Below are 56,279 nucleotides of genomic sequence, written 5' to 3'. Positions count from 1 at the left end.
CATCCCGGGTACTGAGGGAGCTGGGCGAGGACGAGGTGCGGCGGCGGGCGGAGGCCGGATCGCTGGAGTCCCTCAAGGGGGTGGGTCCGAAGACCGCGCAGGTGGTGCGGGAGGCGCTGGCCGGTGAGGTGCCCGGCTATCTGCGGAAGCTGGAGGACGAGGCGGAGGAGCGGCAGCCGGTCGTGCGGGGCGGCGAACGGCTGCGGGAACTGCTGCGCGGGGACTGTCATCTGCACTCCGACTGGTCGGACGGCGGCAGTCCGATCGAGGAGATGGGCCGGGCCGCCGCGGAACTGGGCCACGAGTGGGCGGCGCTGACCGACCACTCGCCGCGTCTGACGGTGGCGCGCGGGCTGTCGGCCGAGCGGCTGCGGGAGCAGCTGGACGTGGTGGCGGAGCTGAACGCGACCTGGGCCCCGTTCCGGCTGCTGACCGGGATCGAGTGCGACATTCTCGAGGACGGCTCGCTCGATCAGGAACCGGAGCTGCTGGAGCGGCTCGACGTCGTGGTGGTGTCGGTGCACTCCAAGCTGCGCATGGACGCCCGGTCGATGACGCGCCGGATGGTGGCCGCCGTGCGGGATCCGCACTCGGACGTGCTCGGGCACTGCACGGGGCGGCTGCTGACCGGCCGGGGGCGGCCCGAGTCGGAGTTCGACGCGGACGAGGTGTTCGCGGCCTGCGCGGAGACGGGCACGGCCCTGGAGATCAACAGCCGGCCGGAGCGGCTCGATCCGCCGCGCCGGCTGCTGCGCCGGGCCGTGGACGCGGGGGTGCTGTTCTCCGTGGACACCGACGCGCACGCGCCGGGGCAGCTGGACTGGCAGATCAACGGGTGCGCGCGGGCCGAGGAGTGCGGGGTGCCGCCCGAGCGGGTGGTGACGACGTGGGCCCTGGAGGAACTGCTGGCCTGGACCCACGGGAGGCAGGTGCCCTCCGGCGTGGCCGGCGGCTGACGTGGTACCCGGGCCGTCCGGAGAGAAAGGGATCGCACGCATGGCACAAGCGGAACGGGCGGCCGTGTTCGACGTCGACGGCACGCTGGTCGATACCAACCATCTGCACGTCGTGTCCTGGTGGGAGGCCTTCCGGCAGGCGGGGCACCAGGTGCCCATGCACGCCGTTCACCGGGCCGTGGGTCTGCCCTCCACCGACCTGGTCGCCCATGTGCTGGGTGAGGACCGCGACCCGGACCAGGACGCCGATATCAGCGCCGGGCACAAGGCGCTGTACGGGCAGTACTTCGGCCGGTTGCCCGCGCTGCCGGAGGCCGGTCCGCTGCTGCGCCGCCTGCACCGGGACGGCTGGGCGGTGGTGCTGGCCACCTCGGCGGGCGGCGCGGAGCTGAGCGCGCTGCGCCGGGCGATCGACGCGGACGACGCCATCACCGCCACGGCGAGCGCCGACGACGTCGACGCCGGCAAGCCCGCGCCCGAGCCCGTCGAGCACGCCCTGGAGCTGGCCGGGGTGCCCGCGGAGCGGGCGGTCTTCGTCGGCGACACGGTGTGGGACATGCGGGCGGGCAGCCGGGCCGGGGTCCGCTGTGTGGGCGTCCTGTGCGGCGGCATTCCGCGCGGCGACCTGGAGAAGTCCGGCGCGGACGCGATCTACGACGGTCCCGCGCACCTCCTGTCGTCCCTCCGCGACAGCCCCCTGGCATGAGCCCGGGTGAAACCTCCGGTCCTGCGGATACTCGCAGCGCAGGACGTGCCTGACGCGCGTATCGACTGTGACGAGGGTGATCCGGCGGACGACTGGTGCCCTCCGCCGGCGGAAGGACGGAGGCACGGTGGCGGACGACACCCGCCCGGCTGGGCGGACGGGCCGCGGGACGCGGCCCCGGGAGGGGGCGGACAGCCGGTCCGCCGGGGGCCCGCGCGAACGCGTGGGCGGCTTCGGGCGGGCAGTGCGCACCATGCGGCCGGTGGACGCCGTGCGGCGCGAGAGCCGGACCGCCGCGGAGGCCGTCCGGTGCGCCTGGCGGGAGCCCGGGCGGGAGCGGGATCTGGTGGTCCAGTCGCTGAAGGCCGCCGCCGCCGCGGTGCTCGCCTGGCTGGTGGGCGGCGTCTGGATGGGAGACCCGATGGCGCTGATGGCGCCGTGGGTGGCGCTGGTGCTGGTGCAGGCCACCGTCTACAGCTCGCTCCTGCAGGGCGCACGGCAGTTCGGGGCGATCTGCATCGGCACCGTGCTGGCCTCGGCGGCGCAGGCCCTCACCGGAAACACGACGGGCGCCCTGGCCCTGTCCGTCCCGGTGCTGATGCTGCTCGCGAACTGGTCCCGCTTCGGCGACCAGGGCATCTACGCGGCGACCACGGCGCTGTTCACCCTCACCGCGGGCTCCGTGAGCACGTCCAGCGTCGGTCACCGCGTGGGGCAGGCCGCGATCGGTGCCGTCATCGGCGTCGCCGTCAACGCGTTCGTTCTGCCGCCGATCCATCTGCGGGACGTCCGGGAGAACCTGGCGGCCCTCGCCCGGGAGTCGGGGGACGTGCTGCGGTCCGTCGCCGGGGACCTGCGCGAGGGCGAGTGGGACGCGCAGACCGCCGCCGGCTGGCTCAACGCCTCCGCGCAGCTGGACCACCGTCTGGACGCGCTGCGCTCGGCGCGCCGCTGGAGCCAGGAGAGCCTGCGCCTGACCCACGGCCCACTGCGCGCCCTGCACCGCGTGCCACACATGCCGCTGCCGCCGCCGGGCGAGGACGAACGCCTGAGCCGCGTCACCGGGCACGTCACCGCCCTGACCCGGGCCCTGGCGGTGGCCGTGGACGACAACCGGTCGTCCGCCCCGCCTGAGGTCCCGGCCCTTCGCTCGTACGCGGATCTGCTGGACCTGATCGGGGACGCCTGCCGGATGGAGGCCGACCGGTTGCTGAACGGCAGTGTGGACCCTCGCCGGGTCGGTGAGATGGACAGGGAGATGCAGGAGCTGCACCAGCAGTTGCAGGAGACGCTGCGTGAGCAGGCCGGTCAGGGAGCCGCTCATACGGCGGTTCTCGGCACGCTGCTGCTCCAGGCCGAGAATCTGTGGGCGGAGACCGTTCCGGACAGCCATGAGCGGTGACGCACGTCACCGCGAAAGGGCTTCGAGGCCGGAACACCCAGAAGTGGTTCTCCGTTGAACAACACGTGGGTGCGGATGGGACAGTGTCCCCGGGCCTCACCATTCGCCCACAGGGACGATCGTTCGGCTGAAGCCCTGTGGAGCCCTTCGCCGAGAGGCGACCGCCATCCGTGCCCACCCTCAGCCGCCCCGGCCGCGATTCCCCCGTCCGGCCGGGGCTTTCTCATGCCCACCCGGGTACTCGGTCAGCTCCCGAGGACGCACGCGGCCGAGAGGAGCGCAAGGTGAACAGTGCAACGGGCATGAGGATCGTCGTCACGGGCGCCACCGGCAACGTGGGAACCAGCGTGGTGCGCCTCCTCTCGGAGGATCCCGAGGTCACCTCCGTACTGGGCCTGGCCCGTCGGATCCCCGACTGGTCACCGCCGAAGACGGACTGGTCGGCGGTCGACCTGGCTTCCGAAGAGTCGGACCTCGTGGAGCAGTTCGCGGGCGCCGCCGCGGTGGTCCATCTGGCCTGGGCGTTCCAGCCGACGCACGACCCGGCGGCCACCTGGCGCACCAACGTGCTCGGCAGCATGCGGGTGTTCGAGGCCGTGGCGGCGGCCGGGGTGCCGGCACTGGTGCACGCCTCGTCGGTCGGCGCCTATTCTCCGGGCCCCAAGGACCGGACGGTCGACGAGTCGTGGCCCACCCACGGCTGGCCGGACGCCGCGTACTGCCGGGAGAAAGCCTACCTGGAGCGGGCGCTGGACACGTTCGAGCGCGACCATCCCGAGACCCGGGTGGTGCGGATGCGGCCCGCCTTCCTCTTCAAGTGGGAGTCGGCGAGCGAGCAGCGCCGGATCTTCGGGGGCCGGTTCCTGCCCGGCCCGCTGGCCCGCCCGGAGGTGCTGCCCTTCCTGCCCGACATCCCGGGGCTGCGGATGCAGGCGCTGCACACGGACGACGCGGCGAACGCGTACCGGCTGGCCGTCCACTCCGACGCCCGGGGCGCCTTCAACCTCGCGGCCGAGGAAACCGTCGATGCGAGGCTGCTGGGCGAGATGCTCGACGCGCGGCCGGTGCGGGTGCCGCGCGGCGCGGCCCGCTCGGCGATCGCCGCCGCCTGGGGTCTGCACCTCCTGCCCGCCTCCCCGCACCTCTTCGACGCGGTGCTGCGCCTGCCCCTGATGGACTGCGCCCGCGCGCGCACGGAACTGGGGTGGCGGCCCGAGCACACGGCGACGGAGGTGCTGGAGGAGTTCCTGGAGGGCCTTCAGCAGGGCGGCGGCGAGCGGACGGTCCCCCTGCGGGGACGCAAGGTGGGCTGACCGCACTGCAACCCGCTCCGACGGCCGATGGCCGCGGCCGACCCCCACAGTCGGTCGCGGCCATCGGCGTTCCAGGGGCCGACGCGCTCAGCGCTCAGTCGGCCGGCTCGTCCGGCACCGGATGCTCGGGGTGCACCCCTCCCTGGCGCGGCTTCCCCTGCCGGCCCGTCCCCGCCTCGTCCGTGTCGGGGACGTCGTCGGCGGTCTCGTCGGACGCGTCCTTCCCGCTCCCGTCGTCCTTTTCCTTGCCGGTGCCGGTGCCCGTGAAGCGCGGCGCGACCTCCCACGGGTCCTCGCCCACGTCGGCCTGCTGGTCCGGCATGTCCCGCGGGACGGGGTCACCGTTCTCGCCGGGCCCTTCGAGGCGATGGTCGGTCACGGCACACTCCTTTCGGCTCGTCGGTGCGCCGCGCGAGTACCTCGGCCGTGACCTGCGAAACCTCAGGTGTGAACTAAGAGGCGGCTGCTTCCTCGATCTCGTCCAGAGCTCCGACCAGCTCCGGGGCGACCCTCTCCTGCACCCACCGCCGGTGCTCCTCGCCGGCCTCACGCGGGACCGTCTCGGTGAGCATGATCAGGTACAGGTAGGCGCGGTACAGGGCGTAACGGAGGCGGGCCGGGGTGCCGAAGGCGGCCCGGCCGCCGGCCTCCCGGTAGCCCGCGAGGAACGCCTCGTCCTTCCGGATGTCGCCCAGCAGCGCCAGGGAGACGAACTCGGCGAGGGGGTCGCCCCAGAACATGCGCTCCCCGTCGATGAGGCCACCGATGCGGACGCCGCCTGCCGAGCGGTCGACCAGGATGTTGCCCCGCCACAGGTCGAAGTGCACGAGGCACGGCACGGTGACCTCTTCGAGGGCGCCGTACGCCGAGGAGGCGGTACGGGCCACCGCGTCGACCGGGCGGGGCAAGGGAGCGCCGTAGCGCCGGGCGTCGTCGAGGACGGCGTCGAACATCGTCGTGAACGCGGTCCGCCAGTCGGGGGCGAGCGGGCCGAGGGCGCCGGAGGGGTAGCCGAATCCGGGGCCCGTCACGCGGTGCAGACGGGCCGTCTGACGCCCCAGCTCGGTACGGAGGGTGAGGTGTTCGGCGTCCGTGAGCGTGTCGTCCCAGGCGTCGCCCGGGCAGGCCGTCATCAGCAGGCAGTCGTCCCGCAGGGACACCAGCCGGGGCGCGGGCACCTCGACGCCGGCGGCCCGGCGGTAGAACTCGCCCTCCGAGACGAGCAGGCGGCGTTCGTGCCGCAGGCCGGGGGTGGCCGCCGGGGGCGGGACCTTCAGCACGTAGCGGTTGCCGTCGGTGAGCAGGAGTTTCTCGACGGTGTTGTACGTGCCCCCGGTCAGCGGGCGGAGGTGGGCGAGGCGGCCGGGGTCCAGGCCCGCCTCGCGCAGGACGTGCCGGGCCCGATCCCAGGAGTCCACCACCGTGCGCCCACCCCTCCCCTTCGGTCAGCCGGCCGCGTACACGTCCTCGACGTAACGCCCGTCCGCGACCAGTCCGTCGAGCCACTGTCCGGCGGCCGTCTCGTCGGCGCCCGGCGTGTGCTTGCGGTACAGGGTACGGAACGCCTCCCGCACCCCGGGCGCCATCCGGGAACCGTCACCGCAGACGTACACCCGCGCTCCCGCGTCCAGCAGCGCCCACACCTCCTCCGCCTCGGCGGCGATGCGGTGCTGCACGAACCGCACCTCGCCCTCGGGCTCCTCGCTGAAGGCGGGGCGCAGGGAGACGGCCCCGGCGGTCTCCGCGGCGCGCAGTTCGTCGGCGTGCAGATAGTCGGCGCCGGGCGCGTCACAGCCGAAGTAGCACAGGGCCGGGGCCGGTTCGGCACCTGCGGCGCGGGCTGCCGTGCGGTCGGCGATCGCGCCGCGGAACGGGGCGAGGCCGGTGCCCGCCGCGATCATGACGACCGGTGCGGATCCGCCGGTGGCGTCGATGCGGAAGGCCTCCCGGCAAGGCTGCACGCGTGCGTACACGACGTCGCCGGGCTCGACGGTGTTGAGGTGGCCGGATCCGGTGCCCCGGTAGACGCCCTTGCCGGAGCGGGCGGGTGCCTCCAGCAGCGAGACCATCAGGTCCGCGTGGCGTGGGTCGACGGCGGGCGAGGAGGAGATGGAGTAGTGGCGGGGGCGCAGCGGGGTGAGCAGGTCGAGGAGCCGGGGCCAGTCGAGGGCGCCGCGCAGGGCCGGGTGGTCCTCGATGATCTCCACGAGGGTGCGCGGGTCGTCGGTGAGGGCGGCCAGGGCCGTGCGCTCCGGCGGGCACGGGTCGGCGGCGGCGAGCGCGGCCAGCTGCCCGGCGCTCGGGCGCTCCTGCAGCTCCACGTGGTGGGTGAGGAGCTGCCGTACCGTCACGGGGCGGTCGACGGCGATGCCGTCGCGGCGCGGGCGGGTGGCGCGGATGTCCAGGACGTCGTCGAGGTCGACGCCGAGCGCGGTGGCGGCGCGGGCGACGAGGCCGGGGGCGTTGGCGGGCAGCACGGTGAGGTGGTCGGCCGTGCGGTAGGTGACTCCCTCGGGCAGTGCGACGCGGACGAACCTCTTGCGGCGGGCGTAGCCGGGCGCGGTGAGGTCGTAAGCCTCGGTGACCCGCATGGGGACGAGTTCGTGCCGCTCGGCGAGGGCGTCCAGGGGGCCGCCGGTCAGGGTGCGGACCTCGTAGGCGGTCTCGGGCACGCCGGCCGGGGTGGTGGCGTCCGGGTCGCCGTACTGCTCCAGCAGGGCGGTGCGCAGGGCCGTCGTGAACTCCCGGACGGTGCCGGTGAGGTCGCCGGAGGCGTCGGCGGCGGCGCGGTCGAGCAGCCGGGTGGCGCCGGACGCGGCGAGCCGCTCGTCGATCCGCGTGGGGACGTGCTGGTAGGTGGCGGCCCAGTTGCGGTCGCCGACGCCGAGGACGGCGTAGGTCACCCCGGACAGGTCGTGGGTCTCCTCCAGCCGGGCGGCGAAGGCGGTGGCGTCGTCGGTGGGGCGGCCGTTGTAGGAGGCGGCGGTGATGACGACGGGCCGGTCGGTGGGCAGGCCGCCTGCGTAGGCGTCCAGGGCCGCCACCTCGGTCTCGCAGCCGACGGCGGCGGCCTCGTCGGCGAGCTGGGCGGCGAAGTCGCGGCAGGTGCCGTAGTTGCTGCCGTGCAGGAAGAGGGCGGCGGTGCCGGGGCGGACGCGGGTGGGCAGGCCCTGCGGTTCGGCCGACCGGGAGTCCTGGACCGGGGCGGCGCCGGGCAGCGGTGTGTGGACGCGGTCGGCGGAGGTGCGCGGCGTGAGGGCGAGCGTAAAGCCCTCGGGCTTGAGGGTGAGGGTCTCCTTGACGTCGAGCCGGTAGTCGGCGTGGTCGCGCAGCCGGTAGCGGTGGACCAGCATGGCCAGCAGCATGGTCGCCTCGTGCAGCGCGAACTGCCGGCCGATGCAGGCGCGCTCACCGGTGCCGAACGGCTTGAAGGCGTGCACCGGGCGCTCCGCTTCCGCCTCCGCCGTGAAGCGGGACGGGTCGAACAGCTCGGGGTTGTCGCCCCACACGGGCTGCCGGTGCAGCATCGGCGTGAGCACCAGGGCGGCCTGCCCGGCGCGCAGCGGGATACGGCCGCCGAGCAGCGTGTCCTCGCGGGCCTCCCGGGAGAACACGGCCGCGGTGGGCCACAGCCGGAGTGCCTCGTTGAGGACCTGCCGGGTGTAGGTGAGGCGGCCGATCTCGTCGTACGTGGGCTCGACGTCCGCGGCGTCGCCCCACAGCTCGTCGACCTCGCGCTGCACCAGCTGGAGCGCGGTGGGGTGCTTGGCGAGGTAGTACAGCGCGAAGGACATGGCGCCGGAGGTGGTCTCGTGGCCGGCGATCAGGAAGGTGATGACCTGGTTGCGGATGTTGGCGGTGTCGAGCGTGCTGCCGTCGGCCGGGTGCTCGGCGGTGAGCATCAGGCCGAGCAGGTCGTCGGACTGGCTCTGGTCGGTGCCGGTGCGGGCGGCGATGACCTCGTCGACGACCTGGGCGAGATAGGCGGAGTCCTCGCGGAAGGCCGCGTCCGCCGCCGAGTAGTCCTGGCCCGGGACCCGGGCGAGGCGGGTCATGCTCCACTCCAGGCAGCGGACCATCGACTCGACGAAGGGGTGCGGCTCGGCCCGCTCGAAGGAGCCGAAGTCGTAGCCGAACCCGGAGAGCCCGATGGTGTCGAGCGTCATGCGGGTCATGTCGCCGGGCACGTCCACGGGCCGGCCGGCGCGGGCGTCGCGGTCCCAGGACGCGATGAGCCGGCGGGCCACCTTCAGCATCACGGGGTGGTAGGTCCGCATCGAGCCCAGCGCGAAGGCGGGCATGAGGATGTCGTGCGCCTTGGCCCAGTTGGGCTCGTCGTTGTACGCGGTGAACAGGCCGTCGGCAGCGAACTCCCGGACGTTCTCCAGACCGGGCCCGATGTGCTTGGCGAACCGCTGCTCGTCCGCGAGCTCGGCCACGAGGTCCAGGTCGCCCACGAACAGGGTGTCCCGCCCGTACAGCCGCCGCACGAACACCGGCCCGTGCTCGCGCATCAGGTCCATGGCCTGCTGGATCGGCGCACCGCCGGGTCCGGTGGCGGTGATGTCGGCGACGGGGACCCCGGGGAGGGAGTCTGCGGGCCGGGGAGTCTGTGCGGTGGGGCGCATGACGCGACAACTGCCTTTCGCGGTACGGAAGTACTGCGATCCAGAGTGATCCACGGGGCCCGGCGGCCCGTACGGCGGCCCTACATGATTCTGTAGTTCGGGAACACGCTCCGCCCTTGCGCGGGGCGCCGCGGCATGGCAAGGAGGCACGCGTGGACCAGGGCCGGCAGGAGGCCGTGACGTGGCGCAATCGCGCCCTGCTCCTGTTCGACCGGGTCGCCATGCCGGTCGCGGTGTGCGACGTGTACGGCGCGGTGCTGCTCGCCAACCCGGCGATGGCGGCGGAGTGCGGTGTGACACCGGGGCGGCTGCGCGGCCGGGACGTGCTGGAGTTGTTCAGCCCGCGGGAGGCGACGCAGGTGGAGCGGATCGCCGAGGCGCTGCGGCTGCGGCACCGCTCGCGGTACCAGGTGTCGGTGTGCTGGCGGGCACCCGGCGGGGCGGAGCGGTACGGGGAGCTGACGGCGGACCCGGTGAGCGACACGGCGGAGGACACTCCGGCGCTGCTGGTGATGCTGCGCGTGGACGGCGAACAGGCCCCCTCCACCGCCCCGCCCGCCGGGCCGGCCCGGGTCACCCCGACGGAGGCCCGCGTCCTGGCCCTGCTGGCCGCCGGCGCCACCACCGCCCGGGCGGCCCGCGAGACGGGCCTCACCACCGACGGCGTCACCTACCACCTGCGCCGGCTGACCTCCCGCTGGCACGCCGCCAACCGCACGGAACTGGTGGCCCGGGCCTATGCGCTGGGGGTGCTGGACCCGGGGGTGTGGCCGCCGGAGGTCCGCGCCGCGGAGTAGGCCGTGCCCGCCCCCTCCGGGGCGCCGAAGCGGGCGAGGGTGTGCCACACCATCTTCAGGTCCTGCAAGGCGTACCGGTCACTCCGGGCGGCGTCCCCGATGGCCCGGGGGTCGACGAGTCCGTCCCGGGCGATCCGGGCGCCGAGCTCCGCGTACTCCCGGCCGCGGTAGTCCGCGTGGCGCCGCAGTCCGGCCACCGTCAGCCGGTAGCCGGGGTGCCACTCGACGGGGCAGGGCAGGTGCCGGGTCCGCCGCTTCGACCGGTGTGCCGCGGTAGCAGGCGTCCAGGACGAGCGCCTCCACGTCACGGGAGAGGTCGACGCCGCCGTGCACGTGTGCCTCGATGTAGTCGTTGAGGGCGTCCTGCTCGTCCGCCTCGGCGAGCGCGATGAGGGACATGCCGGCCGCGACACCGAAGTCGGCCGGCTCGGCGGCGCTGTCGGGGTAGCAGAACGTGGCCCGGGCCAGTGCGCCGGCGGTCAGCCGGAAGTGTGAGGAGCCGAAGCGCGGTGCCGCGCCGACCACTTGCCGGCGGAAGTTCAGGGCGCCGTACACCGGCCGCTCGGCCGCGGCCGCGTCGTCGTACGCCCCGCCGAAGATCCGGCTCTCCCAGCGCCAGCGGTCACCGCCGGGGCGGGCGGTGAGACCGCCGTTGCTGGTACCGGTGACGAACTGCGAATGGTAGGCGCCGTCCCGTGCGAGGGCCGTGAGGAGGGACACGCCGCGGGCCGTCCACCGGTCCGGGTGGAAGTTCAGCGTGATGCGCAGCCGCCTGTCGACGGCGGGTCCGGCCGAGGCGCCCGCCACATGGCGCAGTGCCGCCCGCGCCCGCCGCGACACGGCATCCGGAAAATCCACTGGCTCCCCCTCGCTGACGCTTCTAGCCTGTCCCACGAAACCTAGGACCCCTAGGTTTGGCCGCGACGACCAGGAGCCCCCATGAGATCACTCACCGAACAGGACATCCGCACTTCGTTCGTCAACTGCTCGAAGGGAGAGGCCAAGCGCCTGGCCGTCCCCCGGGACCTCGCCGAGCGGCCCTGGGACGATCTCGACTTTCTCGGGTGGCGTGATCCGGGGGCCCCGGACCGGAGTTATCTGGTCGTCGAGCGCGAGGGGCGGCTCGTCGGGGTGGCGATGCGGTTCCAGGCCGCCCGGAGCGGGTTCCTGCACCGCAGCATGTGTTCGCTGTGCCTGACGACGCACCCACGGGGCGGTGTCTCGCTGATGACCGCGCGCAAGGCGGGTCCGGCCGGCCGGGACGGCAACTCCGTAGGCGTGTACATGTGCACCGACCTCGCCTGTTCCCTCTACGTCCGCGGGAAGAAGGTGCCGGAGTCCGGGTCCCGCTTCGAGGAGAGCCTCACACAGGCCGAGCAGATCGAGCGGACCACGGGTCATCTGGCGGCCTTCCTCGACAAGGTGCACGCCTGAGGGCCCTCGGTCGCCCGCGGATTCCCCCGGCACTAACGTCCTTCATGGATGCGTTCGATGTGCCAGGGGAAGGGGAACGGCCCGAGGATGCGAGAGGTACGTGAGTGGTCGGCGCCCGCCACACGGATCCTGCGGAAGCACCGGGACCCCGTGGTCGTCCAGACGCTGCGGTCCGCGACCGCGGCGACGATCGCGTACGTCATCGCGCTGCGGCTGAGCCCCGAGCAGGCACCTCTCACCGCTCCTCTGACGGCGCTGCTGGTCGTCCAGGTGACGCTGTACGCCACGCTCACCAACGGCTTCCGGCGGGTGAACGCCGTGGTGACCGGGGTCCTCGTCGCCATCGCGTTCAGTCTGCTGGTGGGTCTGACCTGGTGGAGCCTGGCGCTGCTCCTCGTGGCCTCGCTGGCCGTGGGACGGCTGGTCCGGGTGGAGGAGTACGTGCCCGAGGTCGCGATCAGCGCGATGCTCGTCCTCGGGGTCACCACCGTCGGGAACACGGCGTGGGCCCGCGTGGTGGAGACGCTGATCGGCGCGACCGTCGGACTCGCCTGCAATCTGCTGCTGGCCCCGCCCGTATGGGTGGAGGAGGCGGGCGAGTCGATCGACGGCCTGGCGCGCCGGCTGCGGCAGCTGATGCTGCGCATGGGTGAGGAGGCGGCCGGCCACACACCCGTGGACCGCGCGGAGGAGCGGCTGTACGAGGCGCGGCGTCTGGACCACGACATCATCGAGGTGGACGCGGCGCTCCGGCAGGCCGAGGACAGCCTCCGTCTCAACCCGCGCGTACGGGAGGGCCTGCTGCACCGGGTGGTGCTGCGCACCGGTTTGGACACTCTGGAGATCTGCACGGTCGTCCTGCGGGTCCTCGCCCGCTCCTTCACCGACCTCGCCAAGGAGCGCGAACCCGAGCCGCTGTTCGAGACCGAGACGGGCGCCGCGCTGGAACAGCTGCTGTCCGAGATCGCCGACGCCGTGGTGAGTTTCGCGGTACTGGTGACCACCCATCTCAGCGAGAGCGCCGAGTCTGCGGAGGAACGACTCGCCACGGAGTTGCGCACCGCCGCGGGCACCCGCGACAAACTGGCCCTGCTGCTGCGCGAGGACGCCGAGCGCGAGACGCGGCACTGGCAGTTGCTGGGTGCCGTTCTGACGGAGGTCAACCGGATCCTCGACGAACTCGACACCGAGCACCGCTCCCGGCGCCTGTTCGAGGAACTCGACCGCGTGTCCGGGGAGCAGCGCGCCCGGCTGCCCCGTCTGACCCGGCTGCGTGAGCGCCTCGGGGTCCAGGAGCAGCTGTGGCGCGACCGTGCCGGGCTGGGCGGTCGTTCCCGCTGAAATGCGTTGCAGCAAGCGCAACGACCGGTGCCTTTCTTGCACCCCGCGATGATCCACGCCATGGTGGCTGTCGCGACGGGGACGAGTGACGACCTGAGGGGCGACATGAGCAGTGGCGGCTGGAGCAGGCGCCGGTTCGTCGGCGCACTGGCGGGCGGGGCCGCCACGGCCGCGCTGCCGGCCTGTGACGACGCGCCCGCACCCACGCCCACGACGACGCCGGCGGCCCCCGAGGCGAGCGCGAGCCCTTCCCGGCAGGCCCGGCGCCCTTCCGGGCCGCGCCCGCTCTACCTCGGCACCTACACCTCCGTGGACGGCGGCGGCAAGGGCATCGGGCTGGCCACGTACGACGCGGCGACGGGCCGTATCACCGGCACCGGCACGCTCACCGGCGTCGGTGACCCGTCGTACCTCGCGGTCCACCCGGACCGGGGCACGCTGTACGCGGTGAACGAACGCGAGGACGGTGGCGTGACCGCCGTCCGGCTCTCCGACCGGAAGGTCCTGGGCAGCCGGAGCACCGGTGGCGCGGCGCCCTGTCATCTGTCGGTGCATCCGGGCGGGCGCTGGCTGTTCAGCGCGAACTACGGCTCGGGCAGTGTGGCCGTGCACCCGATCGACGCCTCGGGCGCCCTCGGCGAGCGCACCGACCTCGTCACGCACTCCAGTCCGGCGCCCGGGCCGGGACAGGAGGGCCCGCACGCCCACCAGATCATCACCAGCCCCGACGGGGGTCATGTGCTCGCCGTCGACCTGGGCACGGACACCGTCTACTCCTACCGGCTGGACGAGAAGGCCGGCACGCTCAGCGAGGTCTCACGGGCGCGGACCCGGCCGGGCGCCGGCCCGCGCCACCTCACGTTCCACCCCGGCGGCCGGTACGCCTACCTCGCCGACGAGGTCGACAACACGGTGGCGGTCTGCGCGTACGATCCGGCCACGGGCCGCGTGAGCGTCGGCGAGGCGCAGTCCACGGGCACGGGTTCGGGCACGAACTATCCCGCGCAGATCCTGGTGACCCCGAACGGCCGCTGGGCCTATCTCGCCAACCGCGGCCACAACAGCCTCACGCGCTACGCCGTCGAGGCGGACGGCGCGAAGCTCAGGTTGCTGGACACCGTGCCGGTCGGCGGCGACTTCCCGCGCCAGATCGCCCTCTCGCCCGAGGGCACGCTGCTGTTCGCGGCGAACCAGAAGTCCTCCTCGGTGACCGTCTTCCACGTGGACGAGACGAGCGGCGCGCTGCGGCGGGCCGGCGAACCCTTTCCGTCACCGGTCGCCGTCTGTGCGCTGCCGCTGTAGGGCCCTTGGGCAGGACGCGGCGCTCGCCTGGCCGAGCAGGACGTGCATACGCTCCGTGAGCTGCGCGACGTCGTCGGCGGGCCTGTGGAACGCCAGCCGTACGTCGCCGTGGGCGCGGCCGCGCTCGATGCGCAGCGTCAGTCCGTTCCGGTCCACGGCGAGCGGCTGGACCCGGACGGCGCCCTGCAGGCTGTCGGAGTCGACCAGCCGGGTGAGCCGCTCGACCGCGTCGGCGTGGCAGTCGGCCAGATGGGTCAGCAGCCGGGCCTCGGCCGTGGTGAGCGGATCGGGCACGGCGGCGGCGAACTCCTCGAGGTCCACCACCACGGCCCCGGCCGACTGCCGCAGCACCACTCGCGTGGGCCGGAGGACCAGCCGGTCCTCCTCGACGGTGAACCAGCCCGCGAGCCACAGCCGGGCGCGGATCCGGTTGCGCAGCGGGACCGGGGCGACGTCGGCGAACTCCAGCACCGCGGACGGCTCGCCACGGGGTGCGCAGATCGCGGCCGCGAGCAGCGCACTGTCCTCGGGCACGGTCACGAGCACCCTGCCGTCCTCGGTCACCGTGTGCGCGCCGACCAGTTCCTCGCGCGTGCCCTCCGCGATCACCGAGCAGGACCACGCGGCGGCGAGCACCGAGCGCGCCCGCTCCGCCGCGGCAGGGGCCGCCGTCCAGCTCTGGCTGTCGTCACCCATCCCAGACCTCCTTAGGTAAGCCTTGCCTAACTTACCGAAGATCGGAGTGTGCGCCAACCACGTCACGTGACCTTCACGAGGCCTTTCAGGGCGTGAGGACGCCCAGCAGGGCGCGCGCACACAGCTCACGCACCTGCTCCCGGCTCAACTCCGTGCCGCGCAGCCACTCCAGGCAGACGGACGTGGTGAACGCCAGCCAGCCGCGCACGGCGAGCCGCACCTCCGGCCGGACCTCGAAGGCCGGGCCGAACTCGGGATCCTCGGCCAGCGCCGCGAGGATCTGCCGCTCCTGCGCGGCCAGGGCCCGCTGGTAGACCCGGCGCACGGCCTGGTCCCCCGCCGCGTCGGCACGGTGAAAGGCGCGGTAGCCGTGCGCATGCGCCTCGACGTACTCCAGGAACGTGTCGAGCCCGCCCGGGAGCTGCTCGCGCACGGGCACGCCGGGCACCGCCGCCGTCATGCGCAGCATCCGCTCGCTCTCCCGCTCGACGACGGCCGCGAAGAAGTCGCGCTTGGTCGGGAAGTAGTGGTACAGCAGCCCGCGCGACACCCCGGCGATCTCGGCGACCTGCTCGATCCACACGTCGTCGTACGGATTCTCCGAGAACAGCCGCGCCCCGACCGCCAGCAGCTGCTCCCGGCGCTCCTCGGTGCTGAGCCGGCGGCGCGTGCGCCCGCCCTGGTTCGCGGCCATGCCCGCACTGTACTTGACGCCGGTTCAACAACGGGACCAGACTGAGGCGCGCTATTGAACCCATGTACAACACGTGCGAACCCGCCGTTGGATCAAGGGAGATCGCGACATGACGGAGGCGCCGATACGAACCGGGGTGCCCAAGGGGTTCCGGAGCGCCGAGCTGGGCTGGCCGGAGCTGGACCGCATTCCGCATCCGCCGCACCGGATCCCGCTGCTCGGTGACGTGGTGGGCGTGAACCGGCGCACTCCCCTCCAGGACTCGCTGCGCTACGCCCGCCAACTGGGGCCGGTCTTCCGGCGGAAGGCCTTCGGCAAGGAGTTCGTGTTCGTGTGGGGCGCCCGGCACACGGCCGACCTCGCGGACGAGTCACGGTTCGCCAAACACGTGGGGCTCGGCATCGCCAACCTCCGGCCGGTCGTCGGGGACGGCCTGTTCACGGCGTACAACCACGAACCGAACTGGCAACTGGCGCACGACGTGCTGGCCCCGGGGTTCAGCCGCGAGGCCATGGCCGGCTACCACCCGATGATGCTGGACGTGGCCCGCAGGCTCACGGAGCACTGGGACCGGGCGGCGCGGGCGGGCCGGGCGGTGGACGTGCCCGGCGACATGACCAAGCTGACGCTGGAGACGATCGCCCGTACCGGCTTCGGCCACGACTTCGGGTCCTTCGAACGCGCCCGGCCGCACCCCTTCGTGACCGCGATGATCGGCACGCTGACCTATGCGCAGCGGCTCAACACGGTGCCCTTCCCGCTGGCTCCGCTGCTGCTGCGCAGCGCGACCCGGCGCAACGCGGAGGACATCGCCCACCTCAACCGCACGGTCGACGAACTGGTCCGGGCCCGGAGGGGCGACGGTGGCGGGCAGGGTGACCTGCTCGACCGGATGCTGGAGACGGTCCACCCCGTGACGGGGGAACGGCTGGCGCCGGAGAACGTCCGCCGTCAGGTCGTCACCTTCCTCGTCGCGGGCCACGAGACGACCTCGGGCGCGCTCTCCTTCGCCCTGCACTACCTCTCCCTTCACCCCGACGTCGCGGCCCGGGCCCGCGCCGAGGTGGACCGGGTGTGGGGAGACGCGGCGGAACCGGCCTACGAGCAGGTGGCCCGGCTGCGCTACGTCCGCCGGGTGCTGGACGAGTCGCTGCGGTTGTGGCCCACCGCGCCCGCCTTCGCCCGGGAGGCCCGCGAGGACACGGTCCTGGCCGGGGAGCACCCGATGCGGCGCGGGGCGTGGGCCCTGGTGCTGACGCCGATGCTGCACCGGGACCCCGAGGTGTGGGGCGCGGACGCCGAGCGGTTCGACCCGGACCGTTTCGAGGCTCAGGCCGTACGGTCCCGGGCCCCGCACACCTTCAAGCCGTTCGGGACCGGGGCGCGGGCCTGCATCGGGCGCCAGTTCGCCCTGCACGAGGCCACGCTGGTGCTCGGCCTGCTGCTGCGCCGCTACGAGCTGCGGCCCGACCCGGCCTACCGGCTGCGCGTGACGGAACGGCTGACGCTGATGCCGGAAGGGCTGCGGCTGCACCCGGAGCACCGGAGCCCGGTGCGGGAGCCGGCCTCAGGGCTTCCCTGTCCAGTGCCCGGGTCGGGTGACTGACTCCGGCAGCCGGGTCCCGGCACTCCCCCGGGCCGCGTTCAGCTGCGGCTGGGTGAGGAAGAACGCCCCGGTCAGGTCGGCGTCCGTGAGGTTCGCGTCGCGCAGGTCGGCACCGATCAGGTCCGCGCCCCGCAGATCGGCGCCGGTGAGGTCGGCGGCGATGAGGTAGGCACCGCGCAGATCGGCACCGCGCAGGTCGGCGCCCTTGAGGCGGGCGCCCATGAGGTCCGCGCCCCGGCGGTTCTTCTTCTTGCCGCCGACGCCGGCCCTGGCCAGCTCGCTCGTCCTCAGCAGCAGGACGTTGATCTCCTGGCGGTGCGCCGCCACGTCCAGCTCGGCGAGTTCCTCGGGGGTGCGGCCGGTGAGTTCCTCGGTCTTCTCCAGGGCCGCGCGCAGATCGGTGCGGAGGGGCCGGGCGGCGGGCAGGGCGAGCGCCTCGGTGAGGTACCACAACAGCTCGTGCAGCTGCCGGACGACCGGGAACACGTCGAACATGCGGCGGGCGTGCTCCGGCGGCCCCGACCGCCAGTCCTGGCCACCGAAGGTGATCTGCGAGACCTGCTGTCCGGCCCCGAAGCAGTCGTAGACCGTGCAGCCGGTGAACCCTTTCTGCCGGAGTCTGGCGTGGATGCCGCAGCGGTGGTCTCCCTGGAGGTTGCGGCAGGGAGTGCCGGCGTCCTTGTCGACCGCGAAGTCGGCCGACCGCGCGAAGGGCAGGGCGACACAGCACAGCCCGAAGCACCGCTCGCAGTCACCGCGCAGTTCCGTTCGCACGGCTGTTTGATCTCGCATGGCGTTCAGCATACGGAACGAGAACTCACCGACACGTCTCCGGCCCGGTCGGGCCGGGCGCCGCCAGGCGCTCCAGCCGCTCCGGGTCGGCCAGGATGTACATGCCGGTGATCCGGCCGTCGGTGATCGTGACCGCCATGACCGACTGGACGCGTCCCTCTGGCGCGTTGACCATACCCACGGTGCCGTTGACCAGCACCAGCTCCGCGGACCGCGCGAACCGGGCGAACAGGAGTGCCTGCTCCGCCACGGCCTTCGCACCCTGGACGACCTTGGACACGGCGGCGCCCCGCACCAGTTCGCCCGAGTCGGCGCGCAGCACCACGTCCGGGTGCAGGAGCGCGAGCAGGGCCTCGAAGTCACCGCCGCGCGAGGCGGCCAGGAAGGCGTCGAGCACCTCTTTCTGCCGGCCGAGATCCGGCTCCGTCGACGGGGTGGCGCCGCGCACCCGCCGCCGGGCGCGGCTCGCCAGCTGCCGGGTCGCGGCCGGGCTGCGCTCCACGATGGGCGCGATGTCGTCGAACGGCACGGCGAACATGTCGTGCAGCACGAACGTGAGCCGCTCGTCGGGCGTCAGGTTCTCCAGCACGACCAGCAGGGCCAGGCCCACCGAGTCGGCCTGGAGCACCTCCTCCGCCGGGTCGAGGTGGGACAGCGGCCTGAGGACCGGGTCGGGGACGAAGGCGTCATAGGTGTCGTGGGTGCCGCCCACCGGCTCCTCGCGGCGCGCGGTGCGGGAGCGCAGCAGGTCCAGGCAGACGCGGCCGGTCACGGTGGTCAGCCAGCCGCCCAGGTTCTGGATGCCGGACGGGTCCGTGCGGCTCAGCCGCAGCCAGGCCTCCTGGACGGCGTCCTCCGCCTCGGTCAGCGAACCGAGCATCCGGTAGGCCACCGCCTTCAGGTGCCCGCGGTGCTCCTCGAACCGCTCGGCCAGTTCCTCGCTGCCGCTGCCTGTCATGGTCTCCCCCGTCATCTGCTGAACAGTTCGAACGCCACCGCGGGCCTGCCCCCGAAGCGCTTCCCCGTGGTCTCGGCGTGCTGGGTCAGGAAGCCGCGGACGTAGGTCTCCGGGTCCTTGTCGGTCAACACCTCGATGTAAGTGCGGTGTTCCAGCAGGGACCGCACCGCGCGCTCCATTCCGGCCGTGGCGTCGACGGCGTGGGTGGGAGTGCTGGAACCGGCGACGGCGACCCAGCGCACCCCGTCCCAGGGTTCGAGACCCTGCTCGACGAGCTCCCGGAAGATCCACCGGTTGCCGGCGTCGCCGGCCGCGTCGAGCGTGGCGCGGCCGACGGCCACGTGGTCCGGGGTGTTCCAGGCGACGCCGCCCCAGGTGTCCCGGTGGTTGAGCGTGATGACCAGCTCGGGCCGGTGCCGGCGGATCGCTGCGGCGATGTCGCGGCGCAGGGCGGTGCCGTACTCGATGACGCCGTCCCGGTGGTCGAGGAACTCCACCTCGGACACGCCGACCACGGCCGCGCTCGCCCGCTGTTCCCGTTCCCGCAGGGGGCCGCACTCCTCCGGCGCCAGCGTGTCGATGCCCGCCTCGCCCCGGGTCGCCAGCACGTAGGCGACCTCGCGGCCCTCGTCGGTCCAGGCCGCGATCGCCGCCGAGCAGCCGTACTCGAGGTCGTCCGGGTGGGCCACGACCGCGAGGGCACGCCGCCAGTCGCCGGGCATGGGCTGGAGCTGAGTGGTGGTCATGTCCGCAGACTAGTCCGCGCCACGGACAGCACGCCCCGTCGGCGCGGCCTCACTCCTCGCGGCCTCGCTCCTCGCGTCCTCACTCCTCGTTCCGCGTCAGCGCCAGCAGCCGGTCCAGGACCCGCGGGCCGCCGGTGCGCACACCGTCGTGCTCGAACTCGTCCGTGACCCAGGTGCGCAGGCCGCGGATCGTGCGGGCGGTGCGCAGGGAGTGGGCCGTGTCGACGTACATGTCGTCGTGGTAGACGGCGGCGGCGACCGGCACCGTGTTGGCGGCGAGACGGGTCCGGTCGTACAGGGGGGCCCAGTCGGTGCGGGCGGCGAGCAGATCGGCGGTCTCGCGCAGGGGACGCAGGGCCGGGTCGCAGTCGAACATCCAGGGGTGGATCGACTCGCCGGTGAACAGCAGCGGCTCGTCTCCCGCGAGGGCCTTGGCGGCGTCGAACTGCGGGAACTCGGCCCGGACCCGCTCGGCCGACCAGGCGGTGGGCCGGGCGTCCTGGCCGTAGATCGACTCGTGGACGAGCGCGTACAGCGGGTGGCGGGCGTAGGACAGCAGGGACTGCGCCTGCTCCTGGAACGCGTCGGAGAGGGTGGAGCCGCTCGGGGTGCGGACGAAGGCGTCCTCGATGAGGTAGTGGAGGCGGTGGCTGCCGTCACCGGTGCCGAGGACGATGCCGAGGGACTGGAAGGCCTCGACGGTCAGCCGGTAGCCGTTCGGCAGGACCACCTCGTGCGTCAGCAGGTGGTCGGCGATACGGCGGGCCCGCTCGACGTCCTGCGGGTAGCGGGCGTAGTGGGCGGTGACCTTGCGTTCGACGCGCGGGAAGGCGGCCCGGTAGACGTCGTCGGCGTGGGCGTCCAGGGCGGGCAGTCCGCCGGTGATCACGGCGGTGGCCAGTCCCTCGGGCGCGAGGGACAGGTAGGTGGTCAGGCAGAAACCGCCGAAGCTCTGGCCGAGGACGGTCCAGGGGGCGCCGCCGGTGACCTCCGCGCGCACGGCCTCGCAGTCGCGCACGATCGAGTCGGCGCGGAAGCGGGTGAGGTACTCGGCCTGTTCGGCGGGGCCGCCGCGCAGCGGGAGCGTCTGCCGGTTGGCGGGCGTGCTGTGGCCGGTGCCGCGCTGGTCGAGGAGCAGGACGCGGTACTCCTTCAGCGCGCGGCCGAGCCAGCCGGGCCTGCCGACGGAGCGGTCCGCGCCGAAGCCGGGACCGCCCTGGAGGTAGAGAAGCCACGGCAGGTCCTGGTGCGCCTTGTCGCTCGCGACCACCTCACGGGCGTACAGCTCGATCGTCTCGCCCCCGGGGTGGTCGTGGTCGAGCGGGACGGTGAAGCGACGGTCGGTGAGGACGACTCCGGGCTGGCGGTAGCTGACGGTCAACAGGGCTCCCGGGACGGACGGATTTTCGGACCGCGTCCCAGTTCATCACAGGGAACGTCCGCGGGTGACCGCTTCGGATCATGAAATCTTCCTGAATGGCGGTTCAGGTGCCGGGCTCAGCGCGCGGACAGGCTGGAGCGGCGGACCACCAGCTCCGGCTGGAGGACGACCCTGCGATGCTCGTGCGGCCGCACCGCGCCCTCGGCCTCCGTCTCCTCCAGGAGCAGGTCGGCCGCCATGGCGCCCATGGTGACTGCGGGCTGCCGCACCGAGGTGAGCGGGACGGCCGCGGCCGCCGCGAACTCGATGTCGTCGTAGCCGACGATGGCCAGGTCGTCGGGGACGCGGACACCGGCCGCGTACATGGCCTGGAGGACTCCGAGTGCGAGCAGGTCGTTGGCACAGAACACGGCGGTCGGCCGGTCGGCGAGCCCGAGGAGCCGGGCTCCGGCGTCGCGCCCGGCGGCGACGTCCAGCCGTTCGGTGGGCAGCTCGCGCAGCGCGTCGGGCGCGAGCCCGGCCTCGGTGAGCGCTTCGAGGGCGCCGGTGCGCCGGTCGCGGACCTGGTTGAGGCCGGGCGGGCCGCTGACGTAGGCGAGGGAGCGGTGCCCGGCGTCGACGAGGTGGCGTACGGCCAGGGCGCCGCCCGCGACGTCGTCGACGGAGACCGAGCACTCGGTGGTGCCCTCGGCGACCCGGTCCACCAGGACGAACGGGATGCCGTGGCGGCGGAACGCCTCGATGTTGCGGCCCGTCGCGTCGGCCGGGGTGAGCAGCACGCCGCGCACCCGCTGCTCGGCGAAGAGCGACAGGTACTCGGCCTCCTCGCCCGGGTTCTGTGCGCTGTTGCAGACCATCACACCGAGTCCGGCCTGGCGTGCGGCGCGTTCGGCGCCCCGTGCCACGTCGACGAAGAAGGGGTTGCCCATGTCGAGGACGAGCAGCCCCATGATCCGGCTGCGGCCCGCGCGCAGTTGGCGCGCGGACTCGCTGCGGACGTAGCCGAGCCGGTCTATCGCGGACAGCACGCGGGCCCGGGTCTCGGTGGCGACCGTGTCCGGGCGGTTGATCACGTTGGAGACCGTGCCGACGGAGACTCCGGCGGCACGGGCGACGTCCTTGATACCCACCGACTGGGCCATCGGGCAGGGACCTCCAGGGGGAGACGAGGGGGCGGCGGCCGGAGCGGCTTCACATTACCGGCATGCCGCCCCGGCGACCGGATCCGGTCAGGCGGGCAGGCGGAAGTCGATCACGTGGAGGGCCGAGGGTGTCGTGCCGCTGGACTTCTCCTGGTACATGAAGGACAGCACCCCGTCCTGGGCGACCCGCGTCTCGTCGATGACGACCTCGCCGAAGGCGTTCAGACCGCTGCCGTCGAAGAGGATCTTCCAGTCCGTGTACCCGGAGGCGGCGGAGGCCCCGGCGATCCTGCCGAACGGGAAGATCGCGTAGGCGTTGTCGTACTTGTCCAGGATCAGCTTGGTGCGCTGGCTGGAGTTCAGCGGGACCGGGATCTCGGTCTTCTGCCAGCTGCCGGAGGCGTTCTTCCGGACGTGGAAGGCGCGCCCGTGGGCGGTGCGGTCGGCGACGTAGTTCGTGGTGCACTGCCCGAAGCGGCCCGGGACGTAGGAGATGATCGCGTGCGGTCGCCCCGCGGAGTCCGTGAACTGGCTCTCCTGGTTCATCAGGGAGTGGTCCGGGTTGAGCGGGTCCACCACCAGCCCGGCGTCGGTCACGGACACCTTGTCGGTGCCGCCGGTGACACCGACGACGGTACCGGCGTTGTTGCGCCAGGTGCGGCCCCGGTCGTCGGAGTAGACGTAGCCGGTGTCGTGGTTGGTGATGCCGCCGCCGTTGCACATCACGGCACCGTTCTGCTCACGCCAGGTGAAGAAGGAGTGCAGCCGGCCGTTCCGGTCGTAGTCGATGCCGTGCAGGTACATGTTGCGGGCGGTCGACGAGCCGTGCTCACTCGTGTAGGTACCCGTCGAGCCGGACCACTCGCCGAGGTCGGTCCACTTGGCGCCGTCGTACTCGGCGAGCGCGTTGCGCCCGTTGCCGGAGACGGCGACGCGGTAGCTCAGCTGGAGCTTTCCGTCCGGGGTGGAGACGAACTGCGGGTAGGTGAACTGCGAGGTCGGCGCCAGCCCGTCCAGGGTCGGCTGCGGCGCGCCGAAGCGGCTCGCGGTCCAGCTCAGCCCGCCGGGGTTGTCCATCAGTCCGGCGACCGACTTGACGTAGGTGAAACCGTCGCTGTGGGAGTCCATGTTGAGGTGCAGACGGCCGTCGACCTTGGAGACGCCCATGGAGATGACGTTGTGGGAGTCATCGGCCTTGAGGGTGTGGCCGACCTTGACGGTGGACCAGGTGGCCGAGCCGAGGGGGCGGCGGCCGACGACGGCGTTCCGGTCGGCGGTGTACCAGACGGCGTACTGGTAGCCCTTGTAGGTCAGCAGGCCGTTCTTCTGAAACGCGTTGTTGTTGACCAGGCCGTCGTAGGACACGAAGAAGATCGCCTGGCCGTCGAGGGTGGTGGTGCCGGTCCGGGTGACGGAGGGGCCGGGGCCGGCGGCCCGCGCGGTGCCGGAGGCGAGGGCGGGGGTCACCACGGCACCGGCCAGGGCGGCGGCCAGCAACGTACGTCTGTGCATCTCGTGGACTCCATCGTCATGCGAGGTGGAACACTTCCGTGAGCGGTTTCATGGCCTCGTCGGGCCGGGCGCCGTCCAGTGACTCGAAGAACGGCGCCATCTCCGCCTGCCAGCGGGCGTTGACGTCGGTGGCTTCCATTCCGGCCAGGGCGGCGTCGAAGTCCTCGGTCTCGAGGTAGCCGACGAGCAGTCCGTCCTCGCGCAGGAAGAGCGAGTAGTTGTGCCAGCCGGTGTCCGAGAGCGCCTGCCGCATCTCGGGCCACACGGTGGCGTGCCGCTCACGGTACTCGTCGAGGCGGTCCGCCCTGACCTTCAGCAGGAAGCACACGCGCTGCATCAACACCCCTTGTCCTTGATCGGGATCCGGTGATCAGAAGTTGAACTGGTCGATGTTCTTGGCGTCGAAGACGGTCGGCTTGCCGAGGCTGATCACGCCGTCCTTGCCGATGGTGTACTCGCCCATGGACCCGGCCTTGAAGGTCTCGCCCTCCTTGCCGGTGATCTGCCCGGACGACAGCGCGACCGCCGTCCGCGCGGCCAGCTCGCCGAGCTTCGCCGGGTCCCACAGCTCGAACGCCTCGACGGTGCCGTTCTTGACGTACTTGCGCATGTCGTTGGGGGTGCCGAGGCCTGTCAGCTTGACCTTGCCCTTGTACTTCGAACCGGACAGGTACTGGGCGGCGGCCTTGATGCCGACGGTGGTCGGGGAGATGATCCCCTTCAGGTTCGGGTACTCCTGGAGCAGGCCCTGGGTCTGCTGGAACGACTGCTGGGCGTCGTCGTTGCCGTACGCGGTCTTGACCAGCTTCATGTTCTTGTACTCGGGCTTCTTCAGCTCGTCCTTCATGAAGTCGATCCAGGTGTTCTGGTTCGTCGCGGTCTGCGCGGCGGACAGGATCGCGATCTCGCCCTTGTAGTCGATCTGCTTGGCGAGCAGCTGCACCTCGGTGCGGCCCAGGTCCTCGGCGGAGGCCTGCGAGACGAAGGCGTTGCGGCAGCCGGCCGTGGTGTCGGAGTCGTAGGTGACGACCTTGATGCCGTTTTTCATGGCCTGCTTCAGCGCGGTGCACAGCGCGCCCGGGTCCTGTGCGGAGACGGCCATCGCGTCGACCTGCTGCTGCGTGAGCGTGTTGACGTACGAAACCTGCCCGGCGGTGTCGGTCGCGCTGGACGGCCCGACCTCCTTGTAGCTGGAGCCGAGCTCCTTCAGCGCCTTCTCACCACCCTTGTCGGCGCTGGTGAAGTAGGGGTTGTTGACCTGCTTGGGCAGGAACCCGACGGTGAGCCCCTTCTTCAGCTCGGCGTTGGGGTCGGCCTTGCCGGCGGTGGCGGCGGAACCGCCCTCGTTCGCGACGTCCTTCTTGGTGGTCCCACCACCGCAGGCGGTGAGGGCCAGGGCGAGGGAGGTGGCGGTGGCGAGCGCCGCGCAGCTGCGGCGGAGGGTTGACTTACGCATGACGGTTTCCTTTGACGAAGTTGAGTGAGACGCGCCTGCTTTCAGGGGCGCGGGGCTGTATCAATTTGCGGCTCCGCCGCGTGGGCGCGACCAGCCACGAACAACCGGTCAGCCGGACGATTGAGCACGCACAACGGCGATCTGCCGCGCGACCCGCGGCCCGAGAACAGAAAGCACGAGCAACACACCGGTCACCACGATCTGCGACTGCGCGGAAACGTCCTGGAGGCTCATCACGTTCTGCAGCGCCCCGAGCAGAAACACCCCGGCGATCGCCCCGCCCAAGGTGCCCTTGCCACCGTCGAAGTCGATCCCACCGAGCAACACCGCGGCCACAACGGACAGTTCAAGCCCCGTCGCGTTGTCATACCGCGCACTCGCGTAGTGCAGCGCCCAGAAGACCCCGGTCAGCGAAGCCATCAACCCCGTCACCGTGAACAGGATCAGCTTCTGCCGCTTCACCCGGATCCCGGCGAACCGCGCCGCCTCCTCACTCGCGCCGATCGCGAACAGCGACCGCCCGAACGGCGTGGCGTGCAGCGCGACCACCGCGATGGCGAGCAGCACCACGAACGGCAGGAAGGCGTACGGAATGAAGGTGTCTCCGAGACGCCCGGCCGCGAAGTCCAGGTACTGCGAGGGAAAGTCGGTCACCGCGTCGGAGCCGAGCACGATCTGCGCGACACCCCGGTAGGCGGCGAGCGTGCCGATCGTGACGGCGAGCGACGGCAGCCCCAGCCTGGTCACCAGCAGCCCGTTGACCAGCCCGCACACCACACCCAGCAGCAGACAGATCGGGATGATCGTCTCGATGGCCATGCCCTGGTTCCACAGGGCGCCCATCACCGCACCCGACAGACCCGCCGTCGAGGCGACCGACAGATCGATCTCCCCGGAGACCACCAGCAGCGTCATCGGCAGCGCGATCAGCGCGATCGGCAGCGTGTTGCCGATCAGGAAGGACAGGTTGAGCGCGTTGCCGAACCCGTCGACGAAGCCGAAGGAGAACAGCAGGACGACGACGAGGAGGGCGCCGACCACCGTGTCCCAGCGGACCGCTCGGCTCAGGGAGATGTCAGCCATGGCGGGCGTTCCTCTTCTTCAGGGCGGATGCCACGCGCAGCGCGACGACCCGGTCGACCGCGATGGCGAGGATGAGCAGGATGCCGTTGATGGCGAGCACCCAGACGGAGCTGACGCCGAGGGCGGGCAGCACACTGTTGATGGAGGTCAGCAGCAGCGCTCCGAGCGCCGCGCCGTAGACGCTGCCGGAGCCGCCGGTGAAGACGACACCGCCGACCACTACCGCGCTGACGACGGTGAGTTCGTAGCCGTTTCCGGTGCCGGAGTCGACGTTGCCGAAGCGGGCGAGGTACATCGCGCCGGCGAGTCCGGCGAGGGCGCCGCAGAAGGTGTACGCGGCGAGGATGCGCTTGCGGACGGGGATGCCGGCCAGGCGGGCGGCCTCCGGGTTGGAGCCGAGGGCGTAGAGCTCGCGGCCGCTGACGAAGTGCTTGAGGCAGTAGGCGGTGGCGATGAGGACGGCCAGCGCGATCAGGGCGAGGTACGGCACCGCCGAGACGCCCCCGGAGCCGAAGTCGACGAAGCCGCCCGGCAGATCGGCCGCCGTGATCTGCCGGGAGCCCACCCAGATGGAGTCGATGCCGCGGATGATGTAGAGCGTGCCGAGGGTGACGACGAGCGCGGGCACCTGGCCGAGGCTGACGAGCAGTCCGTTGAGCAGGCCGAACCCGATGCCGAGCAGCACGGCCAGCGCGATCGCCAGGACCGGGTTGCCACCGCCCTGGAGATACGTTCCGGCGGCGAAGGCGCTGATGCCGAGCGTGGATCCGACGGACAGGTCGACGTTGCGGGTGATGACGACGAGGGACTGGCCGGTGGCGACCAGCACCAGGATCGTCGCGTTGAGCAGCAGGTCCTTGATGCCCTGTTCGGACAGGAACTCGCTGTTGCCGGCCTGGGTGACGGCGATCATCACCAGGAAGACGACCAGGATGGCGAGTTCACGCATCTTGAAGACGCGGTCGACCAGCCGGGTGCCGCTCGACTTGGGCACGTCGGCCACGGGGGCCTCTTGCGGGGTGACGACCGTCATGCGGCGGCCCTCCCGGTGGCTGCGGCCATCACGGTTTCCTCGGTGGCGTCGGAGCGCGGGATCTCGGCGGTGAGGCGGCCCTCGTGCATCACCAGCACGCGGTCGGCCATGCCGAGGATCTCGGGCAGGTCGGAGGAGATCATCAGGACGGCCACGCCGTCGGCGGCCAGCTGGGACAGCAGCCGGTGCACCTCGGCCTTGGTGCCGACGTCGATGCCCCGGGTGGGCTCGTCGACGATCAGCACCCTGGGGCCGGTGGCGAGCCACTTGGCGAGCACGACCTTCTGCTGGTTGCCGCCGGACAGCGTGTTGACGGTGTCGGCGATCCGGGCGTACTTGACCTGGAGCTTCACGGCCCAGTCGAGGGAGCGGCTCCGCTCGGCGCCGCGGTCCATCAGGCCCGCCTTCACGGTGGTGCGCAGCCCGGTGAGCCCGATGTTCCGCTCGATGGACATGTCCATCACCAGGCCCTGGGCGCGCCGGTCCTCGGGGACCAGGGCGAGCCCGGCCGCCATGGCCGTCGAGGGGGCGCCGTTGGTCAGTTTCCGTCCGTCGACCTCGACCTCGCCGGCGTCCCAGCGGTCGATGCCGAACACGGCCCGGGCGACCTCCGTGCGCCCGGCGCCGACGAGTCCCGCGAGGCCGACGATCTCACCGTGCCGTACCTCGAAGGAGACGTCGGTGAAGACGCCCTCGCGGGTCAGCCGGCGCACGCTCAGTGCGGTCTCGCCCGGCCGCACGTCCTGCTTGGGGTAGAGCTCGTCGAGGTCGCGGCCGACCATGCGGCGCACCAGGTCGTCCTCGGTCATGCCGTCCAGCGGTTCGCTGCCGACCCGGGCTCCGTCGCGCAGGGTGGTGACCCGCCCGCAGATCTCGAAGATCTCCTCCAGCCGGTGGGAGATGAACAGCACCGCGGCGCCCTGTTCGCGCAGGGTGCGTACGACGCCGAAGAGGCGGGCGACCTCGCTGCCGGTGAGCGCGGCGGTCGGCTCGTCCATGATCAGGACGCGGGCGTCGAAGGAGAGGGCCTTGGCGATCTCGACGATCTGCTGGTCGGCGATGGACAGACCGCGGGCGGGCCGGTCGGGGTCGAGTTCGACGCCGAGACGCTTCATGAGGGCGGCGGTCGCGTTGTGCGTGGCCTTGTGGTCGATCCGGCCGAGGGCGCGGCGCGGCTGGCGGCCCATGTAGATGTTCTCGGCGATCGACAGGTCGGGGAAGAGCGTGGGTTCCTGGTAGATGACGGCGATGCCGGCGTCGCGGGCGTCACCCGGACCGTGGAAGGTGACGGGCGCACCGTCGAGCAGCACCTGGCCGGCGTCCGGCCGGTGCACCCCGGCGAGCGTCTTGATGAGGGTGGACTTGCCGGCGCCGTTCTCACCGGCGAGGGCATGCACCTCCCCGGGGAACAGCTCCAGGGAGACGTCCCGTAGTGCGCGGACCGCGCCGAAGGACTTGGAGACGTCCCTCAGTGCCAGAACCGGGGCCGGACCCGTGGTGGACGGGTGGGTCATGGGGGCTCCTCGACGACGCCGGCGGGACGGCCCTTTCGGCGTCGTGAAAGGTTTCAACTGGGTTGCCGGGACGTTAGGCGGGCTGCGCATGTCACGTCAATGGGTACCGGTCGAAAAAATTTCGAGGACAGAAGGTCACACGCCGGTCACGGTGAACCGGGTAGGTCGCAGGGGTTGACACCCCCTCTACAGGCCCATAGCTTCGCGTCCTGAATCGTTTCACTCAGTGGTCGTTACGACCCGATGCCACAGGAGCCCAGACGTGACCGAGCTCGCCGCGGCGAAAACCGCTCTCAAGACACAGGCCGTCGAGACGCCGTCCTGGGCGTACGGGAACTCGGGCACCCGGTTCAAGGTGTTCGCGCAGGCGGGCGTGCCGCGCAATCCGTACGAGAAGCTGGACGACGCGGCGAAGGTGCACGAGTTCACCGGCGTGGCGCCGACCGTCGCCCTGCACATCCCGTGGGACAAGGTCGACGACTACGCGGCGCTGGCGAAGCATGCCGAGCAGCGGGGTGTGCGGCTGGGGGCCATCAACTCCAACACCTTCCAGGACGACGACTACAAGCTCGGGAGCATCTGCCATCCGGACGCGGCGGTGCGGCGGAAGGCCGTGGACCATCTGCTGGAGTGCGTCGACATCATGGACGCGACCGGGTCGCGTGATCTGAAACTGTGGTTCGCCGACGGGACGAACTATCCGGGGCAGGACGACATCCGCGGGCGGCAGGACCGGCTCGCCGAGGGGCTCACGGAGGTCTACGAGCGGCTGGGCGAGGGGCAGCGGATGCTGCTGGAGTACAAGTTCTTCGAGCCGGCCTTCTACACGACGGACGTGCCGGACTGGGGCACCGCTTACGCCCACTGCCTGAAGCTCGGGCCCAAGGCGCAGGTCGTCGTAGACACGGGGCATCACGCGCCGGGGACGAACATCGAGTTCATCGTGGCGACGCTGCTGCGTGAGGGGAAGCTCGGCGGGTTCGACTTCAACTCGCGGTTCTACGCGGACGACGACCTGATGGTGGGGGCCGCGGATCCGTTCCAGCTGTTCCGGATCATGTACGAGGTGATCCGGGGTGGAGGGTTCTCGCCCGAGGTCGCGTTCATGCTCGATCAGTGTCACAACATCGAGGCGAAGATTCCGGCGATCATCCGGTCGGTGATGAATGTGCAGGAGGCGACGGCGAAGGCGCTGCTGGTGGATGGTGACGCGCTGGGTGCGGCGCAGCGGGCCGGTGATGTGCTGGAGGCGAATGCCGTGCTGATGGATGCGTACAACACGGATGTGCGGCCGTTGCTCCGTGAGGTGCGGGAGGAACTGGGGCTGGACCCCGACCCTGTTTCGGCGTACCGGCGTTCGGGGTGGGGCGAGAAGATCGTCGCCGAGCGGGTCGGTGGGCAGCAGGCGGGGTGGGGGGCGTAAGCGTCTGCCGAGATCTGTTGTCTGCAGGGTGCGGGTTGTCTGTGGTTGCTCGCGCAGTTCCCCGCGCCCCTGAAAGCGCCTCCCACCTCCCTCTCTCTTGAAAAAGGAACTGGCATGGCTGTTCATCCCGAAGCTGCCGCTCTTCTCTCCCGGTCGCACCGGCTCGGGGCGGATCCGCGGAACACGAACTACGCGGGGGGCAACGCCTCCGCCAAGGGCACCGAGATCGATCCCGTCACCGGGGGTGACGTGGAGCTGATGTGGGTCAAGGGGTCCGGTGGGGATCTCGGGACGTTGACCGAGGGTGGGCTGGCCGTGTTGCGGCTGGATCGGATGCGGGCGCTCGTCGACGTGTATCCGGGTGTCGAGCGTGAGGACGAGATGGTCGCCGCGTTCGACTACTGCCTGCACGGGAAGGGGGGCGCGGCTCCGTCCATCGACACCGCCATGCACGGACTGGTGGAGGCGGCGCACGTCGATCATCTGCACCCCGACTCCGGGATCGCGCTCGCCTGCGCCGCCGACGGGGAGAAGCTCACCGCCGAGTGTTTCGGGGACAGTGTGGTGTGGGTGCCGTGGCGGCGGCCCGGGTTCCAGCTCGGGCTGGACATCGCCGCCGTGAAGGAGGCCAATCCGCAGGCCGTCGGGTGCGTCCTCGGCGGGCACGGGATCACCGCGTGGGGCGACACGTCCGAGGAGTGCGAGCGGAACTCGCTGCACATCATCCGGACCGCCGAGAAGTTCCTCGCCGAGCGGGGGAAGGCCGAGCCCCTCGGGCCGGTGATCGAGGGGTACGCCGCGCTGAGCGCCGGTGAGCGCCGGGAGCGGGCCGCCGCGCTCGCGCCGTACGTGCGGGCCCTCGCCTCCCAGGACCGGCCCCAGGTGGGCCACTTCGACGACTCCGAGGTCGTGCTCGACTTCCTCGCGAGCGCCGAGCACCCGCGGCTCGCCGCGCTCGGGACCTCCTGCCCGGACCACTTCCTGCGGACCAAGGTGCGGCCGCTGGTGCTGGACCTGCCGCCGAGCGCTCCGCTCGACGAGGCGATCGGCCGGCTGAAGGAGCTGCACGCCGAGTACCGCGAGGAGTACGCCGCCTACTACCAGCGGCACGCCGAGCCCGACTCCCCCGCCATGCGGGGCGCCGACCCGGCGATCGTGCTGGTCCCGGGCGTGGGCATGTTCTCCTTCGGCAAGGACAAGCAGACCGCCCGGGTCGCCGGGGAGTTCTACGTCAACGCCATCAACGTGATGCGGGGCGCCGAGGCGGTCTCCACGTACGCGCCGATCGAGGAGTCGGAGAAGTTCCGTATCGAGTACTGGGCGCTGGAGGAGGCCAAGCTCCAGCGGATGCCGAAGCCCAAGGCACTGGCCACGCGGGTCGCGTTCGTCACCGGTGCGGGCAGCGGGATCGGGAAGGCCATCGCACACCGGCTGGTCGCCGAGGGTGCGTGCGTGGTCGTCGCGGACCTCGACGCCGAGAACGCCGAGGCCGTCGCCGAGGAGCTGGGCGGGCCCGACAAGGCCGTCGCCGTGACGGTGGACGTCACCTCCGAGGAGCAGATCGCCGAGGCGTTCCGGGCGGCGGTGCTGGCCTTCGGCGGGGTCGACCTGGTCGTCAACAACGCCGGCATCTCGATCTCCAAGCCGCTCCTGGAGACCTCGGCCAAGGACTGGGACCTCCAGCACGACATCATGGCGCGCGGGTCCTTCCTCGTGTCGCGGGAGGCGGCGCGGGCGATGATCGCCCAGGGGCTGGGAGGCGACATCGTCTACATCGCCTCGAAGAACGCCGTGTTCGCCGGGCCCAACAACATCGCCTACTCGGCCACCAAGGCCGACCAGGCCCACCAGGTGCGGCTGCTCGCCGCCGAACTGGGCGAGCACGGGATCCGCGTCAACGGGATCAACCCGGACGGTGTCGTGCGGGGTTCCGGGATCTTCGCCGGAGGGTGGGGGGCTCAGCGGGCCGCCGTGTACGGGGTGGAGGAGGAGAAGCTGGGTGAGTTCTACGCCCAGCGGACCATCCTCAAGCGTGAGGTGCTTCCGGAGCATGTCGCGAACGCCGTCTTCGCCCTCACCGGCGGGGACCTGACCCACACCACCGGGCTGCACATTCCGGTCGACGCCGGCGTCGCGGCCGCCTTCCTGCGGTGAGCGGGGCCGTGAAGTCGTACGCCGCGGTCGACCTCGGCGCGTCCAGCGGGCGCGTCATGGTCGGCCGCGTCGGCCCCGACAGCCTGGAGCTGGCCGAGGCGCACCGCTTCCCGAACCGGCCGGTGCGGGTGCCCGAGGGGCTGCGCTGGGACGTCCTCGGTCTGTACGCGGGAGTCCTCGACGGGCTGCGGGCGGCCGGGCAGGTCGACTCCGTCGGCATCGACAGCTGGGCCGTGGACTACGGACTGCTCGATGCGGACGGGGCGCTGCTGGGCAACCCGGTGCACTACCGCGACGGCCGTACCGAGGGCGTCGCGGAGAAGGTGTGGGCGGCCGTGCCCGCCGAGGAGCTGTACGCGGCGACGGGGCTTCAGTACGCGCCCTTCAACACCGTGTATCAGCTGGCCGCCGCCCGCTCCACGGCTCACCTCGCCCAGGCCCGGCGGCTGTTGCTGATGCCGGATCTGCTGGCGTACTGGCTGACCGGTGAGCAGGGCACGGAGCTGACCAACGCCTCGACGACCCAGCTGATCGACCCGCGTACCCGGGACTGGGCGTACGGGGTGGCGGAGCGGCTGGGCATCGATCTCGGGCTGTTCGCGCCGCTGCGGCAGCCCGGCGATCCGGCGGGGGTGCTGCGACCGGAGGTGCTGGAGGAGACCGGGCTGACCGGTCCCGTGCCGGTGACGGCCGTCGGGTCCCACGACACCGCGTCGGCGGTCGCCGCCGTGCCGGCGTCCGGCGAGCGGTTCGCCTACATCTGCACCGGCACCTGGTCCCTGGCCGGTCTCGAGCTGGACGCGCCGGTGCTGACCGAGGAGAGCCGGGCGGCCAACTTCACCAACGAGCTGGGGCTGGACGGCACGGTCCGCTATCTGCGCAACATCATGGGCCTGTGGCTGCTCCAGGAGTGTGTGCGGGCCTGGGGCGAGACGGACCTGGGAGCGCTGCTGCTGGAGGCGTCCAAGGTGCCGGCGCTGCGGTCGGTGGTCGACGCGGGTGACGCGGCGTTCCTCGCGCCGGGGCGGATGCCCGAGCGGATCGCCGAGGCGTGCCGGGACTCCGGGCAGCCCGTGCCCGGGTCGCCGGCCGAGGTGACGCGCTGCATCCTCGACTCCCTCGCCCTCGCCCACCGCAAGGCGGTCCTGGACGCGCAGCGGCTCGCCGGGCAGCCGGTGGACGTGGTGCACGTGGTGGGCGGCGGTACGCGCAACGCGCTGCTGTGCCAGCTGACCGCCGACGCGTGCGGACTGCCCGTGGTGGCGGGTCCGACCGAGGCGGCGGCCCTCGGGAACGTGCTCGTGCAGGCGCGGGCGCACGGCCTGGTCGGTGACCTCGCCGGAATGCGGGGGCTGCTCGTCCGGACCCAGCCGCTCACACGGTACGAGCCGCAGGGCGGCACCGAGCGGTGGCGGGCCGCGCAGGCCCGGCTCGCCGGGGACTGACGGGGGTCTCCCCCAGGCCTGGTGCCCGGACTACGCTGCACCCATCCGATGATCGACCACAAGGAGCCGCGATGCGTGTCGCCCTGTTCCTGACCTGCGTCAACGACACGCTGTATCCGGACACCGGGCGCGCCGTGGTGAAACTGCTGACCAGACTGGGCGTCGACGTCGACTTCCCGATGGCGCAGACCTGTTGCGGGCAGGCGCACTACAACACCGGGTACCGTCACGAGGCCGAACCCCTCGCCCGGCATTTCTCCGATGTCTTCGGCGAGTACGAGGCGATCGTGACGCCGTCCGGGTCCTGCGGGGCGATGGTGCGGGAGCTGTACCCGCGGATGGGCGAGCGGGCCCGGGCGGAGGGACGTGGGGACACCCTGGCGGCCACCCTGGCGCCGGTGGTGCCGAAGACGTACGAGCTCACGGAGTTCCTGGTGGACGTGCTGGGTGTGACGGACGTCGGGGCGTACTACCCGCACACGGTGACGTACCACCCGACCTGCCACGGACTGCGCGGACTCGGGCTCGGCGACCGGCCGCTGCGGCTGCTGCGGGCCGTGAAGGGGCTGGAGCTGGTCGAGCTGCCGGGGGCCGACGAGTGCTGCGGGTTCGGCGGCACGTTCGCGCTGAAGAACTCCGACGTCTCGGCGGCGATGGGGGCCGACAAGGTGCGCAACGCCCAGGCGACGGGCGCCGAGGTGCTGTGCGCGGCCGACAACTCCTGCCTGATGCACATCGGCGGGACGATGGCCCGGCTGCGGACCGGCATGCGGCCGGTGCACATCGCGGAGATCCTGGCGAGCACGGAGGAGGAACCGGCCGTATGAGCGGGACGTATCTCGGGATGCCGGCGTTTCCGGAGGCCGCACGGGAGGCCGTGGGCGACCGGACCCTGCGGGGCAACCTGCGGCATGCCACGCACACCATCCGCGCCAAGCGCGCCAAGGCCGTGGCGGAGGTGTCCGACTGGGCCGGGCTGCGCGAGGCGGGGAAGCGGATCAAGGACCACACGCTGCGTCATCTCGACCGCTATCTGGAGCAGTTGGAGGAGTCGGTCACGGCCGCGGGCGGGGTCGTGCACTGGGCCGCCGACGCGGCCGAGGCCAACGAGATCGTGACCCGGCTCGTGAAGATGACCGGCGAGTCGGAGGTTGTCAAGGTCAAGTCGATGGCCACGCAGGAGATCGGGCTCAACGAGGCGCTGGAGGCCGAGGGCATCCGCGCCTACGAGACGGATCTCGCCGAGCTGATCGTGCAGTTGGGCAAGGACCGGCCCTCGCACATCCTCGTCCCCGCCATCCACCGCAACCGGGGCGAGATCCGGGACATCTTCCGTTCCGAGATGAGCGAGTGGGGCCGCCCCGCCCCCGAGGGCCTCACCGACACGCCCGCCGAACTCGCCGAGGCGGCGCGGCTGCACCTGCGGGAGAAGTTCCTGCGCGCCAAGGTCGGCATCTCGGGCGCGAACTTCATGGTCGCCGAGACGGGCACGCTGGTGGTCGTGGAGTCCGAGGGCAACGGCCGGATGTGCCTCACGCTGCCCGAGACGCTGATCTCGGTCGTCGGCATCGAGAAGATCGTGCCGACATGGCGGGACCTGGAGGTGTTCCTCCAGACTCTCCCCCGCTCGTCGACGGCCGAGCGCATGAACCCCTACACCTCGACGTGGACCGGCACGACGGACCAGGACGGACCCGGCACGTTCCATCTCGTGCTGCTGGACAACGGCCGCACCGACACCCTCGCCGACGAGGTCGGCCGGCAGGCGCTGCGCTGCATCCGCTGCTCGGCGTGTCTCAATGTGTGCCCGGTGTACGAGCGGGCCGGCGGCCATGCCTACGGCTCGGTGTACCCGGGGCCGATCGGCGCGATCCTCAGCCCTCAACTGCGGGGCACGGCCAGCGAGATCGACGCCTCGCTGCCGTACGCGTCCTCGCTGTGCGGGGCGTGCTACGAGGTGTGCCCGGTCGCCATCGACATCCCCGAGGTGCTGGTGCATCTGCGGGAACGGGTCGTTCAGGGCGGCGAGGCCACCCGGGCGGGCAACAAGGTGGTGCTGCGGCCGGCGAAGGGGCATGCCGCCGAGCGGGCGGCGATGCGCGCGGCGCGCTGGGCGTTCACGCACCCGGGCGCACTGCGCACAGGCCAGCGCGCGGCCTCCCGGACGCGTCGCTTCCATCCTCGTACGCTGCCGGGCCCGGGCAGGGCGTGGAGCGGGTCGCGTGATCTGCCGCCGGTGCCCGCCGAGCCCTTCCGGGACTGGTGGCAGCGCACGCACGGCCAGAAGGGCGGTGGCAGGTGAACAGCAGGGAGCGGATCCTGGGGCGGGTGCGGCGGGCACTGGCTGACGTGCCGCGGGACGACGCGCCGTACGAGCAGGCGGTGTCGCGTGACTATGTACGCGAGCACGGGGACCGGAGTGCCGCGGAGACGGTGGAGCTGCTGGCCGAGAACCTGGCGGACTACCGGGCGATCGTGCACCGGACGGACGCCGAGGGGCTGCCGGGGCTGATCGCGGGGCTGCTGGAGAAGCGCGGATCGGCCTCGGTCCTGGTGCCGCCCGGGCTCGACGAGGGGTGGCCGGCGGCGACCGGGGTGACCCGGGTGGCGGACCGTGCGGAGAGCACTCCGCACGAACTGGACCGGGTGGACAGCGTGGTGACGGCCTGTGCGGTCGCGATCGCCGAGACCGGCACGATCGTGCTGGACGGCTCGCCCGACCAGGGGCGGCGCCGGATCACTCTGGTCCCGGACCATCACATCTGTGTCGTGCGGGTCCCCTCCCAGGTCGTGTCGTCGGTGCCGCAGGCACTCGAACGCCTCGACCCGGCACGCCCGTTGACGTGGATCTCCGGCCCGTCTGCGACCAGCGACATCGAGCTGGACCGGGTCGAGGGGGTGCACGGTCCGCGCACGCTGGAGGTGATCCTGGTGAGCGAGGACTGACCGGGGCTCAGGGCAGGATCGAGTCGACGTAGGACGTCCACCTGCCCCAGTGCGTCCACCGCCTGTCCCGCGCCCGCGTCGGTGTCGCTGAGTACACCCACTGATACGGGTTCTGCGGCCAGTGTGGAGTTGCCCCCTTCTCCGTAGCGTCGAGGGCGAGACACAGGGCGTGTCGGACGAGGGGGACGACGACCATGTTCCGAACCGGTTCACGACCGAAGCAGGGCCCGGGGCCCGCCGCCGCGGAGGCGCTGCGGCTGGTCAAGGTCACCAAGACGTACGGGAGTGCCGACAGCGCCGTGACCGCTCTGGACGCCGTGACACTCGGTCTGGGGCGTGGCACGTTCACGGCCGTGATGGGGCCGTCCGGCTCCGGCAAGTCGACCCTGTTGCAGTGCGCGGCGGGCCTGGACCGGCCCGACAGCGGGATCGTCCGGGTCGACGGCACGGAACTGACGGGCGGCGGGGAGGCGGAGCTGACGAAGTTCCGGCGCGGCCGGATCGGGTTCGTGTTCCAGCAGTACAACCTGCTGGAGACGCTGACCGTCGCGCAGAACACGGTGCTGCCGCTGAAGCTGGCCGGGCGGCGCGTGGATCGGCGGCGGGTCCGGGAAGTGCTGACGGCCGTGGGCCTCGGCGACCGGCTCGGCCACCGGCCGGACCAGCTCTCGGGCGGTCAGCGGCAGCGGGTGGCGATCGCCCGGGCGCTGGTCACCGAGCCGCGGGTGATCTTCGCGGACGAGCCGACCGGCGCGCTGGACACCCGCAGCGCACGGGACGTGCTGCGGCTGCTCCAGCAGGCGGTGCGGGTGCACGGCCGCACGGTGGTGATGGTGACGCACGACCCGGTCGCCGCCTCGTACGCCGACACCGTGCTGTTCCTCGCGGACGGCCGTCTCGCGGGCCGGATGGACGACCCGACGGCGGACTCGGTCGCGGAGCGGCTGGCCCACCTGGGCGACGATGCGCGGGCGGGGGTGTGAGCCGTGTTCGTTCTCGCGATGCGGTCGATTCGACAGCGGCCCGGGCGGTTCCTGGCGACCCTGCTGTCCGCGTTCCTGGGCGCGGCGATCATCATGACGTTCAACTCGATGCACGACACGGCCGGCCGGGCGGGCGTGGACTCGGTGAGCAGGGAGACCTTGTCCACCTCGGCGGGGGTCGTCGGCGGCTACGGCACCCTGCTGGTGTTCTTCGCGATCGCCTCGACCTTGACGGTGAACGTCCGTCAACGGGCCGCCGAGATGGAGCTGTTGCGGTGTTCGGGGGCGACTCCGGCGCAGATCAAGCGGATGGTGGTGGGTGAGGCGGTGGCCGTCGGCCTGGTGGCCGCGGCGCTGGCGATCGGACCGGCGGTGCTCGGTGGCAGGGCGCTGTTGGAGGTGTTCCAGGACAGCGGTCAGGTCGCGCGGTCCGTCGACCACTCCTTCGGTCCGGTGGCGTTGTCGAGCGGTGTCGGCGTCACCCTGTTCGCCGCCACGGGCGCGGCCTTTCTCGCCGTACGGCGTGCGACGGGCGGGGGACGGCGGCGGGGCCGGGCACGGACCGTCCTCGCCTACGCGGCCCTCGCGACCGGTGCCGCGTCGGCGACCTCGACGTTCGTCCTCTCGGCGACGGACGAGGCGCTGATGGCGCCGCCGGTGTACGGCGCGATCCTGCTGTCCGTCGGGTGCGCGCTGAAGGCGCCGCGGCTGCTGGCGGGGGTGCTGGACCGGCTGCCGTTCACCGGCGCGAGCGGCTGGCTCGCGGTGCGCAACCTGCGCGAGCGGGCCGGGCAGCTCGCCGGGATCCTGATGTCGCTGATCCTGTTCACCGCGGTCGCCACGGCGACGCTGACCATGCAGGCCGTGGAGAGCGACGCCGTCGAGGCGTCCGGGGCGGTGAAGTCCGTCTACGCGAAGAACCTCGAGACGCTCAACTTCACGGTCGTCGGCATCATCGTGGTGTTCGTCTGCGTGATGCTGGTCAATTCCCTGTATGCGGCGACCAGTTACCGTGTCCGGGAGTTCGGGCAGCAGCGTCTCGCCGGGGCGACTCCCGGGCAGGTCCTGGCTGTGGTGGGCGCGGAGGGGCTGGTGCTGGCGGTCACCGGCGTGTCCTTCGGCACGCTGGCGGCTCTGGCCGGGATCGTCCCGTTCACCATGGTCCGCACCGATGCGGTGCTGCCGGACCAGGCATTCGGAGTGTGGCTCGCCATCGTGGGCATCGCCGCCGCGGTGACGCTGGGGACGGGTCTGGCCACGGCCCGGCGGGTGTTGCGCACTCCCGCGGTCCGGGCGGTGGCATCGGCCGCCTGAACGAGGACGGGCGAGGGGGGGCGGCCGCATCGGCGGTGGCCCCCCTCGCCGCATGCCGGCCGCGTCCGGAGAGCTGGTCCGTGGACCGCTTCGAGACCCCGGCGCCCGGGAACCCCGTGACAGCATCACTGAACAAGCGCTTAGATAGTGTCCTGATCGCCCCGACCGCCGCCCCGAGCTGGAGGCCCCGTTGTTCACATCCGTCGACGATGTCTCCGCGCGTCTGGCCGAGACCGGTTATCTCGCCTCGCCCGCCGTCGCCACCACCGTCTTCCTCGCCGGCCGTCTGGGCAAGCCGCTCCTGGTGGAGGGCCCGGCAGGGGTCGGCAAGACGGAGCTCGCCAAGGCCGTCGCCCAGGTCACGGAGGCCCGGCTGGTGCGTCTGCAGTGCTACGAGGGGGTCGACGAGTCCCGGGCACTGTACGAGTGGAACCACGCCAAACAGCTGCTGCGGATCAGCGCGGGCCGCGACGAGTCGTGGGACGAGACCCGCACGGACATCTTCAGCGAGGAGTTCCTGCTCCCGCGGCCGCTGCTCACCGCCATCCGGGGCGAGGAGCCGAAGGTGCTGCTGATCGACGAGACCGACAAGGCGGACGTCGAGGTGGAGGGCCTGCTGCTGGAGGTGCTCAGCGACTTCCAGGTGACCGTGCCCGAGCTGGGAACCGTCACCGCGACGCGCCGCCCCTTCGTCGTCCTCACCTCCAACGCGAGCCGGGAGCTGTCCGAGGCGCTGCGCCGCCGCTGCCTGTTCCTGCACATCGGCTTCCCGGACGAGGAGCTGGAGCGCCGGATCGTCCGGCTGAAGGTGCCGGGGCTCGACGAGGCGCTGGCCCGCTCCGTCGTCCGGGTCGTGGGCGCGCTGCGGGCGATGGAGCTGCGCAAGGTGCCGTCGGTCGCCGAGACCATCGACTGGGCGCGCACGCTGCTCGCGCTCGGTGCCGACACGCTGGACGAGACGGTCGTGCAGGCCACGCTCGGCGTGCTCCTCAAGCACCAGGACGATGTCCTCAAGGCGTCCGCCAAGCTCGACCTGGACGCCCTGTGACCACGCCGGCGGGCGTCGCGGAGCGGCTGACGTCCCTGGTCGGGGCGCTCCGCGCACACGGCGTACGGATCGGCACCGGCGAGACCGTCGACGCGGCACGGGCGATCGAGGAACTCGGCCTCATGGACCGGGAGCTGCTGCGCGAGGGGCTCGCGGCGACGCTGCTCCACGGCACCGGGCAGCGGACGGTGTTCGACCCGGTCTTCGACCTCTACTTCCCGCGCGGCGTCGGCGGTCCGGAGCAGCGGGCCGCGGGACGGGAGGAACTGCGCGACCGGCTGGCCGCCGCGCTCGCCGCCGACGACCGGGCCCTGATGGGCAGGTTGGCGATCGAGGCGGTCGACGCGTTCGGGGGCTACGGTTCCACGCCGGAGTCGGACGGCTGGTCGTCGTACCAGACGCTGGAACGGCTGCGCCCGCAGACGCTGCTCGCCCGGGTCCGCGACACCGTGCGCGGGCAGCGCGGCGGTTCCGGATTCGCCGACCGGCTGCTGGAGGACGAGATCCGGCGGCGTATCGAGACCTTCCGGACGTTGGTGGCCGCGGAGGCCCGGCGCCGGGTCGCCGAGCGGCGCGGCCGGGACGAGATCGCCCGGCGGGCGGTGGCCCCGACGGCCGACCGGGTCGACTTCCTGTTCGCCGGAAAGGACCGGCTGGCGGAGCTGCGCAGGGCGGTGCAACCCCTTGCCCGCAAGCTTGCGACCCGGCTCGCGGCCCGGCGGCGCCGTGCCACCCGGGGCACGATCGATCTGCGGCGGACCGTGCGCGGTTCGCTGTCGACCGGCGGGGTGCCGATGAAGCCGGTGCTGCGCAGGCGCCGTCCCGTCCGCCCCGAACTGGTGCTGCTGTGCGATGTGTCGGGCTCGGTGTCCGGGTTCTCGGACTTCACCATGCTGCTGGTGCAGGCGCTGCACGACCAGTTCAGCAAGGTGCGGGTGTTCGCCTTCGTCAACCGGATCGACGAGGTGACCGGGCTGCTCCGGCACGGCAGCGCCGATCCGGAGGGGCTGGGCGCTCGCATCCAGGCGGAGGCGACGCTGACGGGATGGCACGGCAGCAGCGACTACGGCATGGCGCTGGGCGAGTTCGCCGAGCGCTTCGAGAACGCGGTGGGTCCGCGCACGACGGTGTTCGTCCTCGGTGACGCCCGTACCAACCAGAGCGACCCGAACCTGCCGGCCGTCCGGCGGATCACCCGGCGGGCGCGCCGGGTCTACTGGCTGAACCCCGAGCAGCGCTCCCGCTGGGGCACGGGCGATTCCGTCGCGCCCGCCTACGCCGAGCTGGTCGAGATGCACGAGTGCCGCAACGTCCGGCAACTGAGCGCGCTCGTGGCGCGGCTGCTGCCGGTGTGATCGCCCGGCCCTACTCCTTCGCGAACTCCCTCGCCGACTGCCCCTGGAAGTCGTAGACCACCACCTGCTCGTCGCCCACCACCCAGGCATCGTGACCGGGCGTGCAGACGAAGACGTCGCCGGGGCCGACCTCGCTCTCCCCGCCGTCGTCCATGCGGATGTGCATGCGGCCCTGGAGCACATAGCTGTTGTGGTGCATCTGGCAGGTGGTGGTACCCGCGATCGGGGCCACGGACTCGGACCAGCGCCAGCCGGGCTCGAAGGTCGCCACGGCGAAGTCGAGGTCCGTCATGTGGACGGCTTCGAGGTGGCCGCTGGGGAAATCACGCCGCTCGTCCGGCTTGTCGATCGTCTTCACTTCCAACATGACGCGCTCCCTTCCGGCCGCGGCGTGCCACGACCGGGGAGCCGGCCTGTCCGGCGGCCCTGGACACCGCCGCAGGCGGCCGGCCTCCTCTTCCCTATCGTCCGTCCGTCCCGGAGTGGCCGCCAACCCGGGGCGGGTCCGCAGGGGACCGGTGCCCGCAGAGCTCGGCGAAGCGCTCGGCGTCGATGTTGCCGCCGGAGAGGATGACGCCGACGCGGCCCTCGAGCGGACCCGCGCGGCCGGTGAGCAACGCGGCGAGGGGGGTCGCGCCGCTCGGCTCGACGACGATCTTCAGGCGTTCGAAGGCGAACCGCATCGCGTCCCGGATCTCGTCGTCGGTGACCAGCACGACGTCGTCCAGGAGCCGCCGGTTCAGGGAGAAGGTCAGCTCTCCGGGCGTGTGCAGGGCCTGGCCGTCGGCGATGGTGTGCGGGACCGGGACGCTGACGCGCCGGCCGGCTTCCAGGGAGCGCTTCGTGTCGTCCCCGGCCTCGGGTTCGACGCCGATCACCCGCGTCCCCGCGTGCAGGCCCTTGACCGCGGTGCCGCTTCCGGCGATCAGCCCGCCACCGCCGACGGGGGCGACCAGCGTGCCGAGCTCCCCCACCTCCTCCACGAGTTCGAGTGCGGCGGTACCTTGCCCGGCGATGACATGCGGATGCTCGTAGGGCGGGACGACCGTCAGGCCCCGCTCGGCGGCCAGGGCCTCGGCGATGGCGACGCGGTCGCCGGTGTAGCGGTCGTAGGTGACGATCTCGGCGCCGTAGCCGGCCGTGGCGGCGCGCTTCGACGGCGGGGCGTCCTCCGGCATGACGATCACGGCGGTGGTGCCGAGCTCCCGGGCGGCCAGGGCGACGGCCTGGGCGTGGTTGCCGGAGGAGTAGGCGGCGATGCCCCGGGACAGCTGCTCGGGAGTGAGGCGGGAGGCCGCGTTGTAGGCGCCGCGGAACTTGAAGGCGCCCACGCGCTGGAAGTTCTCGCACTTGAGGTGGATCTCGGCCCCGGCGAGCGCGTCGAGGGCGGAGGAGCGCAGGACGGGCGTGCGGTGGGCGACGCCCCTGAGCCGGGCGGCGGCGTCCCGGACGTCGCCGAGGGTGACCGGTGGGGTGGTGGTCGTCACGCGGATCCTCCGGTGGAAGTGTCGTGGGCGGCCCTGGCCTGGGAGAGGTAGTGATAGGCGGAGGCGCGGGAGATGCCGAGCCGGGCGGCGACCTGCTCGACCGCGCCGCGCACGGCGAAGACACCGCGCGTGTCCAGCCCGCCGAACAGGTTCAGACGCTCCGCGCGGTCCAGCTCCGCCCAGCTCCCCCGCTGCCTCGACCGGTGGGCGTCGAAGAGCGCGTCGACCACGGAGTCGATGTCGTTGCCGAAGGTGGTGGTCGGCAGCTCGGCCGGCTGGGTGCCGAGCCCGGCGAGCGCGCCGAGCAGATCGTGGACCTGAGTGACGGCGCCGACGTCCACGTTGACACAGAGGGCGCCGAACACGGCGCCCGTGGAGTCCCGCAGGACCATCGTGGAGGACTTCACCAGCGTCCCGTTCCGGGTGCGGGTGACGTAGTTCAGTTCGTCGGACGCCTCGTCGCCCCGGGCGAGGACGCGCATGCCGATCTCGCTCATCGCGCCGCCGGCCGTCCGCCCGGTCACCGATCCGGCCACGGCGACGACCGACTTCTCCGGATTCCTGTAATCGTGCAGCACGACCTCGCAGACCGGCCCGAAGGTCGCGGCGATCCCGTCGGCGACCGGCGTCAGCGCGGCGAGGATCGCGTCCCGCTCGGCTCGCAGTTCACTGCTCATCCCGCCTCCCCTCTTCCACCACTCTAGACCAGGCGTCCAGAGTCTGGATAGACAGTCCAAACACCACCAACAGCTGGCAATGATTTTCATATGACTGAACCCCGAAGACGCTTTTGATATTCATTCCCATCTAGCGTGGCGCCTGCCTAGGAACCCCTGGAGGAGCCATGCCCCTGTCCCCGTCCCGCCACCTGGCGCTGCTGACCAGCGCGTCACTGGCCCTGCTCGCGGGCTGTGACAGCTCGTCGGACTCCGCCGGCGGTGGGGGCGCCCCGGACCGCGTGGCGGTGGTCGCCTCCACGAACGTCTACGGCGACATCGCCGAGCGCATCGGTGCCGGCAAGGTTCACGTCACCTCGCTCATCAGCGACCCCGACCAGGACCCGCACTCGTACGAGGCCGATCCCCAGAACCAACTGGCTCTGGCCAAGGCGAAGATCGTCGTCGAGAACGGCGGCGGCTACGACGACTTCGTCGACCGCATGCTGAAGGGCGGCCACAACGACTCGGCCCAGGTGATCAACGCGGTCCAGGTCTCCGGCAGGACCGCCCCGAAGGGCGGCGAGCTCAACGAGCACGTCTGGTACGACTTCCCCACCGTCGCCCGCCTCGCCGACCGCATGGCCGCCGGCCTCGCGAAGGCCGACCCCGCGGACGCGGCCGGCTTCGAGAGGAACGCCGCCGCTTTCAAGGCGAAGCTCGCGCCGCTGGAGGCCGCGGAGGCGCGCATCAAGAAGGAGTACGGCGGCGAGGGCGTGGCGATCACCGAGCCCGTGCCCCTGTACATGACCGAGGCGAGCGGCCTGGTGAACCGGACGCCCGCGGAGTTCAGTGCGGCGATCGAGGAGGGCGGCGACGTCCCGCCGCGGATCCTCCGGAAGAGCCTGGCGCTGTTCGGCGACCGGAAGGTGAAGGTGCTGGTCTACAACGAACAGACCTCCGGCCCGGAGACCGAGAAGGCAGAGGCGGCGGCCGAGGCGGCCGGGATTCCCCTCGTGCCGGTGACCGAGACCCTGCCGAAGGGCGAGCACTACCTCGGCTGGATGACCGCCAACGTCGACGCGCTCGCGGGCGCGCTGGCCAAGTGAGCCCCGTGACCGGACAGGAGGGCGCCCCCGTGGTCGAAATGCGCGGCGCGGCCCTGTCGTACGGCGACCGCGCGGTGTGGAGCGGCCTCGATCTCGACGTACGGCCCGGGGAGTTCCTGGCCGTGCTGGGCCCGAACGGTGCGGGCAAGACGAGTTTCGTGCGGGCGCTGCTGGGCCGCCGCCCGCTGTCCGCCGGAACGCTGACCGTCCTCGGGCGGCCCGCTCGCGAGTCCGCCCGATACATCGGCTACGTCCCGCAGCAGGCCGCGCTGTCCACACAGACCCTGGCGCGCGCCCGGGACCTCGTCCGGTTCGGCATCGACGGGCACCGCTTCGGGCCACGGCTGCGGACCGCCGGGGTCCGTCGCCGGGTGGACGAGATCCTCGAGTCGGTCGGTGCGTCCGCCTACGCCGACGTCCCGCTCGGGATGCTCTCCGGCGGCGAACGGCAACGCGTGCGCATCGGGCAGGCCCTGGCCACCGACCCGCGCCTCCTGCTGTGCGACGAGCCGCTGCTGTCGCTCGATCTGAACCACCAGCGCGCCGTCACCGAACTGATCGACGCCCGGCGCCGCTCGCACAGTACGGCGGTGGTCTTCGTGACGCATGAGATCAACCCGGTGCTGGGGCCGGCCGACCGGGTGCTGTACCTGGCGCGCGGCGGCCACCGGGTGGGCACCCCGGAGGAGGTGCTCACCTCCGAGACGCTGTCCCGGCTGTACGGCACGCAGGTCGACGTGGTGCGGGTGCGGGGACGGGTGGCGGTCCTGGGAGCACCCGACGAGCAGGCCGCCCCGCCGCACCGCCCCGAACCGGCTCACGAGACGGACGGAGTGCGCGCATGACGCTCGCCGACGGGATCTGGCACCAGATCTTCGACTTCACCGACTACGGCGAACTCCTGGCCCTCGTCCGCAACTCCCTGATCGCCGGTGTGGCGCTCGGGCTCGTGGGCGGGCTGGCCGGGGTGTTCGTGCTGATGCGGGACCTGCCGTTCGCGGTGCACGGCATCAGCGAGCTGTCCTTCGCGGGCGCGTCCGCGGCACTGCTGCTGGGCGTGAACATCGTGGCCGGCTCGATCGCCGGATCGCTCCTCGCCGCCGGCGCCATCGGAGTGCTCGGCTCACGGGCCCGGGACCGCAACTCGGTGATCGGCATCATGATGCCGTTCGGGCTGGGGCTCGGCGTGCTCTTCCTCGCCCTCTACAAGGGCCGGGCGGCCAACAAGTTCGGGCTGCTCACCGGGCAGATCGTCGCCGTGGACACCCCGCGGACGGCGTGGCTGCTCGGGGTATCCGTGCTGGTGGCGGCCGCCCTCGCCGTCATGTGGCGGCCGCTCGCCTTCGCCAGCACCGACCCGGACGTGGCCGAGGCGCGCGGAGTTCCGGTGCGGGCGCTGTCCTTCGCGTTCATGCTGGTGCTCGGGCTCGCGGTCGCCCTGTCGGTCCAGGTCGTCGGCGCGCTGCTGGTCCTGAGCCTGGTGGTCACCCCGGCGGCCGCCGCCGCCCGCGTCACCGCGTCGCCGGTGCTGCTGCCCGTGCTGAGCGTGCTGTTCGCCGTGGCCTCGATCGAGGGCGGCATCCTGCTCGCCCTGGGCAGCAGCATCCCCATCAGCCCCTACGTCACGACGATCTCGTTCGGCGTCTACGCCGTGTGCCGGGTGGCCGGCAGCTACCGGAAGCGGCGCTGGGCGACGCGGCGGCCGGCGGTGCGACCGGTCTGAGTCCGCCTCACCGTTCGCGGGCGGCCCGCGGCCGTCGTCGGCGGACCCGCCAGGACATGCGTCGCGCCGCCGTCGGCGAGACGCTGGTGGGGTCAGCGCGGTCACACGTCTCTAGGAGATCGTCATGGACAGCGCCACTCTGGAAGACATGCGGACCACGCTGCGCGGACCGGTCACGGGCCCGCGGGACGCCGAGTACGACGAGGCACGCAAGATCTACAACGCGATGATCGACAAACACCCGGCCGCCATCGTGCGGTGCGCGGACGCCGGGGACGTCATGGCGGCGGTCGCCTTCGTCCGCGACCACGGCCTGGAACTCGCCGTACGGGGCGGCGGGCACAGCGGCCCCGGCCTGTGCCTGCTGGACGACGGCGTCACCATAGACCTCTCACCGATGCGCGGGGTGCGCGTCGACCCGGCCGCGAGGACCGCCCAGGCCGGCGGTGGCGCCCAGCTCGGCGACCTGGACCACGCCACGCACGCCTTCGGTCTGGCCACCCCGACGGGCATCATCTCCATGACGGGCGTCGGTGGCCTGACCCTCGGCGGCGGACACGGCTACCTCACCCGCAAGTACGGCCTCACGGCGGACAACCTGATCTCCGCGGACGTCGTCCTCGCCGACGGCAGCTACGTCACCGCGAGCGCCGACGAGCACCCGGACCTGTTCTGGGCGCTGCGCGGCGGCGGCGGCAACTTCGGCATCGCGACGTCCCTCACCTACCGGCTGCATCCGGTGGACACCGTCGGGGTCGGGGTGACCGTCTGGCCGGTCGAACGCACCCGCGAGGTGCTCGGCTGGTACCGCGAGTTCCTCCCCCAGGCGCCCGAGGACGTCTACGGCTTCTTCGCGATCCTCGTCGTCCCGCCCGGGCCGCCCTTCCCCGAGGAGCTCCACGGGCGGAAGGTGTGCGGCGTCGTGTGGTGCCACACCGGTGACCCGGACCGGCTCGACGAGACCCTCTCCGTGGTGAACGAACCCGGGCCGCCGGCCTTCCACTTCACGACGCCGATGCCCTACGTCGCGTTGCAGGGCATGTTCGACGAGCTGATCCCGGCGGGCTACCAGTGGTACTGGCGGGGCGACTTCTTCGACCACGTCCCGGACGCCGCCCTGGACGTACACCTCAAGTACGGCGAGAACAACCCCACGCAGCTCTCACTGATGCACCTCTATCCGATCGACGGTGCCGCCCACCGGACGGGGCCGGACGACACCGCGTGGAGCTACCGGGACGCCGTCTGGTCCGGCGTGTTCGCCGGTGTCGACCCCGATCCGGCCAACGCCGAGACGATCAGGCAGTGGTGCGTGGGCTACCAGGAGGAGCTGCACCCGTACTCCATGGGCGGCTCGTACGTGAACTTCATGGGTGCGGGCGAGGGCCGGGAGCGGGTCCGGGCGACCTACCGCGACCACTACGACCGGCTCGCCCGGGTCAAGCGGACCTACGACCCGGACAACCTCTTCCACGCCAACCAGAACATCGAACCGGCCCGCCGGTGACCACTCCCGTGCCCTGACCCCGGAGGCCGCCGATGGGACAGCTGATCGACGCCGACGGCGTCCGACTGTGGGTCGAGCGCCGGGGCCGGGGGCCGGACGTCCTGCTCGTCGCGGGGCTCGGGGATCCCGCCGAAGCCTGGCAGCCCCAGCTCGACGGACTCGCGGACCGCTACCGGATCACCGCCTTCGACAACCGGGGCGTCGGCCGTACACCGCTGCCCGAGGGGGCGCTCTCCGTGCCGCGGATGGCCGACGACGCCGCTGCGCTGCTGCGCGCGCTCGATGTTCCGGCCGCCCACGTCACCGGTTTCTCGGGAGGCAGTTTCATCGCCCAGGAGATGGCTCTGCGCCACCCCGGGCTGGTGCGCAGCCTCGTCCTCATGAGCACGATGGCCCGCCCCGACCCCTATTTCCGTGCCGTGGCGCGCTTCTGGCACTGGATGGCGGAACGCGCGCCGAGCGAGCGGGCCATGCTGGAGGCGTTCTTCCTGTGGGTCTACACACCGCGCGCCCACGCCGACGGCATGGTCGACCGCTTCGTCGACGAAACACTGGCCTTCGAACACCCGCAGTCCGTCGAGGCCTTCCAACGCCAGCTCGCGGCGTTCGCCGGTCACGACACGCTCGACCGTCTGGGCCGGATCGGTGTGCCGACCCTCGTCCTGTCCGGCGAAGTCGACCTCGTCGCACCGCCACGCCTCGGACGTGTGGTCGCGGACGGCATCCCCGGCGCCGCGTTCGAGGTACTTCCCGGCGAGGCCCACCAGCCCTTCCAGGAGGTCCCCGACGTGTTCAACTCCCGTGTCGACGCGTTCTGGCGCGCGGTGGAGGCGGGGCAGCCGGGGAGCGGCTGAGGGGGAGGGCGGTGTGCGGCGGTCGCAGGCCATTCCGGCGCCCGGGACCGGGCGCCGGAATGGCCTGTTTCAGGCCGCGGCCGGGGCGCGTGACACGGCGGGAGCCGGTTCCTCCGCCTCGGCGAGCAGGGCCAGGAGCGACGCCCGGGCGCGGGCCACGCGGGAGCGGACGGTGCCGATCGGGCAGCCGCTCAGCTCGGCGGCCTCCGCGTACGGAAGACCGAGGAGTTGCGTGAGGACGAACGCCTCGCGCCGCTCGTCCGGCAGTCCGGCCAGCAGCTCCAGCAGCGCGACCCCCTCGTCGAAGCCGGGCAGCCCTCGGGGCTGGGCGAGTTCGACCGCCGGCTCCCAGGCCGGCAGGTCGGCCCGGCGGGGGCGTACGGCGGCGTACCGGAGGCTGTCGGCCACCGCTCGCCGGGCGATGGCCAGCAGCCAGGCACGTGCGGAGGAACGGCCCTCGAACCGGTGCAGGCTGCCGAGCGCCCGCAGGAACGTGTCCTGCGTCAGATCGTCCACGGCCTGCGGATCCGCGCACAGGTGGGCGACGTAGCGGATGACGTCACGGTGCAGGGCGCGCACGAAGCGGTCGACGGCCACGGAGTCCCCGCCGCGGGCGGCCAGCGCCCAGGCGGTTATCGACTCGTCGGTCGACTCGTCGGTCCGCGCCGAGGGTTCGGTTCTCTCGCGGGGCAGAGGCAGGGCAGGAGTGATCACCTGATGTCCTTCTCGGAATGCCGGGACCACGGGCGTGCGGGTACGCCTGACCACGTGGATGGCGTGCGCGCGTGGCCACGCGGTCCTGGTGAGTGAGGGATGCGGTCGTACCCGTACGGCGATGTTCGCGGGCACGGAGGTACGACCGGCTCCGGGGCGCACAGGGGCTGCCCCGGGACCGCCGGCTGCCGTCAGACGGCAGCGGCCCTCACGGGCGGCCCTCGAGAGGTGATCGCGTGGACGAGAAGGAGGAGGCGCGGCGCCCGGTCCGAGGACGGTCGCCGTACCCGCACGGGCGGGGGCGGCGGGACGGGCAGGGCGAAGAGAAGCCGCAGCGGCGCGGCCAGCCGGCCGGCCACGGCGCGCATCAGGCGGAACACGGCCCGCTCGCCGTGGCCCAGCCACAGACCGCACAACAGGGCGGCGAGCAGGTGGGCGGCGAGCATGCCGAGCGACGAGTCACCGCCCGGGAGGTGTCCCGCGTGCCCCAGGTGCGGGGACATGGACTCCATGGAGTGCATGTCGTGCCCCATGGAACCCGCGTCCATGGGTCCCATGTGCATGGACCCCGTGTGCATGGGCTGCGTAGCACCGGCACCCCCTGTTCCGGCGGGCGGCGCCGACGGCAGGAGGGAGAACGCCGAGTGCAGGGCCGTCTGCACGGCCACGGCGACGGCGACGACCAGCCCCGGACCGCGCTCGCGGCCCGCCAGGCACCAGCCCGCCACACCGGTCACGGCCCAGCCGGCCACCAGGGCCCGCAACGGCACGTGGTCGCCGGACATCATGACGTGGCCCAGGGCGGCGAGCACGACACAGACGGCCGCGAACACCGCGGCCCGTGTCGTGCGAGCGCACCACCCAGCTGTCATGGCGCCTCATCCTCGCATCCGGCCCCGCTCGGTCACCCATGGGTACGGACACCGCCCGGGCCGGACACTCAATTCGCGACGTGTGATCCAGGCCACTCCCCCGGAGTCGATGCCTCCGGTCGGGCCACGGCAGAATCCCGGCGTGGACATCACCGCGCAGGAGCTCAACCGGGCAACCCTCGGCCGCCAACTGCTGCTGAGGCGGGAGGCCTTGGAGCCCGCCGAGGCGGTGCGGCGGGTGGTGGCGCTGCAGGCCCAGCACCCCGCTTCGCCGTACGTGGCGCTGTGGAACCGGCTGGCCGGCTTCGACCCGGCCGAGCTGGACGCCGCCTTCGCGCGGCGGACGGTGGTCAAGGCGACCCTGATGCGGATCACGCTGCACGCGGTGCACGCCGACGACCACCGGGTGTTCCGTGAGGCGATGCAGCCGACGCTGTACGCCTCCCGGCTCGGTCACCGTTTCGCCGCCGCGGGGCTCACGCCGGCCGACGGCGAGGCGCTCGCCCGGGAACTGCTGGACTTCGCGGACCGGCCCCGGACTGCCGCCGAGCTGCAGTCCTGGGTGGAGGGGCGGGTCGGCACCGACAAGCAGGCCGGTGCCTGGTGGGGGCTCAAGGGTTACGCGCCGCTGCTGCACGTCCCGACCTCAGGCCCCTGGTCGTTCGGTGTCCGGGCGTCGTTCGTCGCGGCGCCGGCCGGCCCCGCGCCCACGGGCCGGGAACCGGTGGCGCAGGCGGTGCGGCAGTTGGTGCTGCGCTATCTGGCGGCCTTCGGGCCGGCGTCGGTGGCGGACGTGGCGCAGTTCGCGATGCTGCCGCGGACACCGGTGCGGCAGGCTCTGCACGCACTGGCCGACGGGCTGGAGCAGCTGCGCGGACCGGACGGGACCCTGCTGTACGACGTACCGGGCGCCCTGCGCCCGCCGGCCGGCACTCCGGCTCCGCCGCGGCTCATGGCCATGTGGGACAGCGTCCTGCTCGCGCACGCCGACCGCAGCCGTGTGATCCCTCCCGCCTATCGCCGAGTGGTGATCCGCGTGAACGGGGACGTGCTGCCCACGCTGCTGGTCGACGGCCGGGTCGCCGGCGTGTGGCGCGCGGTCGACGGCGCCATCGAGGCCACGGCGTTCCACGACCTGCCGGCCCCCGTGTGGGACGAACTCGCCGCGGAGGCCGCGTCCTTGACCGGACTGCTGACCGACCGTGACACGGAGGTCTACCGCCGCTACCACCACTGGTGGCCGAAACTCCCCGACGGCGAGGTACGCGTGCTCACAGGCTGAGGCCGGCCCAGCCGGCCGGCTTCTACGGGGGCCGCCGCCCCCAAAGGCGGTCGGGCCTCCTAGAGTTCTCGCCATGACGACACGAGCGACACCGGACGCGCAGGCGTACCTCTCCGAGCTGTTCTCCCTGCAGGGCCGGGTCGCGGTGGTCACGGGCGGCAGTTCCGGTATCGGCCGCGCCATCACGGGCGCCCTCGCCCGTGCCGGGGCGAGCGTGGTGGTCGTGGCCCGCGGCGAGGCCGGACTGGCCGCGACGGTCGAGGAACTGACGGCCGAGGGCTGCCGCGCCGCGTGGGTCAGCGCGGACCTGAGCACGCGTGAGGGTGTGCGCACGGCCGCCGAGCGGGCCGCCGAGGTGTTCGGGGAGCCCGACATCCTCGTCAACAGCGCCGGGATCAACCTGCGTCCGCCGATGGACGAGCTCACCGAGGACGTCTGGGACGTCACGATGGCCGTCAACCTCGAGGCGCCCTTCCTGCTCGGGCAGCGTTTCGGCCCCGGCATGGCGGAGCGCGGGTACGGGCGCATCGTGCACATCAGCTCCCAGCAGGCGCACCGGGCGTTCGTCCAGAGCGGTGCCTACGGCGCCTCCAAGGGCGGGTTGGAGGCGCTGGCCCGGTCCCAGGCCGAGGCGTGGTCACCGCGCGGTGTCACCTGCAACGTGCTGGTGCCGGGTTTCGTCATGACACCGCTCAACGCGCGGCTGTCCTCGGATCCGGAGAAGGTGGCCGCCCTCGCCGCGCGCACCATGATCGGGCGGAACGGCCTGGCCGAGGACTTCGCGGGAGCGGCGGTCTTCCTGGCGAGCCCGGCGTCCGCCTACCTCACGGGGCAGTCGGTCCACGTCGACGGCGGTCTGTCCGTCCACTGACGCCGTCCCGGCGTCCGTCCGGGTCCGATCAGCGCTCAGTACGGGGACGCGGCCGTCCGCCACACGAAGACCTCCGTGCTCGGCCCGCGTTCGGAGAACAGGCCGGAATCGGAGGCCTCCCGCAGCAGCCCGCGCAGGTCCTTCTCGAAGTCGTCCCGGCGCCCTTCGAACAGATGCGGCGCCGAGAACGACATCGAGAACACCCAGGCGACGACGTCGTCGCAGGTCCGCTCCAGTGCCTGGCCGCCGGGCACGACGAGACGCCGGGGACCGGAGAATCCCGCGCGGGCGAACACCTCGGCCTCTCCGCCCGCTGTCCCTTGCGGCAGCAGGCCGCGACCTGCTCGCCGTACGGACCCCAGGTACCGCTTGACCAGCTCGTCCACCGCCGCGTAGGGGACCGCCGGGTGCGGCAGGCCGTCGACGGTCGGCTCCTGCGACTTCAGGTCCGCGATGTGCACCAGGGCCCCGCCGGGCCGGAGCATGTCCCTGACGGTCGCCGCGACCAGGTCGCGGTCCATCCAGTGGAAGGACTGCCCGAAGGTGGCGACGGTGAAGGTGCCGAGCCCGGCGGGCAGAGTCTCGGCACGGGCCCGCACCCACCGGGTCTTCTCCCCCACTCCCCGGCCGGCGGCCCCGCGCGCGGCTTCGGTGATCATCCCGCTGTCGGGGTCCACTCCGACGATCTCGCCGAACAGATGCGCGAGGCTCAGGGCGAGCGTCCCGGGCCCGCAGCCCACGTCGATCAGACGTCCCGTCCCGTCGAGCCCCAACGCCCCGGCGAGCGCGTCCGCGAGCCCGGGGGCGTACGGCAGCCGCCCCCGTCCGTAGTAGGCGGCGGTCCCCGAGAACAGCGTGTCGTCCCACTCCCAGCGGTCCACCCCGACCACCCACCCTCACAGCACCGGATCCGCGACCACCCGTACGGGCGATGGACCCGATGGTCCCACGAGCCGCCGACGGGCGAGTGCCGGTGCCCGGTGTCACGCTGGGGCCACAGACGGTCAGTGGAAGGGAAGCATCGCCATGATCACCACGGAGTTCGCCCCCGGTTCCCCCTGTTGGCTCGACCTCGGCGCACCGGACGTCCGGACCGCCGCGGCCTTCTACGGCGCCGTGCTCGGCTGGGAGTACGAGTCCATGGGTCAGAGCGAGGACTTCGAGGGCGGGATGTTCCGGAAGGACGGCAAGATCGTCGCCGGGCTCGGCAAGCTCACGGAGGAGGGGGCGCGCCCGGCCTGGATGCTCTACTACAGCGTCACCGACGCGGACGCCACGACGCAGGCCGTGCGGCAGGCGGGCGGCACCGTGCGGGTGGAGCCGATGGACCTCGAAGAGTGGGGCCGGATGGCGCAGTACAGCGATCCGCTGGGAGGCCAGTTCGCCGTCTGGCAGCCGGGGACCAACAAGGGTGTCGATCTGGTGGACCAGCCGGGGTCGCTGTCCTGGACCGAGCTGTACACGAGCGACGCGGCGGCCGCGAAGGAGTTCTACGGCGGCCTCTTCGGCTGGCAGTTCAGCGACACGCAGCTGCCGGGCGGCGGGGGCACGTACACGCTCATCACCCCCGCCGGCCTGCCCGAGGAACGGATGCACGGCGGCCTCATGGAGCTCGGCAAGGAGCAGTTGTCGCTGGCGGGCGGACGGCCGTACTGGCACCCGGTGTTCGCCGTGGCGGACTGCGACGCCGCGGTGGCCGCGGTCAACGGGAACGGCGGAAGCGTGCAGATGGGCCCCGCGGACGTGGAGGGCGTCGGCAGGCTGGCCGTCTGCCTGGACCCGGCGAACGCGGACTTCGTGGTGCTCACCCCGGCCCAGGGCTGACCCGCGAGTTGACGGACCGCCCCGTGCCCCGCCTCACCACCAGCGGTGACGGTCGCCGGCGATGCGCCGGTCGCCGAGCGGCTGCGCCTCGCGGGCGTTGCCCTCGGGGAAGAGGTCCCGGTAGTGCGCCAGCGCGGCGGCGGAGACCTGCACGGGGTGCGTGAGCACCGTCCAGTGCACCCCGGTGGTGTACGGGCAGGTGGTGGTGGAACCCAGGTAGCGGTAGGACTCGGTGCAGGGCGGCAGCAGCGTGTCGAGCTCGACGTCCGGCACGTCCCAGGGGTCCTCGCCGCGGCGGGCGGAGCCCAGCAGCCGGTCCAGGGAGGGATTGGCGTCACCCGGGTGGACGAAGACCGCGAGGACCGCGTACTCCTTCTCACCGGCCGCGGTCGTCGTCACGCACTTCAGGTGCTGTTCGACCGGGAACGTCACCCCGCCGACGGTGTGCTCGGCCGGGGTGTGCCAGTGGACGTCCTCCAGGTGGTACGTGCGGTCGCCGACGCTCATCAGACACTCCTGCCCGGGCGGCGGCTCGGCCTTCACCGTGCCCTCCTCGGGCCGGTCGCAACCGGGACGGTGTTGCCTCGGGCGCTCGAAGCGCAGCCGCATGGTGAGCCGCGCCGGATGACGCAGGCGCAGCGGCGGCAGGGCCGAGACGTCGGTGTCCTGCGGGCGGATGTCGACCGGGCTCTGGGTCAGCGGCGGGGTGCCGACGGCGGACTGCGCGGGGGCGCTGAGGGACACGGGCGATCACCTTCGGACGGCGGGCGGGCGGGCGGACCATCCCTTTCCCTCTGCCGCGTCCGGGACGCACGAAGTCACCCGGACCGCTCAAGGCGCACCACCGCCTTGACGCGCCACGGTCGCGCACACAGGGCGAGCACCGGCCCCTGAAGGAGCGTGGAAGCCATTTGCATATGATGCGCAAATGCACGACTACAGCATCAGGGCGGCCACACCGGCGGACATCGACGGGGCGCGGGTGGTGATGCTGGACGCCGTGTACCGCGACTTCGACACCGGCTATGTGCCGCGATGGCACGCCGACATCATCGATCCGGTGCCGTTCTACGTCGAACCGCCGCGCCACACACTCCTGGTCGCCGTGGACGATCGGGACGGAACGGTGGCGGCCACGGGGGCGCTGGACGCGCGCGGGCCGGCGCATCCGCCGAATCCGCGCTGGCTGGCGGAACGGTTCCCCTCCGGGGAGACGGCTCAGCTCCGGCGGGTGTACGTGAGCCCGGGGCACCGGCGGCGCGGCCTGGCCCGCCGGCTGGTGGCAGGACTGCTCGACTTCGCACGGGCCGACGGTGGTTACCGGTCCGTGTATCTGCACACGTACCCGCACTCACCCGGCGCGCTGGGCCTGTGGCGGTCGCTGGGCAAGGTCGTGTGCGACGAGCGGGCGGAAGTGCCCGGCGGCGGCAGCGGCGTGGTGCACTTCGAGATTCCCTTCGCCTGAGCATCCGGGGACGACACTGAACACCGCGAAATCACCCCTGGCCAAGGGCCTCGCCGCCCTGCGCGTGCTCGCCCGCGGCGGCGGCCCGACGCTGCTGTGGCGGGCCGTGCTCACGGCCGCGCTGGTCGGCGCGGTCGGCCTGCTGCCGTGGCTGTCGCGCACCGACCCGGCGCTGACCGTGCTCAAGGCGCGCTCGGCGGACCGTGACCCGACGCCGGAGACGCTGCGCGTCGTACGCGACGAACTCGGGCTCGACGACGGCCCGTTGACCCTGCTCGGCCGGTGGCTGGGCGGGCTGCTGCGCGGGGACGCCGGCACCTCGTGGGTGTCCGGCGCCCAGGTGCTGCCCTCCGTCGCTCAGGCGCTCGGCGCGTCGCTGCTGCTGATGTCCGGGGCTCTCGTGGTCGCCGCGGCCACGGCGGCGGCGGTGTGCGCCCGGACGCTCCGGCTCGGTGCGCGAGGCCGGCTGGGCGCGCGTGGGCCCGGCGGCACGGCGACAGCGATGCTGGCCGCGCTGCCCGAGTTCCTGGTCGCCTCGGTGCTGGCCGCGGTGATCGGTGTGCAGCTGGGCTGGCTGCCCGCGCTGGGGTGGTACGGGCCGCGGTGGATGGTGCTGCCCTCGCTGGCCCTCGGTCTGCCCGCCGGAGCGCTGCTCGGGCGGCTGCTGCACGACCTGCTGCCCGGCGCGTTCGCCGAACCCTGGGCGCTGGCCGCGGCGGCGCGCGGTGTCCCGCCGACGTCGGTGGCGCGGCAGG

The 56,279-nt window shown here is 72.3% G+C and carries 52 protein-coding genes and 1 pseudogene (2 of these 53 cut by a window edge); 29 read left to right on the top strand and 24 right to left on the bottom strand.

Annotation, left to right across the window (positions count from 1 at the left end; translation table 11 throughout):
* The 4 genes from ABZ016_RS17480 to ABZ016_RS17465 all read left to right on the top strand — a co-directional run.
* Positions 1-956, top strand: the 3' portion of a protein-coding gene (locus tag ABZ016_RS17480; protein WP_356917491.1) for a PHP domain-containing protein. It extends 88 nt beyond the left edge of the window; only the last 956 of its 1,044 coding nucleotides appear in the window; its start codon lies off the left edge, out of view; its stop codon occupies positions 954-956.
* Positions 957-996: 40 nt separating this feature from the next.
* A complete protein-coding gene (locus tag ABZ016_RS17475; RefSeq protein WP_356917490.1) occupies positions 997-1,662 on the top strand; it encodes an HAD family hydrolase in 666 nt (221 codons plus the stop codon).
* 253 nt (positions 1,663-1,915) lie between these two features.
* Positions 1,916-3,064: an aromatic acid exporter family protein gene (locus ABZ016_RS17470; protein WP_356917518.1), complete on the top strand. Its 1,149-nt coding sequence runs from the start codon at positions 1,916-1,918 to the stop codon at positions 3,062-3,064.
* A 284-nt stretch (positions 3,065-3,348) separates the two neighbouring features.
* Positions 3,349-4,377, top strand: a complete 1,029-nt coding sequence (locus ABZ016_RS17465; RefSeq protein ID WP_356917489.1) for an SDR family oxidoreductase — start codon at positions 3,349-3,351, stop codon at positions 4,375-4,377.
* Positions 4,378-4,471: 94 nt separating this feature from the next.
* Here the strand turns inward: ABZ016_RS17465 and ABZ016_RS17460 are convergent, their stop codons facing one another.
* From ABZ016_RS17460 to ABZ016_RS17450, 3 genes are all read right to left on the bottom strand, one after another.
* Positions 4,472-4,756 (bottom strand): hypothetical protein, encoded by a 285-nt coding sequence (locus ABZ016_RS17460; protein ID WP_356917488.1) that lies wholly within the window; start codon positions 4,754-4,756, stop codon positions 4,472-4,474.
* Between the two features lie 73 nt (positions 4,757-4,829).
* Positions 4,830-5,798 carry an aminoglycoside phosphotransferase family protein gene (locus ABZ016_RS17455; protein ID WP_356917487.1) on the bottom strand — a complete coding sequence of 323 codons (969 nt, stop codon included), beginning with the start codon at positions 5,796-5,798 and terminating at the stop codon, positions 4,830-4,832.
* Between the two features lie 24 nt (positions 5,799-5,822).
* Positions 5,823-9,005 carry a cytochrome P450 gene (locus ABZ016_RS17450; RefSeq protein ID WP_356917486.1) on the bottom strand — a complete coding sequence of 1,061 codons (3,183 nt, stop codon included), beginning with the start codon at positions 9,003-9,005 and terminating at the stop codon, positions 5,823-5,825.
* Positions 9,006-9,157: 152 nt separating this feature from the next.
* Here ABZ016_RS17450 and ABZ016_RS17445 point away from each other — a divergent pair, with 152 nt between their 5' ends.
* Positions 9,158-9,802, top strand: a complete 645-nt coding sequence (locus ABZ016_RS17445) for a PAS domain-containing protein (protein ID WP_356917485.1) — start codon at positions 9,158-9,160, stop codon at positions 9,800-9,802.
* Here ABZ016_RS17445 and ABZ016_RS17440 read toward each other — a convergent pair.
* Positions 9,742-10,609 (bottom strand): annotated as a pseudogene (locus tag ABZ016_RS17440) (DUF3626 domain-containing protein). The gene ABZ016_RS17445 and the pseudogene ABZ016_RS17440 overlap by 61 nt on opposite strands.
* Positions 10,610-10,741: 132 nt before the next feature.
* Between ABZ016_RS17440 and ABZ016_RS17435 the strand changes: the two are divergent.
* From ABZ016_RS17435 to ABZ016_RS17425, 3 genes are all read left to right on the top strand, one after another.
* Positions 10,742-11,236, top strand: a complete 495-nt coding sequence (locus tag ABZ016_RS17435) for an FBP domain-containing protein (protein WP_356917484.1) — start codon at positions 10,742-10,744, stop codon at positions 11,234-11,236.
* Between the two features lie 87 nt (positions 11,237-11,323).
* Positions 11,324-12,577 carry an FUSC family protein gene (locus ABZ016_RS17430; RefSeq protein WP_356917483.1) on the top strand — a complete coding sequence of 418 codons (1,254 nt, stop codon included), beginning with the start codon at positions 11,324-11,326 and terminating at the stop codon, positions 12,575-12,577.
* A gap of 105 nt (positions 12,578-12,682) precedes the next feature.
* Entirely contained in the window at positions 12,683-13,879 is a 1,197-nt protein-coding gene (locus ABZ016_RS17425) for a lactonase family protein (RefSeq protein ID WP_356917517.1), read from the top strand.
* Here ABZ016_RS17425 and ABZ016_RS17420 read toward each other — a convergent pair.
* Together ABZ016_RS17420 and ABZ016_RS17415 are read right to left on the bottom strand one after the other, a co-directional pair.
* Positions 13,847-14,575: a DUF2470 domain-containing protein gene (locus tag ABZ016_RS17420; RefSeq protein WP_356917482.1), complete on the bottom strand. Its 729-nt coding sequence runs from the start codon at positions 14,573-14,575 to the stop codon at positions 13,847-13,849. The two genes, ABZ016_RS17425 and ABZ016_RS17420, sit on opposite strands and share 33 nt — an antisense overlap.
* 85 nt (positions 14,576-14,660) lie before the next feature.
* On the bottom strand, positions 14,661-15,269 hold the full coding sequence (locus ABZ016_RS17415) for a TetR/AcrR family transcriptional regulator (RefSeq protein WP_356917481.1): 609 nt from the start codon (positions 15,267-15,269) through the stop codon (positions 14,661-14,663).
* Positions 15,270-15,378: 109 nt separating this feature from the next.
* On the opposite strand from ABZ016_RS17415, the gene ABZ016_RS17410 reads away from it, so the two are divergent.
* The gene (locus ABZ016_RS17410; RefSeq protein ID WP_356917480.1) at positions 15,379-16,875 is read left to right on the top strand and encodes a cytochrome P450; all 1,497 of its coding nucleotides are present in this window, start codon (positions 15,379-15,381) and stop codon (positions 16,873-16,875) included.
* On the opposite strand, the gene ABZ016_RS17405 is transcribed toward ABZ016_RS17410, so the two are convergent.
* The 11 genes from ABZ016_RS17405 to ABZ016_RS17355 form a co-directional block, all read right to left on the bottom strand.
* Positions 16,837-17,667, bottom strand: a complete 831-nt coding sequence (locus tag ABZ016_RS17405; protein ID WP_356917479.1) for a pentapeptide repeat-containing protein — start codon at positions 17,665-17,667, stop codon at positions 16,837-16,839. The two genes, ABZ016_RS17410 and ABZ016_RS17405, sit on opposite strands and share 39 nt — an antisense overlap.
* Positions 17,668-17,692: 25 nt before the next feature.
* Positions 17,693-18,640 (bottom strand): RNA polymerase sigma factor SigJ, encoded by a 948-nt coding sequence (gene sigJ, locus ABZ016_RS17400; protein WP_356917478.1) that lies wholly within the window; start codon positions 18,638-18,640, stop codon positions 17,693-17,695.
* The gene (locus ABZ016_RS17395) at positions 18,637-19,371 is read right to left on the bottom strand and encodes a PIG-L deacetylase family protein (protein ID WP_356917477.1); all 735 of its coding nucleotides are present in this window, start codon (positions 19,369-19,371) and stop codon (positions 18,637-18,639) included. Before ABZ016_RS17395 ends, sigJ begins: the two co-directional genes overlap by 4 nt.
* A 79-nt stretch (positions 19,372-19,450) precedes the next feature.
* Positions 19,451-20,752: an alpha/beta fold hydrolase gene (locus ABZ016_RS17390; RefSeq protein ID WP_356917476.1), complete on the bottom strand. Its 1,302-nt coding sequence runs from the start codon at positions 20,750-20,752 to the stop codon at positions 19,451-19,453.
* A 116-nt stretch (positions 20,753-20,868) separates the two neighbouring features.
* Complete coding sequence (locus tag ABZ016_RS17385) at positions 20,869-21,894, bottom strand: LacI family DNA-binding transcriptional regulator (RefSeq protein ID WP_356917475.1); 1,026 nt, start codon at positions 21,892-21,894, stop codon at positions 20,869-20,871.
* 87 nt (positions 21,895-21,981) lie between these two features.
* On the bottom strand, positions 21,982-23,406 hold the full coding sequence (locus ABZ016_RS17380) for a BNR repeat-containing protein (protein ID WP_356917474.1): 1,425 nt from the start codon (positions 23,404-23,406) through the stop codon (positions 21,982-21,984).
* 16 nt (positions 23,407-23,422) lie between these two features.
* Positions 23,423-23,743, bottom strand: a complete 321-nt coding sequence (locus tag ABZ016_RS17375) for an L-rhamnose mutarotase (protein WP_356917516.1) — start codon at positions 23,741-23,743, stop codon at positions 23,423-23,425.
* A 33-nt stretch (positions 23,744-23,776) separates the two neighbouring features.
* Complete coding sequence (rhaS, locus tag ABZ016_RS17370; RefSeq protein ID WP_356917473.1) at positions 23,777-24,862, bottom strand: rhamnose ABC transporter substrate-binding protein; 1,086 nt, start codon at positions 24,860-24,862, stop codon at positions 23,777-23,779.
* A 108-nt stretch (positions 24,863-24,970) separates the two neighbouring features.
* On the bottom strand, positions 24,971-25,945 hold the full coding sequence (locus tag ABZ016_RS17365; RefSeq protein WP_356917472.1) for an ABC transporter permease: 975 nt from the start codon (positions 25,943-25,945) through the stop codon (positions 24,971-24,973).
* Positions 25,938-26,978 carry an ABC transporter permease gene (locus ABZ016_RS17360; RefSeq protein ID WP_356917471.1) on the bottom strand — a complete coding sequence of 347 codons (1,041 nt, stop codon included), beginning with the start codon at positions 26,976-26,978 and terminating at the stop codon, positions 25,938-25,940. The genes ABZ016_RS17365 and ABZ016_RS17360 overlap by 8 nt, the downstream gene beginning before the upstream one ends.
* On the bottom strand, positions 26,975-28,492 hold the full coding sequence (locus tag ABZ016_RS17355) for a sugar ABC transporter ATP-binding protein (protein ID WP_356917470.1): 1,518 nt from the start codon (positions 28,490-28,492) through the stop codon (positions 26,975-26,977). Before ABZ016_RS17355 ends, ABZ016_RS17360 begins: the two co-directional genes overlap by 4 nt.
* A gap of 262 nt (positions 28,493-28,754) precedes the next feature.
* Here ABZ016_RS17355 and rhaI point away from each other — a divergent pair, with 262 nt between their 5' ends.
* The 10 genes from rhaI to ABZ016_RS17305 all read left to right on the top strand — a co-directional run bounded on the left by rhaI (position 28,755) and on the right by ABZ016_RS17305 (position 41,160).
* Positions 28,755-29,915: an L-rhamnose isomerase gene (gene rhaI, locus ABZ016_RS17350; protein ID WP_356917469.1), complete on the top strand. Its 1,161-nt coding sequence runs from the start codon at positions 28,755-28,757 to the stop codon at positions 29,913-29,915.
* A 114-nt stretch (positions 29,916-30,029) separates the two neighbouring features.
* Positions 30,030-32,069: a bifunctional aldolase/short-chain dehydrogenase gene (locus ABZ016_RS17345; RefSeq protein WP_356917468.1), complete on the top strand. Its 2,040-nt coding sequence runs from the start codon at positions 30,030-30,032 to the stop codon at positions 32,067-32,069.
* On the top strand, positions 32,066-33,514 hold the full coding sequence (locus tag ABZ016_RS17340; protein ID WP_356917467.1) for a rhamnulokinase family protein: 1,449 nt from the start codon (positions 32,066-32,068) through the stop codon (positions 33,512-33,514). Before ABZ016_RS17345 ends, ABZ016_RS17340 begins: the two co-directional genes overlap by 4 nt.
* Positions 33,515-33,585: 71 nt before the next feature.
* Positions 33,586-34,341 (top strand): (Fe-S)-binding protein, encoded by a 756-nt coding sequence (locus ABZ016_RS17335; protein WP_356917466.1) that lies wholly within the window; start codon positions 33,586-33,588, stop codon positions 34,339-34,341.
* The gene (locus ABZ016_RS17330; RefSeq protein ID WP_356917465.1) at positions 34,338-35,816 is read left to right on the top strand and encodes a LutB/LldF family L-lactate oxidation iron-sulfur protein; all 1,479 of its coding nucleotides are present in this window, start codon (positions 34,338-34,340) and stop codon (positions 35,814-35,816) included. The genes ABZ016_RS17335 and ABZ016_RS17330 overlap by 4 nt, the downstream gene beginning before the upstream one ends.
* Positions 35,813-36,460 carry a lactate utilization protein C gene (locus ABZ016_RS17325; RefSeq protein ID WP_356917464.1) on the top strand — a complete coding sequence of 216 codons (648 nt, stop codon included), beginning with the start codon at positions 35,813-35,815 and terminating at the stop codon, positions 36,458-36,460. Before ABZ016_RS17330 ends, ABZ016_RS17325 begins: the two co-directional genes overlap by 4 nt.
* Before the next feature lie 194 nt (positions 36,461-36,654).
* Positions 36,655-37,443 (top strand): ABC transporter ATP-binding protein, encoded by a 789-nt coding sequence (locus ABZ016_RS17320; protein WP_356917463.1) that lies wholly within the window; start codon positions 36,655-36,657, stop codon positions 37,441-37,443.
* A 3-nt stretch (positions 37,444-37,446) separates the two neighbouring features.
* Positions 37,447-38,757: an FtsX-like permease family protein gene (locus tag ABZ016_RS17315; protein ID WP_356917462.1), complete on the top strand. Its 1,311-nt coding sequence runs from the start codon at positions 37,447-37,449 to the stop codon at positions 38,755-38,757.
* Between the two features lie 190 nt (positions 38,758-38,947).
* Positions 38,948-39,805, top strand: a complete 858-nt coding sequence (locus ABZ016_RS17310) for a MoxR family ATPase (RefSeq protein WP_356917461.1) — start codon at positions 38,948-38,950, stop codon at positions 39,803-39,805.
* Positions 39,802-41,160, top strand: a complete 1,359-nt coding sequence (locus tag ABZ016_RS17305; RefSeq protein WP_356917460.1) for a VWA domain-containing protein — start codon at positions 39,802-39,804, stop codon at positions 41,158-41,160. The genes ABZ016_RS17310 and ABZ016_RS17305 overlap by 4 nt, the downstream gene beginning before the upstream one ends.
* 10 nt (positions 41,161-41,170) lie before the next feature.
* On the opposite strand, the gene ABZ016_RS17300 is transcribed toward ABZ016_RS17305, so the two are convergent.
* The 3 genes from ABZ016_RS17300 to ABZ016_RS17290 form a co-directional block, all read right to left on the bottom strand.
* Positions 41,171-41,527, bottom strand: a complete 357-nt coding sequence (locus tag ABZ016_RS17300; RefSeq protein ID WP_356917459.1) for a cupin domain-containing protein — start codon at positions 41,525-41,527, stop codon at positions 41,171-41,173.
* Positions 41,528-41,621: 94 nt separating this feature from the next.
* On the bottom strand, positions 41,622-42,647 hold the full coding sequence (locus ABZ016_RS17295; RefSeq protein WP_356917458.1) for a pyridoxal-phosphate dependent enzyme: 1,026 nt from the start codon (positions 42,645-42,647) through the stop codon (positions 41,622-41,624).
* On the bottom strand, positions 42,644-43,324 hold the full coding sequence (locus tag ABZ016_RS17290) for a PAS domain-containing protein (RefSeq protein ID WP_356917457.1): 681 nt from the start codon (positions 43,322-43,324) through the stop codon (positions 42,644-42,646). The genes ABZ016_RS17295 and ABZ016_RS17290 overlap by 4 nt, the downstream gene beginning before the upstream one ends.
* Positions 43,325-43,491: 167 nt before the next feature.
* On the opposite strand from ABZ016_RS17290, the gene ABZ016_RS17285 reads away from it, so the two are divergent.
* From ABZ016_RS17285 to ABZ016_RS17265, 5 genes are all read left to right on the top strand, one after another.
* A complete protein-coding gene (locus ABZ016_RS17285) occupies positions 43,492-44,412 on the top strand; it encodes a zinc ABC transporter substrate-binding protein (protein ID WP_356917456.1) in 921 nt (306 codons plus the stop codon).
* Positions 44,413-44,450: 38 nt separating this feature from the next.
* The gene (locus ABZ016_RS17280) at positions 44,451-45,257 is read left to right on the top strand and encodes an ATP-binding cassette domain-containing protein (RefSeq protein WP_356917515.1); all 807 of its coding nucleotides are present in this window, start codon (positions 44,451-44,453) and stop codon (positions 45,255-45,257) included.
* Positions 45,254-46,135 (top strand): metal ABC transporter permease, encoded by an 882-nt coding sequence (locus ABZ016_RS17275; RefSeq protein ID WP_356917455.1) that lies wholly within the window; start codon positions 45,254-45,256, stop codon positions 46,133-46,135. The genes ABZ016_RS17280 and ABZ016_RS17275 overlap by 4 nt, the downstream gene beginning before the upstream one ends.
* A 124-nt stretch (positions 46,136-46,259) precedes the next feature.
* Positions 46,260-47,642 carry an FAD-binding oxidoreductase gene (locus tag ABZ016_RS17270; protein ID WP_356917454.1) on the top strand — a complete coding sequence of 461 codons (1,383 nt, stop codon included), beginning with the start codon at positions 46,260-46,262 and terminating at the stop codon, positions 47,640-47,642.
* A 32-nt stretch (positions 47,643-47,674) separates the two neighbouring features.
* Positions 47,675-48,496, top strand: a complete 822-nt coding sequence (locus tag ABZ016_RS17265) for an alpha/beta fold hydrolase (protein WP_356917453.1) — start codon at positions 47,675-47,677, stop codon at positions 48,494-48,496.
* A gap of 69 nt (positions 48,497-48,565) precedes the next feature.
* Here ABZ016_RS17265 and ABZ016_RS17260 read toward each other — a convergent pair whose 3' ends face one another.
* Complete coding sequence (locus tag ABZ016_RS17260; protein ID WP_356917452.1) at positions 48,566-49,210, bottom strand: sigma-70 family RNA polymerase sigma factor; 645 nt, start codon at positions 49,208-49,210, stop codon at positions 48,566-48,568.
* A 191-nt stretch (positions 49,211-49,401) separates the two neighbouring features.
* Positions 49,402-50,082: a hypothetical protein gene (locus ABZ016_RS17255; RefSeq protein ID WP_356917451.1), complete on the bottom strand. Its 681-nt coding sequence runs from the start codon at positions 50,080-50,082 to the stop codon at positions 49,402-49,404.
* Between the two features lie 142 nt (positions 50,083-50,224).
* Between ABZ016_RS17255 and ABZ016_RS17250 the strand changes: the two genes are divergently transcribed.
* The gene (locus ABZ016_RS17250; protein WP_356917450.1) at positions 50,225-51,364 is read left to right on the top strand and encodes a winged helix DNA-binding domain-containing protein; all 1,140 of its coding nucleotides are present in this window, start codon (positions 50,225-50,227) and stop codon (positions 51,362-51,364) included.
* A 73-nt stretch (positions 51,365-51,437) separates the two neighbouring features.
* Complete coding sequence (locus ABZ016_RS17245; protein ID WP_356917449.1) at positions 51,438-52,235, top strand: SDR family oxidoreductase; 798 nt, start codon at positions 51,438-51,440, stop codon at positions 52,233-52,235.
* A 35-nt stretch (positions 52,236-52,270) separates the two neighbouring features.
* Here the strand turns inward: ABZ016_RS17245 and ABZ016_RS17240 are convergent, their stop codons facing one another.
* A complete protein-coding gene (locus tag ABZ016_RS17240) occupies positions 52,271-53,116 on the bottom strand; it encodes a class I SAM-dependent methyltransferase (RefSeq protein ID WP_356917448.1) in 846 nt (281 codons plus the stop codon).
* A 145-nt stretch (positions 53,117-53,261) separates the two neighbouring features.
* Between ABZ016_RS17240 and ABZ016_RS17235 the strand changes: the two genes are divergently transcribed.
* Positions 53,262-54,059 carry a VOC family protein gene (locus tag ABZ016_RS17235; RefSeq protein WP_356917447.1) on the top strand — a complete coding sequence of 266 codons (798 nt, stop codon included), beginning with the start codon at positions 53,262-53,264 and terminating at the stop codon, positions 54,057-54,059.
* A 33-nt stretch (positions 54,060-54,092) separates the two neighbouring features.
* On the opposite strand, the gene ABZ016_RS17230 is transcribed toward ABZ016_RS17235, so the two are convergent.
* Complete coding sequence (locus ABZ016_RS17230) at positions 54,093-54,803, bottom strand: carbonic anhydrase family protein (RefSeq protein WP_356917446.1); 711 nt, start codon at positions 54,801-54,803, stop codon at positions 54,093-54,095.
* A gap of 184 nt (positions 54,804-54,987) precedes the next feature.
* Between ABZ016_RS17230 and ABZ016_RS17225 the strand changes: the two genes are divergently transcribed.
* Together ABZ016_RS17225 and ABZ016_RS17220 are read left to right on the top strand one after the other, a co-directional pair.
* Complete coding sequence (locus ABZ016_RS17225; RefSeq protein ID WP_356917445.1) at positions 54,988-55,524, top strand: GNAT family N-acetyltransferase; 537 nt, start codon at positions 54,988-54,990, stop codon at positions 55,522-55,524.
* A 64-nt stretch (positions 55,525-55,588) separates the two neighbouring features.
* Positions 55,589-56,279 carry the 5' portion of an ABC transporter permease subunit gene (locus tag ABZ016_RS17220; protein ID WP_356917444.1) on the top strand. 1,214 nt of this gene lie beyond the right edge of the window, so only the first 691 of its 1,905 coding nucleotides appear in the window; its start codon is at positions 55,589-55,591; the stop codon falls past the right edge of the window.

Source organism: Streptomyces sp. NPDC006372 (genome assembly GCF_040612515.1).
GTDB lineage: Bacteria > Actinomycetota > Actinomycetes > Streptomycetales > Streptomycetaceae > Streptomyces.
The sequence above is the reverse complement of the archived record's forward strand: the minus strand, read 5'-3'. Positions and strand labels throughout refer to the sequence as shown.

Coding starts and splice junctions, on each gene's coding strand:
- ABZ016_RS17320 (WP_356917463.1), top strand. CDS start 36,655: ATGTTCCGAACCGGTTCACGACCGAAGCAGGGCCCGGGGCCCGCCGCC.
- ABZ016_RS17425 (WP_356917517.1), top strand. CDS start 12,683: ATGAGCAGTGGCGGCTGGAGCAGGCGCCGGTTCGTCGGCGCACTGGCG.
- sigJ (WP_356917478.1), bottom strand. CDS start 18,640: ATGACGGGGGAGACCATGACAGGCAGCGGCAGCGAGGAACTGGCCGAG.
- ABZ016_RS17375 (WP_356917516.1), bottom strand. CDS start 23,743: ATGCAGCGCGTGTGCTTCCTGCTGAAGGTCAGGGCGGACCGCCTCGAC.
- ABZ016_RS17285 (WP_356917456.1), top strand. CDS start 43,492: ATGCCCCTGTCCCCGTCCCGCCACCTGGCGCTGCTGACCAGCGCGTCA.
- rhaS (WP_356917473.1), bottom strand. CDS start 24,862: ATGCGTAAGTCAACCCTCCGCCGCAGCTGCGCGGCGCTCGCCACCGCC.
- ABZ016_RS17355 (WP_356917470.1), bottom strand. CDS start 28,492: ATGACCCACCCGTCCACCACGGGTCCGGCCCCGGTTCTGGCACTGAGG.
- ABZ016_RS17405 (WP_356917479.1), bottom strand. CDS start 17,667: ATGCGAGATCAAACAGCCGTGCGAACGGAACTGCGCGGTGACTGCGAG.
- ABZ016_RS17420 (WP_356917482.1), bottom strand. CDS start 14,575: ATGGGTGACGACAGCCAGAGCTGGACGGCGGCCCCTGCCGCGGCGGAG.
- ABZ016_RS17265 (WP_356917453.1), top strand. CDS start 47,675: ATGGGACAGCTGATCGACGCCGACGGCGTCCGACTGTGGGTCGAGCGC.
- ABZ016_RS17335 (WP_356917466.1), top strand. CDS start 33,586: ATGCGTGTCGCCCTGTTCCTGACCTGCGTCAACGACACGCTGTATCCG.
- ABZ016_RS17415 (WP_356917481.1), bottom strand. CDS start 15,269: ATGGCCGCGAACCAGGGCGGGCGCACGCGCCGCCGGCTCAGCACCGAG.
- ABZ016_RS17410 (WP_356917480.1), top strand. CDS start 15,379: ATGACGGAGGCGCCGATACGAACCGGGGTGCCCAAGGGGTTCCGGAGC.
- ABZ016_RS17450 (WP_356917486.1), bottom strand. CDS start 9,005: ATGCGCCCCACCGCACAGACTCCCCGGCCCGCAGACTCCCTCCCCGGG.
- ABZ016_RS17435 (WP_356917484.1), top strand. CDS start 10,742: ATGAGATCACTCACCGAACAGGACATCCGCACTTCGTTCGTCAACTGC.
- ABZ016_RS17475 (WP_356917490.1), top strand. CDS start 997: ATGGCACAAGCGGAACGGGCGGCCGTGTTCGACGTCGACGGCACGCTG.
- ABZ016_RS17385 (WP_356917475.1), bottom strand. CDS start 21,894: ATGGCCCAGTCGGTGGGTATCAAGGACGTCGCCCGTGCCGCCGGAGTC.
- ABZ016_RS17300 (WP_356917459.1), bottom strand. CDS start 41,527: ATGTTGGAAGTGAAGACGATCGACAAGCCGGACGAGCGGCGTGATTTC.
- ABZ016_RS17225 (WP_356917445.1), top strand. CDS start 54,988: ATGCACGACTACAGCATCAGGGCGGCCACACCGGCGGACATCGACGGG.
- ABZ016_RS17380 (WP_356917474.1), bottom strand. CDS start 23,406: ATGCACAGACGTACGTTGCTGGCCGCCGCCCTGGCCGGTGCCGTGGTG.
- ABZ016_RS17280 (WP_356917515.1), top strand. CDS start 44,451: ATGCGCGGCGCGGCCCTGTCGTACGGCGACCGCGCGGTGTGGAGCGGC.
- ABZ016_RS17235 (WP_356917447.1), top strand. CDS start 53,262: ATGATCACCACGGAGTTCGCCCCCGGTTCCCCCTGTTGGCTCGACCTC.
- ABZ016_RS17255 (WP_356917451.1), bottom strand. CDS start 50,082: ATGACAGCTGGGTGGTGCGCTCGCACGACACGGGCCGCGGTGTTCGCG.
- ABZ016_RS17290 (WP_356917457.1), bottom strand. CDS start 43,324: ATGAGCAGTGAACTGCGAGCCGAGCGGGACGCGATCCTCGCCGCGCTG.
- ABZ016_RS17360 (WP_356917471.1), bottom strand. CDS start 26,978: ATGACGGTCGTCACCCCGCAAGAGGCCCCCGTGGCCGACGTGCCCAAG.
- ABZ016_RS17275 (WP_356917455.1), top strand. CDS start 45,254: ATGACGCTCGCCGACGGGATCTGGCACCAGATCTTCGACTTCACCGAC.
- ABZ016_RS17365 (WP_356917472.1), bottom strand. CDS start 25,945: ATGGCTGACATCTCCCTGAGCCGAGCGGTCCGCTGGGACACGGTGGTC.
- ABZ016_RS17395 (WP_356917477.1), bottom strand. CDS start 19,371: ATGACCACCACTCAGCTCCAGCCCATGCCCGGCGACTGGCGGCGTGCC.
- ABZ016_RS17270 (WP_356917454.1), top strand. CDS start 46,260: ATGGACAGCGCCACTCTGGAAGACATGCGGACCACGCTGCGCGGACCG.
- ABZ016_RS17430 (WP_356917483.1), top strand. CDS start 11,324: ATGCGAGAGGTACGTGAGTGGTCGGCGCCCGCCACACGGATCCTGCGG.
- ABZ016_RS17345 (WP_356917468.1), top strand. CDS start 30,030: ATGGCTGTTCATCCCGAAGCTGCCGCTCTTCTCTCCCGGTCGCACCGG.
- ABZ016_RS17330 (WP_356917465.1), top strand. CDS start 34,338: ATGAGCGGGACGTATCTCGGGATGCCGGCGTTTCCGGAGGCCGCACGG.
- ABZ016_RS17245 (WP_356917449.1), top strand. CDS start 51,438: ATGACGACACGAGCGACACCGGACGCGCAGGCGTACCTCTCCGAGCTG.
- ABZ016_RS17470 (WP_356917518.1), top strand. CDS start 1,916: ATGCGGCCGGTGGACGCCGTGCGGCGCGAGAGCCGGACCGCCGCGGAG.